General features: G+C 44.8%; 45 protein-coding genes (2 of these 45 running past the window's edge). 43 read left to right on the top strand and 2 right to left on the bottom strand.

Annotated elements, in window-relative coordinates; translation table 11 throughout:
• A protein-coding gene (locus tag KQI22_RS03880; RefSeq protein ID WP_216550765.1) for an MATE family efflux transporter crosses the window boundary here: on the bottom strand, positions 1-599 show its beginning. The gene continues 952 nt to the left of window position 1, outside the view; the window shows 599 of its 1551 coding nt (coding positions 1-599); it begins with the start codon at positions 597-599; its stop codon lies off the left edge, out of view.
• Between the two features lie 176 nt (positions 600-775).
• Here KQI22_RS03880 and KQI22_RS03875 point away from each other — a divergent pair, with 176 nt between their 5' ends.
• The 3 genes from KQI22_RS03875 to KQI22_RS03865 are packed head-to-tail and all read left to right on the top strand — an operon-like array spanning position 776 to position 3287.
• Positions 776-1873: a DegT/DnrJ/EryC1/StrS family aminotransferase gene (locus KQI22_RS03875; protein ID WP_216550764.1), complete on the top strand. Its 1098-nt coding sequence runs from the start codon at positions 776-778 to the stop codon at positions 1871-1873.
• Between the two features lie 28 nt (positions 1874-1901).
• Positions 1902-2345, top strand: coding sequence for a sugar 3,4-ketoisomerase (locus tag KQI22_RS03870; RefSeq protein WP_216550763.1), 444 nt, complete (start codon positions 1902-1904; stop codon positions 2343-2345).
• Complete coding sequence (locus tag KQI22_RS03865; RefSeq protein ID WP_216550762.1) at positions 2346-3287, top strand: glycosyltransferase family 2 protein; 942 nt, start codon at positions 2346-2348, stop codon at positions 3285-3287. It begins immediately after the preceding gene.
• Positions 3288-3354: 67 nt separating this feature from the next.
• On the opposite strand, the gene KQI22_RS03860 is transcribed toward KQI22_RS03865, so the two are convergent.
• On the bottom strand, positions 3355-3807 hold the full coding sequence (locus KQI22_RS03860) for a divergent PAP2 family protein (protein ID WP_216550761.1): 453 nt from the start codon (positions 3805-3807) through the stop codon (positions 3355-3357).
• Positions 3808-4041: 234 nt separating this feature from the next.
• On the opposite strand from KQI22_RS03860, the gene KQI22_RS03855 reads away from it, so the two are divergent.
• The 40 genes from KQI22_RS03855 to KQI22_RS03660 form a co-directional block, all read left to right on the top strand.
• Positions 4042-4434 (top strand): sporulation initiation factor Spo0A C-terminal domain-containing protein, encoded by a 393-nt coding sequence (locus KQI22_RS03855; protein WP_216550760.1) that lies wholly within the window; start codon positions 4042-4044, stop codon positions 4432-4434.
• 182 nt (positions 4435-4616) lie between these two features.
• On the top strand, positions 4617-5498 hold the full coding sequence (locus tag KQI22_RS03850; protein WP_216550759.1) for an N-acetylneuraminate synthase family protein: 882 nt from the start codon (positions 4617-4619) through the stop codon (positions 5496-5498).
• Between the two features lie 26 nt (positions 5499-5524).
• The gene (locus tag KQI22_RS03845) at positions 5525-6217 is read left to right on the top strand and encodes a glycosyltransferase family 2 protein (RefSeq protein WP_216550758.1); all 693 of its coding nucleotides are present in this window, start codon (positions 5525-5527) and stop codon (positions 6215-6217) included.
• A 10-nt stretch (positions 6218-6227) separates the two neighbouring features.
• On the top strand, positions 6228-6728 hold the full coding sequence (locus KQI22_RS03840) for a GtrA family protein (RefSeq protein WP_216550757.1): 501 nt from the start codon (positions 6228-6230) through the stop codon (positions 6726-6728).
• 39 nt (positions 6729-6767) lie between these two features.
• Positions 6768-8702 carry a DUF4886 domain-containing protein gene (locus tag KQI22_RS03835; RefSeq protein WP_216550756.1) on the top strand — a complete coding sequence of 645 codons (1935 nt, stop codon included), beginning with the start codon at positions 6768-6770 and terminating at the stop codon, positions 8700-8702.
• A 130-nt stretch (positions 8703-8832) separates the two neighbouring features.
• A complete protein-coding gene (locus KQI22_RS03830; RefSeq protein ID WP_216550755.1) occupies positions 8833-12336 on the top strand; it encodes a GBS Bsp-like repeat-containing protein in 3504 nt (1167 codons plus the stop codon).
• Positions 12337-12445: 109 nt separating this feature from the next.
• Positions 12446-13018 carry a dTDP-4-dehydrorhamnose 3,5-epimerase gene (rfbC, locus tag KQI22_RS03825; protein ID WP_216550754.1) on the top strand — a complete coding sequence of 191 codons (573 nt, stop codon included), beginning with the start codon at positions 12446-12448 and terminating at the stop codon, positions 13016-13018.
• A 111-nt stretch (positions 13019-13129) separates the two neighbouring features.
• A complete protein-coding gene (locus KQI22_RS03820; RefSeq protein WP_216550753.1) occupies positions 13130-13924 on the top strand; it encodes a glycosyltransferase in 795 nt (264 codons plus the stop codon).
• A gap of 102 nt (positions 13925-14026) precedes the next feature.
• The gene (locus KQI22_RS03815) at positions 14027-15289 is read left to right on the top strand and encodes a CDP-glycerol glycerophosphotransferase family protein (RefSeq protein ID WP_216550752.1); all 1263 of its coding nucleotides are present in this window, start codon (positions 14027-14029) and stop codon (positions 15287-15289) included.
• 24 nt (positions 15290-15313) lie between these two features.
• Positions 15314-17068, top strand: a complete 1755-nt coding sequence (locus KQI22_RS03810) for a CDP-glycerol glycerophosphotransferase family protein (protein ID WP_216550751.1) — start codon at positions 15314-15316, stop codon at positions 17066-17068.
• Positions 17069-17105: 37 nt separating this feature from the next.
• Entirely contained in the window at positions 17106-18938 is a 1833-nt protein-coding gene (locus tag KQI22_RS03805; RefSeq protein WP_216550750.1) for a right-handed parallel beta-helix repeat-containing protein, read from the top strand.
• A 4-nt stretch (positions 18939-18942) separates the two neighbouring features.
• Positions 18943-21033 (top strand): CDP-glycerol glycerophosphotransferase family protein, encoded by a 2091-nt coding sequence (locus tag KQI22_RS03800; RefSeq protein WP_216550749.1) that lies wholly within the window; start codon positions 18943-18945, stop codon positions 21031-21033.
• 17 nt (positions 21034-21050) lie between these two features.
• Positions 21051-21452 carry a glycerol-3-phosphate cytidylyltransferase gene (tagD, locus tag KQI22_RS03795; RefSeq protein WP_216550748.1) on the top strand — a complete coding sequence of 134 codons (402 nt, stop codon included), beginning with the start codon at positions 21051-21053 and terminating at the stop codon, positions 21450-21452.
• 33 nt (positions 21453-21485) lie between these two features.
• A complete protein-coding gene (locus KQI22_RS03790; RefSeq protein ID WP_216550747.1) occupies positions 21486-23525 on the top strand; it encodes a CDP-glycerol glycerophosphotransferase family protein in 2040 nt (679 codons plus the stop codon).
• A 33-nt stretch (positions 23526-23558) separates the two neighbouring features.
• The gene (locus KQI22_RS03785; protein WP_216550746.1) at positions 23559-24278 is read left to right on the top strand and encodes an IspD/TarI family cytidylyltransferase; all 720 of its coding nucleotides are present in this window, start codon (positions 23559-23561) and stop codon (positions 24276-24278) included.
• A gap of 13 nt (positions 24279-24291) precedes the next feature.
• On the top strand, positions 24292-25332 hold the full coding sequence (locus KQI22_RS03780) for an NAD-dependent epimerase/dehydratase family protein (protein ID WP_216550745.1): 1041 nt from the start codon (positions 24292-24294) through the stop codon (positions 25330-25332).
• A 24-nt stretch (positions 25333-25356) separates the two neighbouring features.
• Complete coding sequence (locus tag KQI22_RS03775) at positions 25357-26139, top strand: ABC transporter permease (RefSeq protein ID WP_216550744.1); 783 nt, start codon at positions 25357-25359, stop codon at positions 26137-26139.
• The gene (locus KQI22_RS03770; RefSeq protein ID WP_216550743.1) at positions 26139-26951 is read left to right on the top strand and encodes an ABC transporter ATP-binding protein; all 813 of its coding nucleotides are present in this window, start codon (positions 26139-26141) and stop codon (positions 26949-26951) included. Before KQI22_RS03775 ends, KQI22_RS03770 begins: the two co-directional genes overlap by 1 nt.
• 17 nt (positions 26952-26968) lie before the next feature.
• Positions 26969-27811 (top strand): LicD family protein, encoded by an 843-nt coding sequence (locus tag KQI22_RS03765; RefSeq protein WP_253293495.1) that lies wholly within the window; start codon positions 26969-26971, stop codon positions 27809-27811.
• Positions 27808-29007, top strand: a complete 1200-nt coding sequence (locus KQI22_RS03760; protein WP_216550742.1) for a hypothetical protein — start codon at positions 27808-27810, stop codon at positions 29005-29007. The genes KQI22_RS03765 and KQI22_RS03760 overlap by 4 nt, the downstream gene beginning before the upstream one ends.
• Positions 28988-30325 carry a hypothetical protein gene (locus KQI22_RS03755; protein ID WP_216550741.1) on the top strand — a complete coding sequence of 446 codons (1338 nt, stop codon included), beginning with the start codon at positions 28988-28990 and terminating at the stop codon, positions 30323-30325. The genes KQI22_RS03760 and KQI22_RS03755 overlap by 20 nt, the downstream gene beginning before the upstream one ends.
• Positions 30326-30563: 238 nt before the next feature.
• The gene (locus KQI22_RS03750) at positions 30564-33791 is read left to right on the top strand and encodes a leucine-rich repeat protein (protein WP_216550740.1); all 3228 of its coding nucleotides are present in this window, start codon (positions 30564-30566) and stop codon (positions 33789-33791) included.
• Positions 33781-34950, top strand: coding sequence for a C1 family peptidase (locus KQI22_RS03745; protein WP_216550739.1), 1170 nt, complete (start codon positions 33781-33783; stop codon positions 34948-34950). Before KQI22_RS03750 ends, KQI22_RS03745 begins: the two co-directional genes overlap by 11 nt.
• A 46-nt stretch (positions 34951-34996) precedes the next feature.
• Positions 34997-35164: a hypothetical protein gene (locus KQI22_RS03740; protein WP_216550792.1), complete on the top strand. Its 168-nt coding sequence runs from the start codon at positions 34997-34999 to the stop codon at positions 35162-35164.
• A gap of 147 nt (positions 35165-35311) precedes the next feature.
• Positions 35312-37489, top strand: coding sequence for an extracellular solute-binding protein (locus KQI22_RS03735; RefSeq protein WP_216550738.1), 2178 nt, complete (start codon positions 35312-35314; stop codon positions 37487-37489).
• Between the two features lie 92 nt (positions 37490-37581).
• Complete coding sequence (locus tag KQI22_RS03730) at positions 37582-39006, top strand: MBOAT family O-acyltransferase (RefSeq protein ID WP_216550737.1); 1425 nt, start codon at positions 37582-37584, stop codon at positions 39004-39006.
• 11 nt (positions 39007-39017) lie between these two features.
• The gene (locus KQI22_RS03725) at positions 39018-39977 is read left to right on the top strand and encodes an SGNH/GDSL hydrolase family protein (RefSeq protein WP_216550736.1); all 960 of its coding nucleotides are present in this window, start codon (positions 39018-39020) and stop codon (positions 39975-39977) included.
• Positions 39978-40033: 56 nt separating this feature from the next.
• On the top strand, positions 40034-42637 hold the full coding sequence (locus tag KQI22_RS03720; protein ID WP_216550735.1) for a lectin like domain-containing protein: 2604 nt from the start codon (positions 40034-40036) through the stop codon (positions 42635-42637).
• Between the two features lie 9 nt (positions 42638-42646).
• Complete coding sequence (locus KQI22_RS03715; RefSeq protein ID WP_216550734.1) at positions 42647-44260, top strand: O-antigen ligase family protein; 1614 nt, start codon at positions 42647-42649, stop codon at positions 44258-44260.
• Positions 44261-44608: 348 nt separating this feature from the next.
• Positions 44609-45691, top strand: a complete 1083-nt coding sequence (gene rfbB, locus KQI22_RS03710) for a dTDP-glucose 4,6-dehydratase (RefSeq protein WP_216550733.1) — start codon at positions 44609-44611, stop codon at positions 45689-45691.
• 3 nt (positions 45692-45694) lie between these two features.
• The gene (rfbA, locus tag KQI22_RS03705; protein ID WP_216550732.1) at positions 45695-46573 is read left to right on the top strand and encodes a glucose-1-phosphate thymidylyltransferase RfbA; all 879 of its coding nucleotides are present in this window, start codon (positions 45695-45697) and stop codon (positions 46571-46573) included.
• Positions 46563-47825, top strand: coding sequence for a glycoside hydrolase family 25 protein (locus tag KQI22_RS03700; protein ID WP_216550731.1), 1263 nt, complete (start codon positions 46563-46565; stop codon positions 47823-47825). The genes rfbA and KQI22_RS03700 overlap by 11 nt, the downstream gene beginning before the upstream one ends.
• A 26-nt stretch (positions 47826-47851) precedes the next feature.
• A complete protein-coding gene (locus KQI22_RS03695) occupies positions 47852-48880 on the top strand; it encodes a DUF6077 domain-containing protein (RefSeq protein ID WP_216550730.1) in 1029 nt (342 codons plus the stop codon).
• A 21-nt stretch (positions 48881-48901) separates the two neighbouring features.
• Positions 48902-49675, top strand: a complete 774-nt coding sequence (locus tag KQI22_RS03690) for a hypothetical protein (protein ID WP_216550729.1) — start codon at positions 48902-48904, stop codon at positions 49673-49675.
• On the top strand, positions 49647-50735 hold the full coding sequence (locus KQI22_RS03685; RefSeq protein ID WP_216550728.1) for a hypothetical protein: 1089 nt from the start codon (positions 49647-49649) through the stop codon (positions 50733-50735). Before KQI22_RS03690 ends, KQI22_RS03685 begins: the two co-directional genes overlap by 29 nt.
• A gap of 72 nt (positions 50736-50807) precedes the next feature.
• Positions 50808-51668 (top strand): ABC transporter permease, encoded by an 861-nt coding sequence (locus KQI22_RS03680; protein ID WP_253293494.1) that lies wholly within the window; start codon positions 50808-50810, stop codon positions 51666-51668.
• Positions 51669-51706: 38 nt separating this feature from the next.
• Positions 51707-52930, top strand: coding sequence for an ABC transporter ATP-binding protein (locus tag KQI22_RS03675; RefSeq protein ID WP_216550727.1), 1224 nt, complete (start codon positions 51707-51709; stop codon positions 52928-52930).
• A 23-nt stretch (positions 52931-52953) separates the two neighbouring features.
• A complete protein-coding gene (locus KQI22_RS03670; RefSeq protein WP_216550726.1) occupies positions 52954-55008 on the top strand; it encodes a class I SAM-dependent methyltransferase in 2055 nt (684 codons plus the stop codon).
• A complete protein-coding gene (locus tag KQI22_RS03665; RefSeq protein WP_216550725.1) occupies positions 55008-56996 on the top strand; it encodes a glycosyltransferase family 2 protein in 1989 nt (662 codons plus the stop codon). The genes KQI22_RS03670 and KQI22_RS03665 overlap by 1 nt, the downstream gene beginning before the upstream one ends.
• Before the next feature lie 23 nt (positions 56997-57019).
• Positions 57020-57671, top strand: partial view of a glycosyltransferase family 2 protein gene (locus KQI22_RS03660; protein WP_216550724.1) — the 5' end (the start) only. It continues 1346 nt past the right edge of the window; only the first 652 of its 1998 coding nucleotides appear in the window; its start codon is at positions 57020-57022; its stop codon lies beyond the right edge, outside the window.

The following is a 57671-nucleotide window of genomic DNA, read 5'->3' as shown; positions in this document are numbered from 1 at the left end:
AGGTATACATTGGCAAGCAGTGTTGCATAGCCGATGTAGCTGACATGGATCGGTAAAAACGTAAAGGTAACGATCAGCAGTGCAGCTTTTAAGATCTGGGATTCGATCGTGCGGAGCGCGGACAGATCCAGTCTGTTGGCGGCAAAGGTCGCTGTGGAAAAGGTGGTTGCGATGATCGTAACCATAAAGTTTAAGAACATGGTCGCAAATAACAGCTTGACATCCGTGACAAGCGCCGGGGAAATATTGACCAGCTTTTCCAGATAGAGTACGACCAGCGTGCAGGGCAGAAGCAGAACTGCCACGATCACCAGATTGGCGTACATGACGGAGTTGAAATAGCGGTTGGCACCTTCTGCATCATTTTGGTGGATCTTGACCGTGATAAAACGGCCGGCCATGGAATTGAGTGCCATGGCTGCGATCGCCGCATAACTGACGAAGTTGTTTGCCATGGTAACAAAGCCCTGCGCTTCGGAGCCAAGCTTGTAGATGACGGTCGGCGTGATCAGAAAGCTGATACCGAGGCTGACAAGGCAGGATAACAGAGAGGCTGCCATATTGATGATAAGCTGTTTATTTTTACTGGTTTCTTTCATGGATTGTTCCTTTTCGTAAAATAATGCATGACATAGTATAGCACGACCGGGATTCTCCTTTCAATACATGCGTCTATTTCCGATTGCAATATAAGCATCAAAATGATAAGATATATCTATATGTTTTGTGACTTGGATGATTTTATACGGGAAGCAGACAGAAGTGAGGTACGGATATGAAGATTATGCCAAACCGGCTTGACCGGGGGTTTTATCAATATCAGGAAGAATTTGAAAAAAAGGCGATCGAAGTGCTGCGCAGCGGCTGGTATGTGCTGGGAAAAGAAGTCAGCAGCTTTGAAGAAGAGTTTGCAGCCTATGTCGGTACAAAGTATTGTGTAGGGCTGGCGAGCGGACTGGATGCGCTCTGGCTGGCATTCCGCGTGCTCGGAGTCGGAGCCGGGGATGAAGTCATTGTGCAGTCCAACACATATATTGCCAGCGTGATGGGCATTACGATCAATGGTGCAACACCGGTTTTTGTAGAACCGGACGAATATTACGGAATTGATGCAGCAAAGATAGAAGAGAAGATCACACCGAAGACAAAGGCAGTGCTGGTGGTACATCTGTACGGACAGGCCTGCCAGATGGACAAGATCTGTGAGATTACGAAAAAACACGGTCTGTATCTGGTCGAGGACTGTGCACAGTCGCACGGAGCTGTGTATGACGGCAAAATGACAGGCAGCTTTGGCGATATCGGCTGTTTTTCCTTTTATCCGTCCAAAAATCTGGGTGCTTTCGGAGACGGCGGTGCGATTACCTGCAATGATCCGAAAATTGCGGCAGATATGAAGATGTACCGTAATTACGGCAGTGAAAAACGGTATTATAATAAAGTGGTGGGTGCCAACTCCAGACTGGATGAGATCCAGGCGGGGCTTCTTCGTGTCAGACTCTCCCACATGGAAGAACTGACAAAGGAAAAGATTGCGATTGCGGCGCGTTATGACAGGGAGCTTTCCAATGCAGCCTTTACGCTTCCGCAGAAAAGACCGCATGCCAACCATATTTACCATCAGTATGTGATCCGTACAATGCACAGAAAAGCACTGATCGACTATCTGAATGAAAAAGAGATCGGAACGATCATCCATTACCCGATCCCGCCGCATCTGTCAGAGGCATATCAGAGTCTGGGCTATCACAGGGGTGATCTGCCGATCGCAGAAGCCTTTGCGGATGAAGTGCTCTCCATTCCGATGTACAACGGCATGACGGAAGAGGAACAGACCTATGTGATCGAGGCACTGAATGCATTCAGACCTTAACAGACCGCAGAGAATGAAGGAGAAATGAATGAACATAAAAGAGCAGTATAAGATCCTGGAATTTGGAGAATATGGGGACGAGAGAGGAAATCTTGTGGTAGCGGAAGGAAACGGAAAGGATATTCCTTTTGCGATCAAGCGTGTTTTTTATATGTATGGATCCGATGCTACGGTGATCCGCGGGCAGCATGCGAACCGCAAGACGGAATTTGTGCTGATCAATGTCAGCGGGACAAGCAAGGTAAAGGTCGATAACGGCTATGAAACAGATGTGATCGAGCTGAACAAGCCGCGTATGGGACTGTATCTGCCGACGATGCTCTGGAAGGATATGTATGATTTTTCCGCAGACAGTGTACTGCTCTGCCTGGCAAGTGAACATTATGACGGCAGTGAATATATTCGAGACTATAATGAATATCTGAAGGAAGTGCGAGGTGCTGCTTCGGATGAGAAGGAACAGGATGAATAAATGAGCAAAATATCAATCGTAGTACCGGTTTATTATAACGCAGATACACTGATGCTTTTATATGAGGACATGAAAGAGAAAATCCTCGGAAAGCTCGGAGAGTACGAGCTTGTATTTGTGGACGACGGTTCCGGTGACAATTCCTGGGAAGTAATGAATGAGATCCGCAAAATGGATCAGAATGTGCAGTGTGTCAAGCTATCCCGTAATTTTGGAGAACATGCGGCACTTCTGGCAGGACTTTCTGTCTGCACAGGTGATTGCGCCGTGACAAAGCAGGCTGACCTGCAGGAAGACTCGGAGATCATTCTGGAAATGTATGAGAGCTGGAAAAAAGGCAATAAAGTTGTTCTGGCAGTGCGGAAAGAACGTGATGAAAATCCGGTCAAAAAGTTCTTTGCACATATGTATTATGTGATCATACACAAATTTGTACAGGAAAGAATGCCGGTGGGCGGCTGTGACTGTTATCTGATCGACAGACAGGTCATTGAAGTACTGGAAAGACTCGATGAGAAAAATTCTTCCCTGACACTGCAGGTGTTATGGGCAGGCTTCCAGACAGACCAGATCTACTTCCACCGCAGAGACCGTGAGATCGGCAAATCCCGTTGGACACTCGGCAAAAAGGTAAAACTTGCCATGGATTCCATGATGAGCTTTTCTTATGCACCGATCCGGTTCATGTCGGGTGTGGGTGTTGTTTTCTTTGTTATTGCACTCCTTATGATGATCGAAGTGATCGTGGAGAAGTTTACAGTCGGAACACCGATCCTCGGATGGGCTTCCATCATGTGTGTGGTACTGTTTTCTTTTGGCATCATGATGCTGATGATGGGTGTGCTTGGCGAGTACGTATGGCGCGCTCTGGATGCGTCCAGAAACAGACCGCCTTATCTGATTGACCATGTGGAAAAGTCGGATCAAGCAGAGGAAAAATAAAATCAGATCTTCGAATCATATAGAGAAAGCAGCCTGAGAAAGGCTGCTTTTAAATGTTATACAAGGATCAACCGAGAATGACTGCGATAACAATACCGAGCAGGGCGCCCATGGCAACCTGCAGCTTGGTATGACCGACAAATTCTTTTAATTTCTCTTCGGCAGTTAGCGTACTGTTTCCCATGTTTCTGAATATTTCCATCATTTCATTCAGGATCTTTGCCTGTTTACCTGTTTCAAAACGGACGCCCGTGGCATCATGCATGACAATGATCGCAAAAATGGCGGCAATGGCAAATTCCGGGCTGGAAGGCCCGCAGTGCAGGAAAGTCGTACCTGCAAGGGCACAGACTGTTGCGGAGTGGGCACTTGGCATACCGCCGTCGCCGATCAGCCTTTCCCAGACAAATTTTTTGTTGATGATCAGATGCGTGATGGTTTTGAGGATCTGTGCACAAAACCAGCCGATCACAGCATTGATCAAAATCGTGTTATGGAGCAGTTCTTCTAAATAGTTCATGTTTTACCTCATTTGTTCAAAATTCCGATACCTTTTCCAGTATACCCTATTCTTTGAGAAACTACAATTACCGAAACAGGAGGAAGGATAAAAAATCTATAGTAAAGAAATGTGTTAAATAAAAGATAAATTGTCGATGAAAACAATTAGACAAGTTATGACAAAAAATGTATGCTTACTATATAGTCGCAATTTTGTTTTTTTATCTATTATTTATAATAGAGGGGGAAAAGTATGAAAAGAATGTGTGAAAGTGTGGAAAAACAAATGTATGTTACAAAGCTGCTGCTGAGACTGGGGGTTCCGGCGCATCTGAAAGGCTATCATTATCTGAGATCAGCTATCCTGCGCTCCGAACAGGACATGGAGGTAGTGAGCAGTGTGACGAAGCTGTTATATCCGGATGTTGCAAGAGAATATAATACGACCGTACAAAAGGTGGAACGTGCGATCAGGAATGCCATCGAGGTTTCCTGGATGCGCGGAAACATTGATTCTTTGGAAGAAATGTTTGGGTTTTCCTCCCATAACGGTAAAGGCAGACCAACAAACAGTGAATATATTGCCAGAGTCGCGGATGCGGTTCATCTGGCATTTATGGATGAATATCAGCTACAGGCAAAATAAAAATACGGGAGATATCTGCGGAGGCGACTTAGCGTGGATATCTCCTTTTTTATGTGATAGGAAATAAAAGCAGGCAGTCATTTACAAAAGGCAGTCTTTTGGTGTATGATACATGCAGAAGGCTCTGCACATAAATTGCGGAGAAAAGAAGCAGAATAGAATATACAGTTAGGAGAATTGAAATGGCAAATAAAGAAATTCATATCGGCGATTATGTGATCAGCGAAACAAGCCGCCCTTATATGATCGCAGAGATCGGCATCAATCATAACGGCGATATCAATATCGCAAAGAAGCTGATGGATGCGGCAAATGCGACCGGCTGGAACAATGTGAAGTTTCAGAAACGTACACCGGAGCTGGCAGTGCCTGAAGCGCAGAAAAATGTTCCGAAATCAACTCCTTGGGGAGATATGACATATCTGGAATACAAGTACAGAGTAGAGTTTGAAAAACCGGAATATGATATTATAGATGCTTACTGTAAGGATAAAGGAATGACATGGAGTGCTTCTCCATGGGATATGCCGTCACTGGAATTTTTACTGCAGTATGACGTTCCGTATATCAAGATCGCCAGTGCATCCAACGGAAGGGATGAGATGATTGCCGAGGCGGCAAAATCAGGAAAACCGATCATATTATCCACTGGTATGACAACGATGGATGAGATCGATCATGCGGTAGAAGTTCTGGAGAAAAACGGACATGGGGACTATATCCTGATGCATACAAACAGTGCTTATCCGGCTCCTGTCAAGGATCTGAATATGCGTATGATCCAGACGTTGAAGGATCGTTTTGACTGTCTGGTAGGCTACAGCGGACATGAGGAAAATCTGGAGCCGACCATCGCAGCGGTTGTCCTCGGTGCCTGCTGTATCGAAAGACATGTTACCCTTTCTCATGATATGTGGGGAAGCGACCAGAAGGCAAGTCTGGAAGTACATGCAATGGACATGCTCAACAAGCGTATCCAGAATGTATATGACTCTCTCGGTACAGGCGTAAAATATATGTCAGAGAGTGAAGCGGTACAGCGTAAAAAACTGAGAACAGTTTAAAAGAAACAGGATAAAGTGAGGACGACATGAGCATAACAGAGGACAAAGTATTATCCGTTGTGATTCCCTGCTATAATGAAAAGGATAACATTTTAAATATCGTGAAGCTTGTACAGGCTTCTCCGATCCCGAATAAAGAGATTATCGTTGTGGACGACTGCTCCACGGACGGAACAAGAGAGATTCTGGAAACAGAGATCCGTCCGCTTGTCAGCAAGATCGTTTATCATGAACAGAACGGTGGAAAGGGTGCAGCACTCCGTACAGGCTTTTTGGAGGCAACAGGTGATGTTGTCATTATCCAGGATGCGGATCTGGAATATGATCCTGCGGATTATCCGCGTGTTGTAGAACCAATCTTTGCGGGAAAGGCAAAGGTTATTTACGGTTCCCGTTTTTTAAACCAGCAGGCAAAGGGCTATCTGGCAAACCGTCTCGCAAATAAATTTCTGACCTGTCTTTCCAACCTGTTTACAAGACAGCATCTGACAGACATGGAAACCTGTTATAAGGCATTTCGCAGAGATGTGATCCAGAGTATTGATATTGAAGAAAAACGTTTTGGTTTTGAGCCGGAGATCACAGCAAAGATCTCCAAAAAGAGAATCCGGATCCATGAGGTTCCGATTTCCTACCATCCACGTACCACAAAAGAGGGCAAGAAGATCGGCTTTAAGGACGGCGTAAGAGCAATTTACTGCATCTGGCGGTATCGATAAAGGAGTGTATATGCAGGAATTTGCAAAAAAAGTCTGGGACCGGTTGGAGCATCTGCTGTATGTGATCATTGTAAAGCTGTTACATCTGTCTGTGCTGGAGAAAAACTGGACAGGATTCATGCAGTTTGTGAAGTTTGGCGTTATCGGTCTTTCCAACACGCTGCTTAGTTATATCCTGAATGTTATGGTATTGCTCATACTGGCACCCTTTTCTGTTTCCTGGGATTTTTTTGCGGGAAATATAGTGGGCTTTGTACTCAGTGTGCTGTGGTCTTTTTACTGGAATAACCGATTTGTATTTACAGTCAGAGAGGGAGAACGCAGATCTGTGTGGAAGGCACTTTTGAAAACGTATCTTTCGTATGGTTTTACGGGGATCATTCTCAGCAATGTATTGTCATGGGTGTGGATTACACAGCTTGGCATTTCAAAGTTTATAGCACCGGTGATCAATCTGCTGTTCAGTGTTCCGATCAATTTTATGATGAATAAGTTGTGGGCATTTAAGTAATACACACATGATATAAACTGTAAAATGAATGGAGTTTGCATGAAAAAAATAAAAAGATATCTGGCAGTCTGGCTTGTGACATGCCTGTTTATTTCGATGCTTTTGCCAACTGAGGCGGGAGCGGAGGAAACAGAAGCGGAGACAATCGTAAGTGTTTCCGCTTCTTCTTTAAAATATAATGACAATGACGCGGGAACCGGATACGCGGCGGTCAGTGATAACCGGACGGCAGTCAGTGAAAATACAGAACTTGATACGGAAAGCAGCAGTATTTCGGAGAATGATCCGGGTTCGGATACGGTAAAGATACTGTTTGTGGGAAACAGTTTTACCAGATATCATAAAACAGATATCAAGTATTCCGTACCGAACCAGTTACAGGAGCTGGCAAGACTGACAGGAAAAAAGGTCATGGCGGACTGCGTGACGAACGGCTCGGCCAGACTGCGTTATTATGCAGGTATGTCGGCGAAATATAAATCTTATTACCAGCAGCTTGTGACAAAGCTGATGGAGGAAGAATGGGACTATGTTGTGCTGCAGGAGCAGAGCGTTGTGCCTGCCTTTTCGGCCGATGCGGAAATGGGACCGGCGGTTGCTTCTCTGCAGAAGCTGATCGGTAAGCTGCGTCCACGGGCAAAGCTTCTGCTTTATATGACACATGCATATGAATTTACCGGAAGCGAGAATCGTGCGGCGATCCGTGCGGAAGAATTGCAGAAAAGAGTGGGGGCTGCTTATCTGCATATCGGAAGTGAGTGCGGGATTGATGTGGTTCCGGTCGGTATGCAGTTTCAAAGGGCAAGTGTATTTTATTCAGATCAGCAGTTTTTGAGTAAGGATGGAAAGCATCCGTCAAAGCTCGGTTATTTTGTGGCAGCATGTTGTTTCTACCAGAAAATATTCGGAGATCTGCCGGATCTGGATGCAAAAAAGCTGACGGCAAATGTACCGCAGAATGTGCAAAAAGGAATTGCAGTGCTGGTCAGAGATCCGGTTCTGACAACAAACTGCGGCCCGCAGGAGTATCTGCTGGCTGGCGAAAAAGTAAATATGCAGGTGCTGGATAGCACGGTTTCCGTGAAATACAGCTCTTTGGATAAAGATATTGCAACGGTAAACAGCAAAGGACAGATTACGGCTGTGACAGAGGGGACGGCTGTGATCGTTGCGCAGGCGGCGGATGGCAGGCAAGGCTTCTGTACAGTATATGTCACAAAGCCGTTGTCTTTCGGAAGAAAACAATATGATGTGGGTCTCGGAGACAGTGTGTGTATTTTGCCGGAACATTGCAGCGACGAAATGGAATGGAGAAGCAGTCATACAGATGTCGCGGATGTGGATGCAGGCGGCGTGATCCGCACAAAGAAGCTGGGTAAGACAACAATCCGGGTGACAGATCTGAATAATCCGGACAGCACCGCGAGTTTTGTACTTTGTGTGACACTGCATACACCAAAGAATCTGCAGTGCACGACAGGGAAAAAGCTTCCGCAGACCAAAAAGGGCAATATGATCGGCTATCAGCTGTCATGGTCAAGAGTGAACGGAACCATCCGTTACCAGATTTACAGAAGCACAAAGAAAAATCGCGGCTATGAACTGATAGGGAAAACAAACAGCACATCTTATCGGGATCAGACGGCAAAGATCGGACAGACCTACTATTATAAGGTTGTGGCAGCCGGCAGGAACGGTGCATATGCAAGTGATATGTCCGATTATGTCAAGTGCGGCAGTAAGCAGGCGAAGGGATCTAAGATCCGGATGCTGCGGAATAAAAAAACAGCAGTGCTGAGCTGGAAACGCGTCAAGAGTGCCAAAACCTATCTGGTATACAGAAAGCAGAATAAAGGTGCTTTCAAATGTATCGGAACGGTTTCCGCATCCGGCAAATGCCGCTTTATAGACCGGACCAGAAAAAAAGGAAAGAAATATAAATATAAATATACATATAAAGTCGTAGCAATGTAATGCTGCGGCTTTATTTTCTTAAGATATTCATAATTTCGCGCTTTTCCATATGTTGTGCGTTGCAATCTGAAAACAAGGCGTGTAAGATAAAAACAGATGTCAAAAAGACAAAAAACAAGGAGTGGAAAACATGAAAGAGAAAATGAAGCATATACTGGCAATGCTGCTGGCACTGTGTCTGTTCGCAGAAACATCGCTGACAGCGGTTCCGGTACTGGCAGAAGGAACAGATGGAGTGACTGTGACAGATGTGTCGGAAACAGTATCCGGCGCCGATACTTCTGCACAGACGGAGCAGCAGACGCTTTCCGGAAATCAGCCGGCCAAAGTGAGAGAAGCAGATTTGCTGCTTAACTATTTATATGTGGAAAATATGTACATAGAAAGTCCTGCGGCAGAAAAAATCTATGTGTCTGCAGGCAGCGGGCAGGAGCAGTTTACAAAGGCTGTGCTGACCTTACAGAATAAAGAAACGGGGGAAACAAAAGAGGTTTCTCTGGCAGAGCCGGGAAAGGATCTTGTGTTTACATTAGACAGCAGCACATGCAGCGCAGGTGTTTATCAGATCACGGCACTCTCTTATACATATGAAGAAGAAACTGCGGAAGGTACGGTTTCCTATGCGGGAAATATGGATATCACGCAGATTCCGGGAATGGAAGATATCTGTTTCGGTATCGACCGGGAAGTAGCAGTAGAAAATATGGTGGCACTTGAGGATTTTGCAGATGTGCAGGCAGATACACAGAGTATTTCAGCAGAAGAAGCAGCAGAACTTCCAATCGTGCGGATCTCTGAAGGCGTGGATGCACAGACGACCGGACAGCAGCTCGCCCAGGCGATCGCCCAGGCAAAAGGACTGGCAGTGCAGACACAGGTAGCAGGCGATCTGGACAGTGATCAGATCTCTGCGGGAAGCGTCGTTGTGGTGCTGGATGCAGGACATGACGATAAACATGCGGGGGCAAGGGCAAACGGTCTGGCAGAAGAATCCATGACGATCAAAGTCGCAAACTATTGTAAAGAATATCTGGAAGCAAACTATACGAATGTTGTTGTTTATATGACAAGAACAAGCGGTGCATGTCCACATCCGGGCACATCGTCAATCAATGATAATGCAGCAAGAGTCGATTATGCACACAGCGTGGGCGCGGATATGTACGTCAGTATCCATTTTAATTCAACAGCCGGTGGAGCAACAACTGTTAATGGTGCTGCAGTATATTATCCAAACAGCAATTACAACAATGATGCAGGCTCCAAGGGCTCTGTGGTAGCGTCTAAGATCATCGAGCAGCTTGCAAAGCTGGGACTGAAAAATAACGGTATTTTAATAAGAAATTCAGAAGATAATACAACCTATCCGGACGGTTCTCTGGCAGATTATTACGGTGTGATCAGAAGAAGCAAATTATATGGCATTCCGGCAGTGATCGTAGAGCATGCCTATGTGAATAACCCATCTGATGCGGCTTTTCTGAGCAGTGAAGACAATCTGAAAAAGCTTGGTGTGGCAGATGCGCTTGGTATTGCAAATGCATGGAATCTGTCTACGGAAGAAGTGGAATATGATGCGGATGATCTGTTTGTATCCGATGTAGATGATGTCAACGGCAGCTTCAAGATCACATTAAAGGGAGCAACGCCGATAAGCAGGATCGCAAATGTGAAGTTTAAGGTGTATCCGACATCCGACAGTTCGGAATCTTATCTGTATACGGCAAAGGATGAGGGAAACGGTACTTATACGGCAACAGCCAATGTGGCAAATCATAACAAAGAAACGGGTACTTATAAGATCATTGCCTATGCTTATGATGCAATGGGCAAGAAGCATCAGCTCCGTTCCACGACAACAAAGATCGAGGAGCAGAAGGCAGATCCTTCTGCTATGAAGCTGACAACCAAGCTGAATAAAAAGCAGACAATTGCGACATTGTCATTAACGGGTGCGAAGGGTGCTGCAAAAGTATCTTATAAGGTCAGCGTAAAAGCAGACGGTAAAACAACAAAGAAAACATATAATGCAGAATTACAGGATGACGGAAGCTGGCTTTCTTCCGTGAAGATTACGGACTTCAAAAAAGCCGGAACCTATGAGGTGGCAGCATATTCCAAGAGTTATTTTGGTACAACGACCAAGGTGGCAACAGGCAGCTTTACGGTAGACGGACCGTCAGCGGGAGCAGTAACGGTCAGAAAGGTCAATTTAAACAAAGGTACATTCCAGCTTCGCCTGAAAAATATAGCATCTGCATCAAAAGTAAAGACAGTTAAGGTTAAGGTCAGAAATTTAGAGGGTAAGAGAAAAACAAAGACATATACAGCGAAGAAAAACGGCAATTATTATGATCTGTCTGTTGCAATGAAAGACTATGGCTATGCACTTGGCAAGTACCGTTTTACGGTCCAGGTGACAGACGGTAACTGTATTACGAAAGACTTTAAGGCAGTCAATTATACATTTGAGAAGAAAACACCGGTCATTACGGCAAAGCTGAAATCCAAGGAAACCAAACTTATGCTGACAGCAGAGGATCTTGGTATCGCTGCCTCAATTAAAGGGGTGCGATTCCGCGTATATAATACGGAGGAAGGCTCAAAAAAGAAAAACTATGAGGCAAAGAAGGATGCCAGGGGTGTATTTAAAGCAACGGTTAAAATTGCAGATTTCGGTATGAGCGGAACCTATAAAGTCCAGGCGTACATAAAAGGCGAAAATGGGAAATATACAAAAGTCGGCAAGGTACAGAAAGTAAAAGTTTCCGATATTACCGGAGGACAGGCCGTCAGCAGGGAGAAAAATGAAACAAGCGGTTATCTGACAATATCCAGCATCAGTGCCAATACTGTTGTGGAGAAGGTGGAAGTAAAGGCATGGCCGGTAGAAAAGACCAAAGCAAAATATACTTATAAAGCAGCAAGCAGAGGAAACGGAAAATACCGTGCCCTGATCCAGACAAAAAATCATGGCAATGTGAAGGGAGACTACCGCTATCAGGTGATTGTGACCGGGAAGAACGGTATTTCCAAGGTGCTTTTGAAGGGAAAAATGACAATCGGAGATGAAAGTGATAATACGGATGATGATCCGTATGAAAACGGTAAATATACGATTACGGGGAGTAGCACGGTGACCGTTGCACAGATGGTCGGTTATTATCAGTCAAGGACGTCTTATCCCTCGTTTTACGGAGGATCGGATGCAACAACGATCAAAAAGTTCTGCCAGATTTACCTTGACGAATGCGAAGCGGAAAATATCAGAGCAGAGGTAGCATTTGCGCAGGCAATGAAAGAGACAAATTTTCTGCGTTTTGGCGGGGATGTCAGCATTACACAGTATAGTTTTGCCGGGATCGGAGCAGTGGGCGGAGGCGCAAAGGGTCAGAGTTTTTCAACTGTCCGTCAGGGAATCCGTGCACAGGTTCAGCATCTGAAGGCATATGCGAATTATGATGCGCTGAACAGAAGCTGTGTGGATCCGCGTTTCTCCTATGTGAGTCGTGGAACGGCGCCTTATGTGGAATGGCTTGGAATTCCGGATAACCCATACGGAAAGGGCTGGGCAACAGCCCAGAATTACGGAAGTTCTATTCTGCGGATGATCAATGATATCAAAAGCAGATAAGAAACTTGACGAACAGGTCTGATTTTCATATACTTAATCTATATGTGGATATAGAACCGGTGTGTGTGGTTCCGTATATCCGAGTATGAGAGAAAAAGAGGATGGAAAAATGGGAAAAATAACAGTGGAAACCTGTCATATTGAAGGCCTGAAGGTCATTACACCGACTGTATTCGGCGATGCCAGAGGGTATTTTATGGAGACGTATAACTACAATGATTTCAAGGAAGCCGGCATTGATCAGGTCTTTGTACAGGATAATCAGTCAGCTTCTAAAAAAGGAGTGCTCCGTGGACTGCATTTCCAGATTAATTTTCCGCAGGATAAGCTTGTCCGCGTAGTAAACGGAGAAGTGTTTGATGTTGCGGTCGATCTGAGAAAGGATTCCCCGACCTTCGGACAGTGGTATGGTGTAACACTTTCTGCAGAAAATAAAAAGCAGTTTTTTATTCCGAAAAATTTTGCACATGGTTTCATTGTGCTTTCCGACTATGCAGAATTTGCTTATAAATGTACAGATTTCTATCATCCGAATGATGAAGGAGGACTGCTCTGGTCAGATCCGGAGATCGGTGTGGAATGGCCGATGCCGGAGGGAATGACAAAGGAAGACCTGATCCTTTCGGATAAGGATACCAAATGGAACGGTATCAGCGACTACCGCAGGCAGCGTGGGTTATAAAACAAAAGAATAGCAATACAGAAAAGTGTCAAAATGTTTTTTTGGCACTTTTTCATATCATGGGAAATTCCGCAAAAGGAAAGGAACGAAGATTTGGAATATTCGGTTTTGATGTCGGTGTATCAGAAGGAACAGCCGGCGTATCTGAAAGAAAGTATAGACAGCCTGCTGGCGCAGACTATTCTGCCGGAGCAGATCGTGATTGTGTGTGACGGAGAACTGACGCAGGCATTATATGAGGTGCTGGATATGTTTGAGGTGCTGCATCCGGCTCTTTTTACGCGTGTGCAGCTTACAAAGCAGGGCGGACTCGGTAATGCATTAAATGAAGGAATGAAGTATTGCCGGTGTGAAACCATTGCCAGAATGGACAGTGATGATATCAGCTGCCCCGATCGGATGGAAAAAGAACTTGCGCTGTTATCGGAACAGAAGGCGGATCTGGTCAGCGGATCAGTAGCGGAGTTTGAGACAGATCCTGCCGTTATTGGAAAAATCAGAATACTGCCACGGACACAGGCGGAGATACTGCGTTTTGCCAGACGCAGAAATCCATTTAACCACCCCTGCGTGATGTATAAGAAAAGTATGGTGCTGCGGGCTGGCGGCTATCAGCCGTTTGAAGGCTTTGAGGATTATTATCTGTGGCTCAGAATGCTGAAATGCGGTGCTGTGGGCTATAATACAGAACAGGTGTTACTTTATATGCGCACAAAAGGTATGTACAGACGACGTGGCGGACTGGTTTATGCGGGGCGTATTTTGCGTTTCCGTAATTATATGCTGAAGAACGGATACTGTGGGCTTGGCGACTATTTATTTACGGTCTGTGGGCATGTTGGAGTCAGCTTGCTGCCGGACGGACTGCGGCATCTTTTTTACGATAAGGTGCTGCGTAAGGACTGAATATGGCCTGTACAGCGGCAAGTTGCAAGTTTGCGGGTATCATTGTATAATATAATGATATTAGAGTAAAATAGCGCTAGCTGTGTGACATTGGTGGATTATATGACAATTCGTTCTTTGGCAAAAAAAATAATTGCATATACGATCGAGGATGAATATAAGGTATATCGTCTTCGGAAAACGAAACTGCAGATCCGCATTCGTTTCACCGGAAAATATCATAAAAAGTTCGATCATGAGCCGGTCTGTCCGAATAAGGTCGTTTTTGATAACTATATGGGAAACGGATATGGCTGTAATCCAAAGTATGTATTAAAAAGTCTTTTGGAAATGCCACGGGAACGGACAGAGGGACTGGATCTTGTCTGGATCACCAAAACGCCGGAGCTGCTCCGCCCCATATTGCCAGAGCGTGTGCGGATTGTCATGTATGATTCGGAACAGGCTTTTTATGAATATGCAACTGCGAAGCTCTGGGTGAAAAACTTTCAGATGGTGCATCTGTTGAATCAGGGACTTTTGAAAAAGCCGGAGCAGATTTATATTCAGATGTGGCATGGTTCCTTTGGCATTAAGAAGATAGAGGGAGACTGTGGCTATCTGAATGCTGATAAAGCATGGCTGGCACTTGCAAAGAAAAATGCAGCCTATACGGATTTCTGGATCTCCAACAGCCGTTTTGAGACAGATGTTTACAAACGCGCCTTTTGGGGAGCGGGAAAGATTCTGGAATACGGACATCCGCGTAATGATCTTTTTTTTGAGCCGGATCAGCTGCGGTATAAGAGAAAGGTGCAGGAGACATACGGCATTGCACCGGAGAAAAAACTGTTTTTCTATATGCCGACTTTCCGTGATCAGGATCATGGAGTATTACAGCCGCTTCCCTATGGAAGAATCGCAGATGCACTTGGCAGGCGGTTCGGCGGTGAATGGGTCTGCCTGGTACGGCTGCATCCAAGGAGGGTGTCACCGAAGCAGATTGAGGCACTGAAAGAGCAGTCGGTCATAGATGCCACCATGTATCCGGATGTGCAGGAACTTCTGGCAGCAGCGGACGCAATGGTAACGGATTACTCGAGTGCGATCTTTGATTTTATGTTGACGAAAAGACCTGGATTTATTCTGGCAGAGGATTACGATGCTTATGAACAGATAAGAGGATTTTATTATCCGCTGACGGATACCCCGTTTCCGCTGGCAAAGTCCGATGAGAAACTTTTGGAACAGATCGGGGCATTTGATGAAGAAAGCTATAGACAGAAGATAGATGCCTTTTTGAAAGAAAAAGGCTCTGTGGAGGATGGAAATGCTGCGAAGCGTGTGGCAGAGCTGATCCTGACACAGACAGGAAAAAGTAAGTAAGAAACCGGAGGAAGAGAACGTAATATGAAGTACCTTGCAACAGATCATAAATGGAAAGCGGAGATTCAGAAGATCGATTGGGAGAGAATCCATCTGCATCTGTATCTGACGCTTGAAAAAGAGGGAAAGGCGGTTCCTGTTACAGAAAAAGTCCATTTTTATCTGGTAGACAAGATGCTGGGCACGGCTGCAGCAGAACTGCGTGTTCTTGCATATGAAGACGGACAGTATCATCTGACAACGAATATCACAAATCCGGGGAATTGTGCCTGTATCCCATCCGGTATTTACGGATTGTTTGTGAGTGATGGGGAAAATACAGTTGCAGCTGCAGAATACTCTTACCGCATTTTTGAAAAACTGGCAGATCACTCCAGAAATTTTCCGTACAGCGGAGGGCAGAAGGTATATGCGGTTTCTTTTGCCACCAAAGAGGGCGAAGATAATCTGCCATTTGAAATGACGATCCTTGCGGCTGCAAAGACAAATACGGATTTCCCGGCACTTGCACATCTGCATGACCGGATTCATCCGGTAAATAATATCAGGGCAACATGGCTTTCCAGTAAAAATTTTCTGCGTAGAAGCTATCAATTTTATTATAAAAAATATAAAAAAAACCGGGCACATACCGTTTTGTTCCTGACGGAACAGAATGATAAGATTGCATCCAATTTAAAGGCAGTCATGGAACGGATGCAGCAACGGGACATGGAGAAAGCGTATACGATCCTGACTTCGGCCAGATTTGGTGCCAGAGGAAATCACGGATTTAAAAGCTGGCTTGTTCTGATGAAAAAACTGGCATCGAGCGGGACTGTCTTTGTGGATGATCATGCGCCGGTGCTTGACTGGTTGAAGCTTTCCGATGATACAAAGGTGGTACAGCTCTGGCATGCGGGGGCAGGCTTTAAATCATCCGGTTACAGCCGTTGGGGACATCCGGGCTGCCCGGCACCGCAGAGTGCCCACAGACAGTATTCTTACGGTATTTCAGGTTCCAAGAGCATTGCCCATTTTTTCTCAGAAGTCTGGGGAATCAATGAGGAACAGGTGTTGCCGACAGGTATGCCGCGCATGGATGAGTATCTGGATCCGGAAAGACGTGCAGGAGTAGAACAGAAGCTGTATGAGAAATATCCGCTTTGTAAAGGGAAAAAGGTTATTTTATTTGCACCGACCTATCGAGGCAGAAATAAGCTGCTGGCGTATTATCCGTATGAATTGATCGATTTTGATAAGTTGTATGAGCTTTGTGGAGAAGAATATGTGGTACTGTTTAAGATGCATCCGTGGGTAGCTTCTGCGGTTCCGATCAGGGAGCAGCATAAGGACCGGTTTGCAGATGTGAATAAGTTCCCGAATATCAATGATCTGTTTTATATCACGGACCTTCTGATTACGGATTATTCTTCCAATATTTTTGAGTATTCCCTGATGAAAAAGCCGATGCTGTTTTTTGCATTTGATAAGCTGCAGTATGCTTATTCCAGAGGATTTCACAGACCGTATGAGGAGTCTGCGCCGGGCAAGGTGGTTTATACATTTGAGGAACTGTTGAACGCCATCCGGGAGCGGGATTTTGAATTTGAGAAGGTTGAAGAATATGTGGACTTTTCGTTTGACCATATTGACAGTCAGGCATCTGACCGTGTGATCGACTGGTTCGTTCTGGGACAGATTCCGGCAGAAATGCAGGCAGATATAGATAAGATAAAAAATGATTACAGGGAAATGCAGAAGATCGTATTTGAAAACCCGGAACTGGGGATGGAATAGAGGCAAAGATCTGGCGTGATGTAAAAGGAGGCGTTTTATGAAAAAGAAAATTCAGATATTAATGGTGTGTTTACTTGTTGGGCTGCAGTGCCTTCTCGGTCCGGCGCAGCTTACACAGATGGAGGTAGAGGCTGCCCAGACGGCATCTAAGGCAACGACGATCAAAATCAAGGCCGGTAAAAAGTCGGATATTACCAAAAAGGTAAATGAGGCCATGGAAAAGGCGCGTAAAAAGGCGACAGCATCAAAACCATATAAGATTGTTATTCCGAAGGGCACCTATTATATCAGCGGTTCCATCTATTTATGCAGTAATGTGACACTGGAAGCGACCGGTGCAACGATCAAATTCAGAGGAAACTCCAGAAATACCAATATGCTTCTGTCCGATACGATAGGTTCAAAATCGCCGGCAAAGACCAAAGGGTATAAAGGATGCAGAAACATTACGATTTCAGGTGGTACTTATGTAGGTGCCAAAAGTAATAAAAGTAATCTGGTAAAGCTGGCACACGGTAAGAATATCACAATAAAAAATGCAACCTTTTCAGGCGGAGGCGGTATCCATCAGGTAGAGGTCTGTGCGATAGACGGGTTTACAGTAACCGGTTGTACGTTTAAAGATTTTAAGGCAGGCAAGAGTAAGAGTTCCCGTCAGGAAGCATTGCAGCTTGATGTACCTGTTGCGGAAGATATTTTTGCAGATGTGTATCAGGACGGTACCATGATGAAAAATGTGAATATCAGCAACAATACATTTTCTAATGTGCCGAGAGGGCTGGGGAGCCATAGTATGCTTCTTGGCGCCTTCCATGAAAATATCAAGATCATGTATAATACATTTACGGATGTGAAAGAGGAAGCAATTGTCACTGCGAATTATTATAATTGTGAGATCGCTTATAATGATGTGAAAAACAGCGGGGCAGGTATTATCCTGCAGGGATTTAAGACGAAGACGGACTCTGTTTACTCGACTGCAGAAGATGCAAAGCCAAAGAAGCAGAATTATAAAACGCTGAAAACGTCCATTCATGACAACCAGATGCAGATCGTGTATTCCGCAAGCTGTGACAGAGCACAGGGCATTTATGTGTATGGCTGTAAGCTGGCAAAAAGCTGTAAGGGCGGCGACAAAAAGAGCATCAAGAAGGGCAATTACTATGCGGCCGGTGTACAGGTGAAAAATAATACGATCACAACTGCCGGGCATGGAATCGTGCTTTCCGGTGCAAAAGATTGTCAGGTGACAGGGAATATTGTAAGAGGAAAAGGCTTTACCGGTGCGAATGCGGTGGAAAATGACGGAATATCCGTAAGAGGCTATTCGCAGACAGTTACAATCCGGCAGAATCAGATTTCCGGTATGCCAAGATATGGAATTCTGGTACGGGAAAATTCCGGTGCAACTGCCATTACAGACAATAAAGTGGAAAACGTCAAGGATACAGGAATTGAAGTGTACAGCAATGGACAGGTCACACGTGAAATCGCGGGAAATACAGTATCAAAAGCAGGAGGAAATGGTATCCTGATAGGTAACTATGCAAAGGCAGGTTCTGTAAAAAATAACAAGATTTCCCAGGTAGGTGCACATGGAATCATGGTATATGATCATTCCGCTGTAACAGGTGAGATCAGAGGCAACAGTGTAATGCACACAGGAAAGAACGGTATTATTTTAAATGCCGCTTCAAAATCCGGAACGATCCGGGAAAATACATTAAGCCAGATCAAACAGATTGGTGTCCGGTTATATGATAAGAGTCAGGTGACCGGCGATATCACGGATAATAAGTTCTCAGCTGTAACAGGGCGTGAAGTTCAGATCGGAAATGACTGCAGCGTTTCGGGCAGTGTACAGGAGTAAAAAAATGACAACAGGGAATGAAAAGGAAACACCGATGTTTGCCTGTTCCTATATTGCGAATGGATTCGGAGCATACAGAGGACATCGGTACAGTAATACAAGACAGGCTTATATACATGCAATAGAGGCAGGCTATCATTTTTTAAAGGCAGATATGAAACTGACAACAGATGGCAGGCTTGTGTGTTCTACAGGCTGGGATGAGGCAGCCTGTAAGCGGTTGGGGATCGAATATGATCCGGCATTTTTGCAGATGTCGTATGATACCTTTATGAAGTGGAATCTTTTCGGGCAGGGATCGGTGGATGCAAAAGGACTGGCAGAACTGATGCGCACTTATCCGCAGTCCTATGTACTGTTGGATTTCAAGACAGTTCCCGGAACATGTGCAAGGCAGATGGCAGAGGCACTTTTGCAGGCGTTTGACAGAGATGAGCCGCTTCTTGCCAGATTGCTTGTACAGGTAAATAACAGAGAAATCTGTGAAGCGGTCAGAACTGTGTATGCGTTCCCATATATGCAGTTTCATATGGGCAGCTTTCAGGATCGGGCAGAGTTTGAGGAAAAACTGGCATATGCGATAGAGCAGGATATGACATCTGTGTCCATTCAGAAAGACTGTATAACGGAAGATATTGTAAAGAAAGTAAAGGAACGGGGTCTTTCGCTGATGTTGTATTCCTTGGACAGTAAGATAATGGCACAGTCATATCTTACAATGGGTGTGGATACGATCTGCACCAACTATATTGATCTGTATCTCGGACAGAAGGCGACGCCAAAGGAAGATCTGAATGCACTCTATCGGAAGTTCCATAAATTACCGATGGAGCAGAAAAAGATTGTTTTTTCCAACTTCCATGGAAAAGGATTTGGCTGTAATCCGAAATATATTGCATTGGAGCTTTTAAAGCGAAACAAAGAGGAAAATCTCGGACTGGATCTGGTCTGGTTTAATGATGGAAAGGATACATTCCCGGAGGGCATTCGTACCGTTCCGTACAACAGTGAGCAGGCAGTCAGAGAGATGGCGACGGCAAGAATACTGGTTGATAATCAAATGAAGTTTACCGGTTTCTTAAAACGGCCGGATCAGTTTTTTATAGAAACATGGCATGGTGCGATCCCACTGAAAAAACTGGGAATGGATAATCCACCAAATATTATCAGTAAATCCTATTGTGAAAGAATGCACAATAATTTTGATGCGGTGGATCTGCTGCTTTCCAACAGCAGTTTTTGCACACATATGTTCCGGCGGGGGTTTGCTTATGAAGGGTATATTCTGGAAAAGGGCTGCCCACGGAACGACATTCTGACAAAGGATCCGGTGCTTTTTAAAGAGGATGTCTGCAAAATGCTCGGTGTGGATCCGGCAAAGAAACTGATGCTTTATGCACCGACCTTTCGTGCTGACAAATCGCTGAAGGCGTATCAGATGGATTATGAGAAAGTGGCACAGGCAATGGGAGAGGACTGGGTTCTGTTGATCCGCCTGCATCCGCATATTCAGAAGCTTGCCAAAAATCTTTCCTATAATGAAAGAATTGTAAATGCATCTACGGTACCGGATATGCAGGTACTGATGGCTGCTACGGATATTTTGATAACGGATTATTCCAATATCATGTTTGAATTTATGGCATCCGGCAGACCATGCTTTTTGTATGCAACAGATATTGAGGAATATCGGAAGGAAAGAGATTATTACTTTGATCTGGAGAAGCTCCCATTCTCTATTGCACAGACAACGGATGAACTGATCGGACATATACATGATTTCGATGAGAAACTGTATCGGGAAAAGGTGCAGGAATTCTCAAAAGAAGTCGGACTGAATGAATCCGGTCATGCGGCTGAAGCGGTTGCTTCGATTATGGTTGACATGATTAAGCAGCCGGATTATGATCTTGCAAAGGCAGATGTGCATAAAAAATGGGAAAAGGAAGCACATTTTTATCGCAGACAAAGGGAAAAGATCCGCAGAAAATACCAGAGGACAGGAAATAAAAACGTTGTTTACACGAAACAGGCGCCGTATCATGAGGGGCTGGAAAATATGAGAGATTTTGTCAAGAAAATACTTGGGAAATAGCAGAAAGGAAACAGAAAATGAAAAAAGTAATTACGTATGGAACCTTTGATTTATTGCATTACGGACATGTGAATCTGCTCCGCAGAGCAAAGGAACTTGGCGATTATCTCATCGTGGCACTTTCCACCGATGAATTTAACTGGAATGAGAAGCAGAAAAAATGTTATTTCAGTTATGAAAAAAGAAAACAGCTTTTGGAAGCCATTCGTTATGTGGATCTTGTGATTCCGGAAGAAAGCTGGGAGCAGAAGGTTTCCGATGTACAGGAATTTAAGGTGGATACATTTGTGATCGGTGATGACTGGAAGGGAAAATTTGATTTCCTGAAAGACTATTGTGAGGTGGTTTATTTACCGAGAACACCGGAAATTTCAACAACGCAGATCAAGGAAAGTCTGAAAGACCGGAAGGAGCAGTAGTTCGCGGTGATGATCGCAGAATGAAGAATGTATATGGAGCAGGATAAGAGACCGCCCATGTTCCGCCACCGGTATATGGCGCATGCATTTGGCGGCTATCAGGGATATAAATATACAAATACGAAAGAAGCTTTTGCACATGCTATCGCCTGTGGATTCCGTTGTCTGGAAACAGATCTGTTTCTGACGACGGATGATCAGCTTGTCTGTTCCCATGGATTTAAAGAAGAGGAGTGCCTGAACTGTGGGCTGCCCTATGAGCCATGGTATAAAACGGAAATGACAAGGGAAAAGTTTCTGGCTTTGCAGATTCATGGCATGCATACGGCGGATGCATTCTTTTTGTATGAAAAGATGAAAGAATATCCGGATCTGTATCTGGAAATAGATATGAAAAGACTGAATGCTGAAAAAGCAACCCGTTATGCAACACGTCTTGTGGAGACATTTGCACATGATGAGGAAGCACTGGGCAGACTGCTGATTCAGATCAATTCAGAAAAAATGTATGAAGCGATTGATGCAGTGTATCATTTCCCATACTATCAGTTTAATGTGGTACGTAAGCGTTATGAGGCAGGACAGCTGGGGGATATTCTGTCTTATTGCAAAGAGAAGGGAATTTGTGCGGTGGCGCTTAAGGGAGAATACGCGTCAGCTGAAAATATTGCATGTGTGAAGGCAGCAGGTCTGTCGCTTCTGGTTTATGCGATTGACAGCCGTAAAAGGGCAGAAATGTATCTGGCAAGGGGGGCTGATACAATCTGCACCAATTATATTGATCTTTTCTGGGGGCAGAAGGGAATTGATCCCGAGGAGATAGAGGCGCTGTATCAGGAGTATCACAAAGAACCCGTACAGCAAAACAAAATTGTGTTTTCTAATTTCCACGGGGCGGGATTTGGCTGCAATCCGAAATATATTGCACTTGCCCTGTTAGAGCAGAAAACCGAAAATCTGGATCTGGTCTGGCTGAGCAGAAATCCGGATACAGAAGTTCTGCCGGAGGGAATGCGGACTGTTTTCTTTCATTCCAGGGAAGCAATCCGTGAGATTGCAACAGCACGCGTTCTGGTGGAAAATCAGATGAAATTTCCCGGCTTTGTAAAGCGCAAGGATCAATTTCTGGTACAGGCATGGCATGGAGCGATTCCGCTTAAGAAGCTTGCTATGGACAACCCTAAAAATAGGTTTGACCGGGAGTATGCCACACGCCTTGACACAAATATGAAACAGACAGACCTGATATTGTCCAACAGTAATTTCTGCACAGACATGTTCCGCAGAGGGTTTGAATATACCGGCTATATTTTAAAGGAAGGTGCACCGAGAAATGACCTTTTTCTGAAGGATATGGCATCTTTTAAAGAGCAGATCTGTGATATGCTGCACATTCCTTATGAAAAGAAGCTCTTTTTGTATGCACCGACTTTCCGGGAAGGAAATGGTCTTGACACCTATCAGATAGACTATAATAAAATTCTGGAGCAGCTGGGAGAGGACTGGGTCATTTTGATTCGTCTGCATCCGCACATCCAGAAAAAAGCAGGATTTATTACGTATCATGAACGGATCATAAATGCCTCTGTTGTACCGGATATGCAGCAGCTCTTAGCAGCAGTGGATCTGTTAGTGACAGACTATTCTAATATTATGTTTGAATATATGCTGACCAAGAGACCCTGTATTTTATATGCAACAGATGTGGAAGAATACCGGAAGGAAAGGGATTACTATTTTGAAATTGATGCTCTTCCTTTTCCGCTTACAACGACAACGGATGAACTTGTTCATGCAATTACAGTATTTGATCAGGAAAGCTACGAGCAGAAAATCGAGGCATTTAAGAAAAAGGTAGGTCTGCATGAGACAGGTCAGGCAGCTGAAAAAACGGCACAGATCATTCTGCAGATGATAAAGGAACAGGATTTTACCTTTCAGGGCAGCAATGCAAGTCTGGAAAAGAAGCATGTGGCAAAAGTGTGTGCGGCAAGAAGAAAGTGCATTGTATTGATTTGGAGGATACTGAAACGTATCGTGAGATATAGCAGAAAACCGCAAAATGATAGATAAATGTTTCATGAGAATGATAATGGAGGACGTAAAATGAATGTAGCATTGGTATTTGCCGGTGGATCCGGGCAGCGTATGAAAAACAGCGCAAAGCCAAAACAGTTCCTGGAACTGTACGGGAAGCCGATCATTATTTATACACTGGAGGTATTTGAGCGGCATCCGGAAATCGATGCGGTCGTGATCCCGTGTATTGCAGGCTGGGAAAATTACCTGCAGGGACTGTTGGACAAGTTTGGGATCAAAAAGGTAAAGAAGATCCTGACCGGCGGAAAGGATACGCAGGAATCTAAAATGATCGCTCTCCGGTATTTACAGACAATCTGTAAGGAAGATGATATTGTGCTCCTGCATGATGCAGTACGCCCGCTTGTGACGGAAAAACTGATCACGGACAATATTGCGGCGGTCAGAGAATACGGAAACGGCATTACCTGTGTTCCGTTTACGGAAACTGCGATTGTAAGCGATGATGGAAAACAGATTGAAAAAACAATCATAAGAAATACAATGTTTGTGGCAAAAGCACCACAGAGCTTTTATTTTAAAGATGTTTTACATGCGCACGAAAAGGGGGAAACAATGCCTTATACGATTACCATTGATACGTGTTCCCTGATGACTGAGCTGGGAGTTAAGCTTCATATGGTGCCATGTGAAACAACGAATATCAAGATCACAACACCGGAGGATTTCTTCCTGTTTAAGGCACTTGTGGATCTGCGGGAAAATCAGGAAATCTTTGGTATTTAAACAGGAGGCAGTTATGCAGTTACATCATGTAGTACGGGAAGATATTGACAGGATTTTGCAAGAGCCGGTCGCGTGGGAGATGTTGAAAGGGAAAAAGGTGTTGATATCCGGTGTCAACGGTCTGATCGCAACTTATCTGGTACGCACAATGCTGGTGCTTAATGATACAAGAGACTATAGCATACAGATTTACGGCATTGCAAGAAATGAGCAAAAAACAAGAGACAAATGGAAGGAAGTGCTGGAGCGGGATGATTTTCATCTGGTGATCCAGGATGTGACAAAGCCTGTGGATCTGTCAGAAGATATAGATATGATCATTCATGCGGCGAGTCAGACAGGCCCCAATCAGTTTGTGGCAGATCCGGTCGGAACGGCAATGGGAAATGTGCTCGGTGCTTATCAGCTTCTGGAATATGGCAGAACACATGGAACAAAGAAATTTCTGCTGCTCAGCACAAGAGAAATATATGGCAGGGGAAGCCTTGATTTTGTGACGGAAGAAGATTATGGCAGTGTCGATCCGACAAGCATCCGTTCCTGTTATCCGGAAGGAAAGCGGATGGCCGAAAATCTCTGTGCCTGTTATAAGAGTCAGTATGGGATCGATTGCAAGATTGCCCGTATTGCACATACTTACGGACCGGGGATGCTTCTTTCCGATGGACGTGTGGTAGGAGATTTCCTCGGGAATGTAAAAAACAGAGAGGATATCGTCATGAACAGTGACGGAAGCGGTACGCTGGCGCTGACTTACATCGGTGATGTGGTGGCGGGACTGTTTTACACACTTCTGCAATTTCAGGATATGGTATATAATGTATCCAATTCGGAAGAGACGGTTACGGTAAAGCAGCTTGCGGAGACCCTTTGTGATATTTTTGCAGACCGTGGAATAAAGCTTGTGATGCATATTCCGGAGGGGGAGAAATCTGCCGGCTATCTGAGCTATAAGCTGGGATTTTTAAAGTCGGATAAGGCAATGGCAGAGGGCTGGAAGCCTAAGGTATGTCTGCGGGACGGCATGAAACGAACGATGGAATCTTACGAATAGAAGGAAACGGGAAAGACATAAATTATGAAAAAATTTATAAATAACATTAAAAAGTACAAAGGTTATATGCTGTATGCAACAAAAGCTACTTTAAAGAGCGAAGTGGCCGGCTCCAGACTGAACTGGCTCTGGTGGATTCTGGATCCATTTCTGTTTATGCTGGTTTATACCTTTGTGGCAGAGATTGTATTTGGAAAATCAGAGAAATATTTTCCGCTTTTTGTATTTATCGGTTTAAATCTCTGGAATTTCTTTAACAAAACTGTATTGACAAGTGTGAAGGCTGTCAAAAAACATAAGGGAATGATATCGAAAGTTTATCTGCCGAAATATATTCTGGTACTGATCACCATGATGGTAAATTTCTTTAAGATGTGCGTGGCATTTACGCTTGTGATCATTATGGTACCGCTTTACAAAGTACCGATCACATGGCGTATTCTGGAGATCATTCCGCTGTTTTTGGCACTTGGCGTATTTACTTTCGGCTGCAGCTGCATTGTGCTGCATTTTGGCGTTTATTTAATGGATCTTGCCAATCTTGTCAATGTAGCACTGAGACTGGTGTTTTATATGTCCGGTATTTTTTACAATGTGCAAAAGCGGGTGCCAAAGCCTTACAACCTTTTGCTGCTTGATATCAATCCGGTTGCGAATATCATTCAGGGAGCCAGAAACTGTATTTTATATCAGTCCCATCCAATGTATGGGGTGGTAGGTATCTGGTTTGTTATCAGTATCCTGTTATCGATACTGGGAGTACAACTGATCGTGAAACATGAAAATTCATATGTAAAGGTGAGCTAATGGAAAACGAATATACAATACAAGTCAAAGATGTGCATATTAGATATAAAACGGTACAGGCAGAAAGCATTAAGAAAAGTCTGTTTTCGCTTCGAAAGTCCCGGATGGAGGAATTTGAGGCGGTAAAAGGTGTCAGTTTTAATCTGAAGAAGGGAGAGATTGTTGGTCTGATCGGCAGAAACGGCAGTGGAAAATCTACAATGCTGCGATCTATAGCCGGCATTTTTTCTCCGGATGAGGGAACGATTGATATTGGAGATCATACGATTTCACTGTTGTCGATTGGTGTTGGATTTCAGAAGGAATTGACCGGTAAAGAGAATATCTATCTGTCCGGTCTGCTTCTTGGCTTTTCGGAAGCACAGATCAAGGAAAAATATAAGGATATTGTAAAATTTTCCGGACTGGGGAAATTTATCAATTCTCCTGTCAGCACCTATTCCAGCGGTATGTATTCCAAACTTGCTTTTTCCATCACGGCAATTCTGGAAACAGAGATCATGCTGATCGATGAGGTTTTGAGTGTGGGAGATATTGCTTTTAAAAAGAAGAGCTTTGCAAAGATGCGGGAGCTGATCTCGGACAATGATCGTACAGTCATGATCGTATCACACAGTATAGAAACAGTACGAAAGCTCTGCAGCAGAGTGATCTGGCTGCATGATGGTCTGATCCGTATGGATGGTCCGACTGAGGAAGTACTCGAGCAATATCAGATCTTTATGGATGAGCTGGAACCAAACAAAAAGAAGACAAAGAAAGAAAAACAGGAAGAAAAAATGCTGGCAACAATGCTGGATGACGATATGTAACAGACAGAGGACAGAGTATGCAGGATGAGCAAAGGGAAACAATCCCACAGGAACTGAAGGAATATCAGGAGTATCTATTAAAGATGCTCCTTGTTTTTGATACTTTTTGTAAGGGAAATGGGCTTTCCTATTTTCTGGCGGGCGGTTCTGCGCTTGGTGCATACAGACATCAGGGGTTTATCCCGTGGGATGATGATATCGATCTTGCCATGCTGCGGCCGGATTTTGAACGGCTCGAACAGCTTCTTGCAAAACAGGGTAACAGGCTGGAAGTGTACCGGTATTCGCCTGTTGAAAAGCAGATCATACCGGATGCACCGATCGGACATCTGTTATATCTGCCAGAGGGAACGTATCCGCAAAACACTGCACCGAAGCTGGATATCCATCCGATCGATGGCGTTCCGGATGGAAAAGCAGGCAGACTGCTGCAGCGTATTTTTGTAATCGTACATTATCTGTCTGTATATAGGCTGCCTACCAAAAACAAAGGGAAAGCAGCACATGAAATATCCAAAATAATCGTGAAAATAACGCCGGACAGGCTGTTTAACTGGTATGCCCGTGTCAGCAAGAAGATTATAACTGCCAAAAAGACGGAGGATGCGGATAAGGTCTGCAGTCTGTTTGGACTTGCCGGCTACCAACGGGAAGTAATGGATAAAGATATTTTACTGCCTTATCAGAGGGTTTCGTTTTGCGGGCATATGCTTCCTGTACCGAATCAGATACAGCCTTATCTGCAGCAGCTGTACGGCGATTACGACAGACTGCCGCCTGTAGAAGACCGACAACCGAAACACAGCGGCTATCTGCAGTTTGTACAGGCAATGAGACAAAAAAACGGAGAAACAATATGAAGGAAAAGCAGTGGGGCGAAACTTTATATATAACAGCTCTGATTGCATGGCTTCTGGTAGCACTGGTCAAGTACACGTATTTTAAAGATATGCTGCCGATGAAGCTGTTTTCAGATCCTGTCATGTATGGTGTACTGGTCTGCTGTCTTGTGAAAACGGTGCTGGATGCAGACAGAACGCCACGGGAGCTTTTGTTTTTAGGCTTTGCGCTGCTATTTGTATGGATCGCATACCGGACGGATAAGCTGCAGTTTGCGGCAATGTTTGCACTCATTTACAGTGGCAGGAACATATCCTTTCAAAAACTCTGCAAAATTGTGTTTTATATACAGCTGACCGTTTTTCTGGCTACAGTATTCGGTATGAAGGCCGGTATATTAGAGGATGTAATCTGGGAGGAAGGCATGCGTCACAGACATGGTCTTGGATTTACGCATTGCATGCTTGCCAGTCATTTTGGACTTTTTACAGCAATTGCATGGATTGCCATGAAAAAAAGGCTGCGGGAGACTGAGGCTGTTATCATACTGGTAGGTAACGGCATTTTATACTACCTGACGGATGGAAGATCAGACCTTATATTAAGCAGTCTGCTGGTTGTCTGTTGCCTGCTTTGTGAAAGAGTTTGTGCCGGCAGAAAATTTCCGCAGTGGTTTGCCTGCGCATTGACACCGGTACCATGGGTTTGCCTGTGTGTAAGCATTGGTGTGACGATGGCATACAGAGAAGGGGTTCCGTTTTGGGGGAAGCTTAACTATGCACTGAACAGCCGACTCCAGCTTGGACATGATGCGATTAAACAATATGGCTTTACATGGTTTGGACAGAAGATCAGATTTATAGGTGCATCTACCCTGTATTATAAACCGGATGCAGTATATAATTATGTGGACAATGCGTATCTGATGCAGATGCTGTTGTATGGTACCCTTTTTATTCTGCTTTATTGCATTCTGGTAAGCCGGCTTTTGTATCGGCTGGCCATGCAAAATGAAAGACTTTTGCTTGTGTGTGTACTTACCAGTCTGGTGTTTGGCATGGTAAATCCGCAGTCGATGTATCTGACTTATAATCCGCTTTTGCTTTTGCTTGTGCAGGATATCATTCCGGTGGAGGGAACAGCGGTAAAAAGAGTACGAAGTGATCTGTTAAATGGGAAGAAAGAGGAGAAGGCATATGAGAATGTATCGTTATGACAGAAAATATATGGATGGCAGAGGCTTTTGGGGATATTTGAAAAAACGGTTGTGGATTGTCATTCTCTTTGCAGCGGTTTTCTGCATAGTCTTTGCCGGAAAAAACTGGAAGGAGCAAAAGGACAGCCTGAAAAAACAGCAGGCGGAAACGGAACTGACATTATCGGAAGAACAGAAAACGCAGGTACAAAAGTATCTGACAGATCTGGATCTGTACGAACAGCAGAGTGCGTATAACCAGAAAGCACTTTACATGAAAATTGACCCGGAACAAAAGTATATTGGTGTGCTGCGATATGGTTTTGACCAGGGAGCGGAAGGCTTCTGGTATGGAGAAGCAGTGACACAGACTGTGAATCTTTTCAGAAGTGAAGACGCGGTCGCTTATCTGGAAGAACAGCTTGCCGGACAGTTGTCTATGGATACGGAAGGATGCAGGGTTTCAGATCTGCTTACCTTTGATACAAGCACGGGCCAGGTGCTGGTGATCTATGTGACAGCACCGGATCAGGAGGTTCTGGATGTTTTGCTGCAAGCTACAGACCAGTATCTGATGCAGCAGATTTATCCGGCTGTGGTGCAGGCAAGGGGACAGTTCCGCTGTTATATGCTGCAGACCTATCAATACGTTGCAAGAGATACGGCACTTAGGGATACGCAGGCATCCAATGTGAATCTGGAAAGTACGTATGCCACGCAAAAAGAAACTGATTATGAGGTACTCGGAAAGACGGAAAAGAAATATGTGAAGCAATATTGTAAGCTGGATGCAGACCAAAGACCGCAGATCGGAGAGCCGCTTACAGTAGAACCGGTATCGGATGGAATCCAATATAAAACCGTGGGTAAGCAGGCATTGAAGGGGCTTCTGACAGGGGGACTGGCAGGACTGATCTGCCTGGCATTCTGTTTTGCCTGGACCGGTTATATCTGGACAGCAAGGAATGTGAAAGAGTCTTTTCATATTCCATTTGCGTGGAATGTGCCAAAGGAAGAAAATCAGATGCATCTGCAGTTTCATTTCCGTAACCTGACGGGAAAAGAGGACGGAGCGGTCTGCCTGCTTGGAACGGGAGTTGTTCCGCCGGAAGCATTGGAAATGATGTGTCATAAAGTGATGGGGGGAACAAAGCTGACTGTATATCAGGTGCTGGAACCGGCAGTGTATGAAGAAAAGCAGGCCATGCAGCAGCTTACAGAAGCAGATGCCATTCTGCTTTGCCTGCCGGCAGGTAAGATCACATACGGAGAATTGGAACATATTCTGGAGAATCTGGCGGTATATGAGGGGAAAATACTGGGAGCGATCCTTTTATAATGCAGAAAAAGAAGACGGATATCCTGAAAATTGTCATTGACTAACAGGATATCCGTTTGCTATACTTACAACCACAAAGTGAATCTTGTATAAGGGCAATGTCCTTTATATCTTATGACGATCAGTCAATCATGGCATTTCAGCCAAAGATTTCACGACACTACAAATCAATAAGAAAAGAGCGGGTAAAAAGGATCGGTGTCTTTTGCTGTCCTTTTTTGCCACAAAAGGAGGTAACATGAAAAGAAAAGTAAGTAAATGGTTCACCTGTTGTATGCTCACAGTTTCCCTGTTTGCGGGAAGTCTGCAGCAATTGCGGGCGGCTTCGGTGACAGGACAGACGGAGACGGTATCCGCAAATGCAACACTGTCCGGCAATGCGGCGGAGGCAGTGGACGAATCAGGTCAACAGGAAAATATGACAGATGATGATCTGTTTCTGAAAAATCCAATTGCCCTGACGGAAGAAGAACTGGAATATTGCCTGAATGCGTACGGGGATGAAGAGATTGCTGTATGGCTCGACTGCCTTTCTGAAAATGAACAGATGCAGCTGCTGGAAAAGTCTGACCGCCTGAAAGAACCACTTGATTATTATGGGGAGGAAATCTGCCGGGAGTGCGGTATGGTGGATGGTGCTCATTTTGATGACAATCTTTCCTATTATCAGACAATTGCTGCCTGTGACAAAGTGGGAGATACGTACTTTTCCAGTAAAAGCGGGTTTTATTATATAGAATTTGACGGACCGCAGGCAGGAAAAGCAACGATTAAGATCAGCGGAATTGATAAGACAAAGCCGTTTGCCAAGCGTCAAAATGCAATGAGTACCACTGTTTCCGGAGCAAAGTATGGGCTGAAGATAACGGGAAAGGGTGTATATACTTATCAGATTGAAACGACAAAAGAGCAGGCACAGGCGGATGTTGCAAAATTAAAAAAAGGTGGAAGTATTACCTATCCGCATGCAATGATCCAATTTTCCATGGTTAAGCCGTTGGGATATGCATTTTCTGTGGAAGCTTCGACAGAAAAGGACAGTAGCAGCAGAGGTGCAACCTATCCGCTGAATTCGACTGCAGTGGCAGATGATTCCTATACAGGTGTCCGATATTTAAAAAACGGTACTTACAGGGGAGAACAGACATATGAAGCAGAAAAGACAGTCGCATTTGAACAGTATATTTATCTGCCGACGAATGCAGGTGTAGGAAGTACGGCAATCACAAATCCGGCAAAGATCCATAATATGGTTTTTCATTTTGCAATGAAACCTGCAGCATATCGGGTAATTTATGACGGAAACGGAGGAGGCGGTGCCCCGGGTGCTATAGACTGCGTGTATGGAAAAGATGCGTTATATCCGGCCGCACCGGGGATATCCCCTTTTTATACGCTGACTGTAAACCCCAATGGAGCGGAAGGCATGGCGGCGCCGGTTACAGCAGTCAGAAGTTTTGTAAACTGGGGAGATACAGGGGCGGTTCCCGGTGCTGTATTTCGGAATCTGACAACAAAAAACGGCGGTGTGGTTACAAAAAGAGCAAACTGGAGCAGCAACGCTTCCTGCATCCTGCCCGCACAGCTGCACAGAGAATATACCATTACCTATAATACGGACGGTGGTGACTGTGAACAGGCGATGAGTGTAACGAAGGCGGCATTTCTTGGCTGGTATGCTGATGCAGGTAAAAAGAGCAAGATCGGAAATGCATTGCAAAAGGTTTCTGTGACAGGAAACATGGTTATTTATGCAGGCTGGGGAGCGGGAGAAAATATTCTTTTACCGGATGCCAAAAAGGAAGGATATCATCTGCTTGGATGGGCGGAAGAAAATAATATGACAAAATTGTATCTGCCCGGCACAAATTACAGCCCGGGACAGAGCCATACTCTGTATGCAAAATGGGAGGCTGACCGTTATATGCTGCGGCTGGATCCGTCAGGAGGCAGCCTTTCAGAGGATGCGAGTAAGGACTTTGTGAAAAAAGAAACCGGATATGAAAGAGAATCCGCATATGAGGAAATAATTGCACTTCCGCAGCCGGTCAGACAGGGGTATGTCTTTAAGGGCTGGCGGACAAAAGAAGGATTCCTTCTGACAGAATCTGCCAGCCGGTTGACGGGAGAAGAGAACGGTGTGATCACCCTGCAGGCAGAATATGTACCCTCCTATGTGAAGTATGAAGTGCAGTATTATCTGCAGCCGGATGAAAAAGAAACAGAGCAAGGGAAGTATCTAGCCTATCATCCCCAAACGACCGGACAGGAGGGAAAGGCACTTGCAGATACACAGGTACGCATATTCCCAATCACGATAAACGGGTATGAAAAGCCGGACAGCCAGCTTGTTACGGTAAAAGCGGATGGCAGTACCGTTGTAAAATTTTATTACAGGAAACTTCCGGTAAAAACAGAACAGACTTCCGGAGAACGGGAAAAGCCGGATAACGGACTTTCGGCAGAATTGCAGAAGAAAATTTTAGAGGCATTGGAGCAGGGCTCTTCTACCAGTTATACGATCAATGAAGTGACCTATACATTACGTAAAAATGAAGACGGTACACTGACAATATTGTTAAACGGATCACTGGGAAAGGAAAAACTGGTCATACCGGATGTGATCAAGGTGGCAGGTAAAACGATGATGATCACAGAGATTGCGGAGAAGGCTTTTTATGGACGCAGTGAGCTGAAAGAGGTTGTCATGGGCAGTGGTATCACAAAGATCGGAGACAGTGCCTTTGAAAATTGCAAAAATCTGACAAAGATCAGCATCGGAGATCATGTTACGGTGATCGGCGAAAAAGCATTTAAAAACTGTACGGCTCTTACAAAGATCAGTGTGCCAAAATCGGTTCTCCGGATCGGGAACAACGCATTTGAAGGCTGTAATAAATTAAAGGAACTGACACTGAGAAACGGTCTTTTGCAGATCGGAAATAAAGCTTTTTATCAGTGCGCGGTGTTAAAAAGTGTAAAGATCCCGAAAAGTGTACTGCAGATCGGAAAGTATGCTTTTGCGGACTGCAGCAGACTTGGCAAATTTACCTTTGCACAGGATGCGTCTTTACTGCGTGTCGGTACAGGAATGCTGCAAAATGCAGTCTCCTTGAAAAAGGTCAAACTGCCGGATAAGCTGCAGACAATTCCGGATTATATGTTCCGGAATGCAGGTAAGCTGGAAAGCTGCCAGCTTGGAACGGGCACCGTCAAAATCGGAAAAAGTGTGTTTCAGGGCTGCAAAAAACTGCAGAAGATCACGCTGACGGAACAGGTGCAGACGATCGGGAAGCGGGCATTTTATCAGTGCAGGAAACTGAAAAAGGTAACAATCCGCACGGTGCAGCTGCGAAAGGTAGGAAAAGAGGCATTTCAGGGCTGCATGGCAAAGATACGGTTTGCAGTGCCGAAGGAAAAGCAGACGGCGTATGCAAAACTTTTAAGAGGTAAATATGGAAAATAGAATCAGATTCTATTGCAGTAGATATGGGCTGACAGGTTTTTTGTCAGTCTGTATCCTGCTGCTGTTTTTGAAAAGCCCGGTTTTGGCGGCGACAGGCAGTTTTTCTGTCATGCTGTGGAACAGGGAGCTGCAGGCACTGGAAAGTCTCGGAAGAAAGGCAGGCAATGAGGTTGGTGCAGAGCGGAATGTACAGGCTGGGACAGAACATGTGCCTGTACGCTATGATCCAAGGCAGGAGCAGATGGTAACGCCTGTCAGGGATCAGCAGAATCTGGCATTGTGCTGGGATTATGCGGGAATTGCGCTGATGGAATCCGCCCTTCTGAAAAAAGGATATAGGGGAGCGGACGTGGATCTGTCTGAGCTGCATGGCGCATATGCCGCATATTGCCAGCAGGCGGATGGCAGCTCTTTTTCGCAGTTCTGCAGGCGGCCAAATACCAGAACTGCGCTGTTTGAAGCAGTTCTTGCCGGAATGGGACCTGTGCTGGAAGCAGAAATACCGATGCGGCAGATCACGGATGATTTTACACTGCCAGAGCAGCAATTGTGCAGACAGCAATATAAAGTGGTATCTGCCAAAATACAGCCGCTGTCGGATGCAGATGCCTGCAAGCAGCAGATCCTGCAGACCGGCGGCCTGATGATCAGCTATTACAGCTACGGACTCTATTACCGGGATCAGACGGAAGGCGGTGATACCTCCTATTATTTTCCGTATGGAACGAAGAGCCTGAATCATACCGTTGAGGTCGTGGGCTGGGATGATATTTACAGTGCGGAGCATTTTGTAAAGAAGCCCCAAAAGGACGGGGCATGGCTGGTCAAAAACAGTTGGGGACAAAAAGGATACAGCAGGGCCGGCAGTGGCTTTTACTGGATTTCTTATGAGGATGGCAGTCTGAAAGAGCAGCTTGCACTCTCTGTGCAGATGTCAGGGAAGATGGTGCAGATAAAGCCGCCGACAGCGGAAAGTACCGGGCGGGAAGAGAAGCAGGAGGAAGAGGAAAAAGTCATTTCTGATCCGACGCCCACATGGGAAGAAAGAAAAGAATGCGCACTCTGGCAGATGCCCGTTATAGAAGAAATAAAACCGGGTAGAAAACATGCAGTCAGGGACAGATTGTCTATGCAAAGGAAACTTGTAAACCGATTTTAAATCCGCTATATTGTAACTATGGAAAGGCGGTGTAAGGATGGAGGAAATGACAGAAAAAGAGTTAATTACGGTATTGATCGATAAATACACAGATTTACAACGGATCAAGAAGGCAAATAATAACGTGGAGAATGAAGAACTGGAATATCAGATCAGGGCAACTACGGCAAAGCTGTCTTCCATGGAAGTGAATGTGGAGGATCTAACATTATAGCATACTCGGAAGCAGATACAGGGCAGAATATTAAGAATTGCAGAAGAAGCCGTTAAGAATTGGCACATTTCTCCTTTTTCGGATTTTAAAGTGCTAAGATGGGCACGACAAGATAGGAAATCCTATAAGAGAAAAGGAGAGAGTGTTATGAAGAGAAAATGTGGAAAGTTTGCGGTATTTTTTCTGCTCGCTCTGTCGTTGCTGGCAGGCTGCGGCAAAAAGGAAGAGAATGCGGCAAACGAAAAAGGAAGGTATGAGGAGACGGAGATCGCACTCCCGGATGCAGAGGGAGAGTTTGTACAGATCTGCCGGGAGGATGAAAAGGTAGTTCTGTATCAGAGGCAGGAGAATGCAGGCAGTGTTTCACTGAAGCGTTTTGTGATGGATCCGCAGACAAAGACTTTTGCGGAGGATACGCCTGCAGGGATGACGCAGCTTACGCTCCCGGCAGATGCCTATACGCTGAAGATCAGAAAGGCAGATACAGTTTATTATGTGTACTATGATGCACAGATAGATGATGAAAACCTGCAGGGCTTTTTATATACCTGTGATGACACTGGGGCAACAGAGGTCACACCGGAAGGCTGGGCAGAGAAAGATCCGCAATATGGGTTTGTGGATTCTCCGCAGGATATCGCCGTTACAGATCATGCGGTCATTGCTCTCTTTTATACGAAGATCGAGCGGTATGACAGACAGACACTGGCACTGACCGAATCAAGACCATTGGAAGGTGAGCGATACGAAGCTCTGATCGGAATGGGTGACAGGTATGCACTGATCATAGATGGCGACAGTGGCACCATGCAAGGGATTGGGATCTGTCAGGAAGACAGTACCAAGGTAACCTCGCAGGTGGATATTTCGAGCAAAAAGAGCGGAAGCTGTGCAGCGGATGCGGATGATGCGGGCAATCTGATCGTGGCAAATGCAGACGGTCTGCACCGGAAAGCAAAGGATGCGCAGCAGTTTGAAGATCTGCTGGATGGCAGTTATATGTCGTTCGGTCTGTCAGACAGTTGGTGCCGTGGCATGACAAGCGATATGTCTGACGGTACGGACGAAGTCTATTACGCACTGTTCCAAAACGACCAGGGACAGAAGCTGTATCAGTATGCGTATAACCCGGAGCTTGCCCTGAAGCCGGAAAAGGAACTGACGGTTTATACCTTATATGATCAGGCAACGATCAATCAGGCTGCGACCCTTTTCCAGAAAAAGCGTCCGGATACCATGGTTTCCGTGCATGTTGCATGTGCAGACATTGATGATAAGGAAGCAGAAACGGAGCGCAACCGCCTGATGACTTCCCTGGCTGCGGGAGACGGGGAAGATGTACTCGTGCTGAGCGGTCTGGATGATAATGCACTTGCCAAAAAGGGTGTTTTGATGGATCTGTCGGATATTGTAACACCAATGGAAGAAAACGGAGAGCTTTTGCAGGCGATCGTGGATGGAGAAAAAAGTACGGATGGAAAGCAGCAGATCCTGCCGGTCAGATTTGCGCTGCCACTTCTTTTGTCCAAAGAGAAGAGAGCGTCTGAAATGGCAGATATTGCAGCACTGGCAAAGGCGGCCGGGCAGACAGACGGAAGTTTTCTGGGCACGTTTACCGGGGAAGATCTTGTGGATACTTTTGCCCCCTATTTTATGCCGGATATCATAAAGGATAAGCAGCTTGATACAGAAAAACTGCGCACAATACTGCAGGAGCTGCAGACGATCGCCACACACTCTGATATGGTCGAAAAGTACAAAAAGGGAGAAAGAGCAAGCAATGAATGGGATCTGCCTTCCACTATGCAGGCTGTGCTCTGTCAGATTTCCGGTTTTAACGATGCCATGTTTGATCTGGCGATCATCAATCTGGTAAAGGGCGATTATACGAGTTTTGAAAATGCTTATATACCGACTGTGGAAATCGGTGTAAATGCAGGTACGAAGCAGGCTGACCTGGCAAAAGAATTTGCTGCCTTTGTGCTGAGCAGAGAAGTACAGGACGGTGATTTTTACGACGGATTTCCGGTCAATAAAGAATCCCTTCATATGCAGGTAGGTCTGGATCGTTCTGATTATGCTGCCTATACGACGATTGAAGGCGCAGACGGGCAGGAGATCGGTCTGGATATTGAGCCGATCAAAGCAGCAGATGGGGATCGGCTGGAAGCGATATGCGAGTCGCTTTCCAAAAAGACCATGCAGGATGCCAAGGTTTTGGAAGAACTGAAAAAGGCAGTGCCTGATTACCTGCTTGGCAGGCAGTCGCTGGATGACACGATCAGCAAGATAGAAGATGGTGTCAAGATATATCTGGCAGAGTAAAGAATCACTTCTGCCAGTTACGCCCTCTTGTTTCCTTTCGCCGGCGTATGCTATACTGAAGCTATGCAATGGAAGGAAACAGGGGGCATACTATGCTATTTAACTCAATTTCTTTTTTATGCTTTTTTCCGATAGTCGTATTGATCTATTTTCTGATCCCGAAAAAAGCAAGATATCTCTGGCTGCTTTTTGCCAGTTACTATTTTTATATGAGTCAGAATCCCGGATTTGCCCTGTTGCTGCTTTTCACGACTGTGATCACCTATGCCAGCGGACTCATGCTTTCTGCGCTTTCCCGAAAAAGAAAGCCGGAGGCAGACTGCCTGAAAAAGTGGGTGGTATTTGGAAGCGTTTTTGCAAATCTTGGGATTTTATTTTTATGTAAATATATTCCTTTTCACCTGCTTGTGCCTGTGGGGATTTCTTTCTATACCTTTCAGGCGCTTTCCTACACGATAGATGTTTACCGGGAAAAGACGGCATCTGAAAAGAACTTTTTCAGATATGCGCTTTATGTATCGTTTTTTCCGACGATATTGTCAGGACCGATCCAACGGGCTGCGGATTTTCTGCCACAGCTTCAGACATTGGCGCAGAAAAAGCTCTGGGATGAGAAACGGATTGCAAACGGATTGTTTTTTATGCTGTGGGGATATTTTTTAAAACTGGTTCTGGCAGACCGGATCGCCGTTTTTGTGAATGCAGCATATGCGGACTATGAAAATCTTGGCTCCGGCATTTTAGTGCTTGCAGCGGTTTTGTATGCATTTCAGATTTATTGTGATTTTGCAGGGTATTCCTGCATTGCGATCGGCGCCGGTACAGTCATGGGATTTGAATTGATGCGGAATTTTGATGCGCCTTATCTGGCGGTGTCGATCAAGGACTTCTGGCGCAGATGGCATATTTCCCTGAGCAGCTATCTGCGGGATTATCTGTATATTCCGCTGGGAGGTAACAGAAAAGGACAGATCAGAAAATATCTGAATCTGCTGCTTACATTTCTGGCAAGTGGCATGTGGCACGGCGCCGGACTGCATTTTGTGTTCTGGGGCGGCCTGCATGGTGTTTATCAGATTCTGGGAGATCTGCTTCGAAAAAGTCTGCCACAAAAAATGACACAGTCGTCACACTTTGCGTTGAAACTGCTTCGTGTCGTGCGCACCTTCCTGTTGACAAGTTTTGCATGGATTTTCTTCCGGGCAGATTCTCTGCAGATGGCATTTGCTTATATCAGAAGGATGATAGCAGCGGGTGGTATCTCACAGCTATTTGATGGTACTCTTTTGGGAATGGGGCTGGATCTGTATGAATGGGGCATATTACTGGCTGGCCTTTTTGTTCTGATTCTGGCGGATATTTTGAAGAACAGAGGACAGGAACTGACAGAGCGGGTAATGGGAAAACCGCTGATCCTGCGGTATATAGTGGCTTTATGCCTGTTGGCAGCTGTCTATGTATATGGCATGTACGGACCGGCTTATGATGCAGCGCAGTTTATTTATTTTCAGTTTTAAGGAACGTGCTTATGAAAAGAAAAGGAATCCGCATACTTGTATTTTTCCTGCTTGCAGGTGTGCTTTTGTCACAACTGAATCGTGTGCTTGCTTTTCGTTATGAAGACGGTATCCGGCAGATGGAAGGGTTTTATAAACAGCCGGAAGGCAGCATAGATGTTCTGGTCATGGGATCGTCCCATGCGTATGTGGATATTGATCCGACCGTGCTGGAAGCGGAGGAAGGCATATATGCTTATGATCTCTGTGCCAGTATGCAGCCGGTCTGGAATACATATTATACACTCAAAGAGGCTTTGAAATACCAGCATCCAAAGCTTATCGTATTAGACATCTACAGGCTTGTGGAACCCTTTGATTATGTGAAGGAGAGTAAACTGATCAAAAGCACGTTTGGCATGCGCCCGTCCAAAGAAAAGATGGCGGCGATCCGGGAGAGTCTTTCGGCAGAACAGCAGAAGGATGCATGGCTGTATTTTCTGGAATTTTCCATTTATCATAACAGATATCGGGAGGTAACATTTTCTGATTTCCTGACAGATCACAGTCTGCCGGAGAATTACAGAGGACATGTGCCTGCAGATCATGTGGAAGTAATGGAACGACCGGATGTTTCAAATGTGACGGGGCAGATGCCCATGACGGAAAAAACGGCATTGTATTTCCGGAAGCTTCTGGATCTGGCAAAGCAGGAGGAAATACCTGTGCTTTTGATCCTGACGCCGTATATCGTGCAGGAAGATGACCAGAAGGTGTATAATACCGTGGCAGAGCTGCTTGCGGCTTACCCGGAGAATACAGTAAGATTTCTCGATTTTAATGAGGCTTATGATGAGATCGGAATTGATTTTGCAACGGATTTTGCCGACTACGACCATCTGAACGTGGCGGGCTGCCAGAAATTCAGCTCCTATTTTGGAAAGGTGCTCCGCACCTTTTATGAACTACCGGATCACAGAAATGAAGAATAAAGAAAATTAGTGTCATGCGTTTTGGGGGCAGGAAACATAGCGTGGAAAGGAAAGCAATGAAACATAAGCAAGATAAAATCAGGAAAAAACTGCATAAAAGCCGGAAAAGGATTCTGGCATTTGTATTGGCAGGCGTTATGCTTTCAGACATTTCCGTGCCTGTTTATGCAGACCAGAGCAAAAATGCTACAGACCTGTCACAGGAGCAGACTGTATCCGGAAATGCGACAGGCTATACAGATCTGGATTTTGAACTGCCGGAGGATCAGGCGGAGTGGAAACATGGAATTTCAACATATGCAATGGAACCGGAGAAGGCGGCCGCTATTTCTGAAAACGAGTTACCTGCTGCTTACCGTTCTGATGCAGTGGAAGCGAATGGGCAGATGGTAAGTTACCTGCCGACGGCATTTCGGAACCAGAACCCCTATGGGATCTGTTGGACATTTTCCGTGCTGGCAGCCTGTGAGGCTTCTATGATACGGAACGGACTGGCAACAGGCAGTATCGATCTGTCAGAGCGCCATCTTGCTTATTATTTCTATAACAAAGGAAATACAACAGATGCAAAGGGGGGGACGACAGGAGATTATAATGAAGCTGTGATGGCGGGCAGAAATTATCTGACCCAGGGCGGAAATACCCTGCTTACCATGTGGCATCTTGTCAGCTGGTGCGGACCGGTCGCAGAGGAAAAGGCACCGTACAACGGGCTTGTCGCAGACAGCAGTGCGGATATGGGCGGATTGCTCGGAGCAGCCAATTCGACCGGCGCAGCTTACGGGGAAGATGCCTGCCATGTACAGAATGCCTTTCTGATCAATATGGGAACATCGGCGGATGTACAGAGGAAACAGGAAGTGAAAAAACTGATCATGCAGTATGGTGCGCTGGGGATGAGCTATTATTCCTCGACCAGCAGTCAGTATGATGACCCTGCACATGACAGCTATTATAACCCGGATGTAACAAGCACCAATCATGCGGTGGCGGTCATTGGCTGGGACGACAGTTTCCCGAAGGAGAACTTTGCACAGCAGGCGCCCGGAGACGGAGCATGGCTGATCCGAAACAGCTGGGGCGACGAAAATGCAGGCTGTGCACAAAATGGCAATTTCTGGCTGTCCTATTATGATGCCTCCATTAACAATATAGAATCCGCAAAAAAATCCACGACAAGATATGCTTATGTATTTGATGCACAGGCGGCGGATAATTACGATAACATCTGTCAGTATGACGGAGATGCGGGTATGTCGGTGATCACCATAACAGGCGGGGCAAAAGCTTCCAACCTGTTTTCTGTGACGGCAAAAGGCGGAGAGATCCTGCGGGCTGTCGGGATCGGAATCGGACAGACGGACACAGACTGTACACTGACTGTTTACAAAAATCCAAAGGCAGGGGATCCGCAAAGCGGTACACTTCTGCTATCACAAGACGTACATCTCACATATCCGGGGTATCATACGATCCCACTGACAGAGGCATTGCTGTTTGAAGAAGGGGACAGCTATGCGGTTGTCTACGAATTTTCAGATGTGGTTTCTCTGTATGTCAGCGTGGACAAGATGTATACAAGCAGTGAAAAGCCGTTTATTTCCGTTTCTACCTATGAAAATCCGGGTGTCAGCTTTTTATACCGGACAAAATGGGAGGATCTGTCAGAACAAACGGTCCAGACGACAAGTGGCGGCGCAGAAGGCGCAATCCTGCGGATTAAGGCATATACAGATGACAGAGTACCATCTCAGGAGCCGACCGTTTCACCAAGTCCGTCTCCTACGCCGTCTGTTCCGCCAGGTCCGTCTCCTGTGCCAACGGCTTCCCCGAGTCCTGCACCATCCCGGGAGCCGACAGTCGCAACACTGACAGCACTGAAACTTGACAGGGAGAAGCTTACCCTGCAGATTGGCGAAAAGGCATCACTGACAGCAACACCAACTTATTCTGCGGCAGATGCCACACCATGGATGGTATACTGGAAATCGGATCACCCGGAAGTGGCATCCGTAAACGACTGCGGAGAAATTACCGCAAAAAAGACTGGAAAAGCTGTCATTACTGTGTATAATGGTACGGTAAGAGCAACGTGTACCGTCATTGTCCCGCCGGATAAGCCAAAAGTAACAGCGACTGTTTCCGGGAAGAAGCTGAAGCTTAGCTGGAAAAAGGTCAGCGGAGCTTCCGGTTATGCGATCTACCGCCTGAGCGGCGGCAGCTATAAAAGGATCAAAACAGTCAAGGCATCGACAAGACAGGTTACGCTTGCGCTGGCAGACGGTAAGCAGGCATATTCATACCGTGTCTGTGCATATCGGACGATAGACGGCAAGAAATATTATGGCGGAAAGTCCGGTGTAAAAACTGCCGTTTCGGCGGTTTCTTCTCTGCAGGCAAAAGCGGTGCGCGGCAAAGGAATAAAGCTTACATGGAAAAGCCTGAAAACGGTGGACGGTTATGTGATCTATCGGAAAACAGGGAAAAACGGAAGCTATAAAAAGATCAAAACGGCAGCTGGCAAAAAGAACAGCAGCTATACGGATAAAAAAGCCCAAAAAGGAAAAACGTATTATTACAGGATCAGGGCGTATCGCCTGCTGGATGGGAAAAAGGTGTTTGGCAGCTATACGCAGAATATAAAAGTAAAAGCAAAGTAAGGGAAGCACATGTCAACGAAATTAGTGAAGAACAATCAAACAAGGCAAAAAGAAAGCACGGCGGCAGAGGTTTTACAAAATCTGCTGGAATATTTAACGGTTTTATTTGGCATCATTATGGGGGGCGTACTTGTCTTTTATATGCAGGAAGGCTATGTGAAGATTGGTACTGCAAAGTTCAATGCCTATGCGCATGTCTGTGTATTTGGAATGCCAATTCTCCTGATTCTTGCGATATTCTGGATCTTAACGGAAAAACAGGAAAAGCAGAAAAAGTTCCGACAGCGCTTTTCGATAACGGATCTGTTTCTGCTGGCATTTCTTGTATTGACGCTAGTGAGCTTTTTCGCAAGCGGCGATCTGAAAGCCTGCTTTTGGGGATATGACGGCTGGTATATGGGACTGTTCGCACAGCTTACATTTATTTTGCTGTATTTTGTTTTTTCAAGGTTCTGTAAGGATGGAAAGATCGTGATGACAGCAATTTGCCTGTTTGCGGTATATGCATTTATAATCGGTATCCTGCACAGACTGATGATCGATCCGATCAGTGTATATGACAATATTTCCGATTTCTATAAGAATCAGTTCCTGTCTACGCTGGGGCAGGCATCCTGGTATTCCAGTTTTGTCTGCAGCATTTTGCCACTTGGCGTGATCTGCTTTTATCTGGCACAGAAAATGTGGCTCCGTGTCTGCAGCGGAATTTTTACCTTTATCGGATTTATGACTTTGGTTTCACAGAATACAGATAGTGCTTATATAGCAAGTACAGCGGTCTTTTTATTGCTTCTGTTTGTTTCGGTAAAAAGTGCGGGACGCATGATCCGGCTCTGCCAGATCGGACTGTTATATTTTCTTGCACCGAAGGCAATGTGGCTTTTATTAAAAATACACCCCAATGAAATATTGGAGCTGGATACGATCAGCCGTACTCTGTTATTTGACAACAGAGTCTGGATCCTTCCGGTAATCTGTCTGCTTCTCATGGGACTTTTTTATCTGTTGGATCGGAAAGGAAAATATGCCACAAATGTGATGGTAGTGATTCGTAATATTTTTTATGGATTGGTTGTGGCAGGTATTTTATTCTGCACAAGCGTTTTGGTATTAAGTGCGAAGGGCAGATTATCCGGCGGGCTTCTGGCTCTTTCGGAAAAAGTTCCATATCTGTCGTGGTCGGTCAGCTGGGGAAACGGACGAGGATTTACATGGGCTTTTACCGGAAAGATGATTGCAGAAATGAGTCCCTGGCACAAATTGTTTGGTGTGGGACCGGATCATTATGCAGGATATGCTTACAGTTTGTATGAAGATGCATTAAATGTAAAATGGGGCAGTAGTATTCTGACAAATGCACATAATGAATGGGTCAATATGATCGTTGATTATGGATTCCTGGGTGCAGCAGCTTATATTGGCTTTTTTCTGTCGGCATTGGTGCGATTTGTGAAAAACAGCGAAAATCGACCGGTTCTTTTATGCGCGGCGGGATGTATTGTATCCTATATGGGACATAATCTGTTTTGTTACCAGCAGGTCCTCTGCACACCGTTTGTCTTTCTGTTTATTGCGATTGCAGAGTATCAGCTCCGCCGGAAAGACGGTCGTGAATCCGCATAAGCAGTTTTTGTCTGTCGGAATCGTCAAGCGTACTGTACTGCAAAAAGGTAAGCTTTAGTTCATGTAGTTTTTTTCCACAGGCAGGACATCGTTTTTTGTGCCCGTTCAGAATATGAATTTTATCACAGGTCATACAATAATGCACATATAACATGGTTACGCTCCTTTGTCTGCATATACTCCTTATTTTGATGGCAGGGCAGAAAAACGTCAAGGAGAAGCAGTCGACAGATTGTGACAGAAACAGATAACAGACTGAAATAAAAAAATAATGCATTTTTTGCAAAGATGTATTAAAATATAACTAACTATGGTACAGAAACGTACGAAATCACAGGAGGGAATAAAATGAGAACATACCTTGTAACGGGAGGAGCCGGATTTATCGGATCCAATTATATTCATTATATGTTCAAAAAATATGACAATGAGATCCGCATCATCAATGTGGATGCTTTGACATATGCAGGAAATCTGGAGAATTTAAAGGATATCGAAAACAGAGAGAATTACACTTTTGTAAAAGCCGATATCTGCGATAAGGAAGCGATCTCCAGAATCTTTGCAGAAAATGACATCGACCGCGTGGTACATTTCGCGGCAGAAAGCCATGTAGACAGAAGTATCCGTAATCCGGAGATCTTTGTACAGACAAACGTACTCGGTACAGCCGTTATGCTGAACTGTGCAAAGGCAGCATGGGAACTGCCGGACGGCTCTTTCAAGGAAGGTAAGAAATTCCTGCATGTATCAACGGATGAGGTATACGGTTCTTTAAGTGAAGACGGCGGTTATTTCTATGAGACAACCCCTTACGCACCGCACAGCCCATACTCCGCAAGTAAAGCAAGCTCCGATATGCTCGTAAAGGCATATATGGACACATATAAATTCCCGGCAAATATTACAAACTGCTCCAATAACTACGGTCCTTACCAGTTCCCGGAGAAGCTGATCCCGCTGATCATCAACAATGCACTGCAGGGCAAGAAGCTTCCGGTATACGGCGATGGTAAGAATGTCCGTGACTGGTTATATGTAGAAGACCATGCAAAGGCTATTGATATGGTACAGGAGCAGGGACGTTTGTTTGAAACTTACAATGTCGGCGGTCATAATGAAAAGCAGAACATCGAGATCATTCATATCATCATCGATACACTGCAGGAAATGCTGCCTGATTCCGATCCGAGAAAGAAACTGGTATCCAATGACCTGATCACATATGTTGAGGATCGTAAGGGACATGACAGACGCTATGCGATCGCACCTGACAAGATCAAGGCAGAGATCGGCTGGGAGCCTGAGACAATGTTCAAGGAAGGCATTAAGAAGACGATCAAATGGTTCTTCGAGCATGAAGACTGGATGAAGAACGTAACAAGCGGTGATTATCAGAAGTACTATCAGGAGATGTACAAAGGAGAATAAAATATGAAGGGTATTATTCTGGCAGGTGGATCCGGTACACGCCTTTATCCACTGACAAAAGCAATTTCCAAGCAGATCATGCCGGTATATGACAAACCGATGATCTATTATCCGTTATCAACACTGATGCTGGCAGGTATCCGTGAGGTATTGATCATTTCCACACCACGCGATCTGCCTGTATTCAAAGATCTGTTTGGCAGCGGCGAGCAGCTTGGCATGCAGTTTTCGTATGCTGTGCAGGAGCAGCCGAGAGGACTGGCAGATGCTTTCATCATCGGTGCTGATTTTATCGGAGATGATAGTGTTGCACTTGTACTGGGCGATAATATTTTCTACGGACAGAGCTTTTCCCGTGTGCTCAGAAACGTTTCCGAGCGCGTTCAGAAGGAAAAGGGGGCTACGATCTTTGGTTATTATGTCAGAGATCCGAGAGAATACGGTGTTGTAGAATTTGATGAAAACGGCAAGGCACTTTCCATCGAGGAAAAGCCGGAGCATCCAAAGAGCAATTACGCGGTTCCGGGTCTGTATTTCTACGATAACGATGTCGTAGAGATCGCAGCAAACGTAAAGCCGTCTGCCCGTGGTGAGATTGAGATCACAAGCATCAATAATGAATATCTTTCCCGTGGCACACTGCAGGTAGAAACACTGGGACGCGGCTTTGCATGGCTGGATACGGGAAACCATGATTCTCTTTTAGATGCGGCTGATTTTGTGGCTGCTTTCCAGAAGAGACAGGGGCTTTATATTTCCTGCATCGAAGAAATTGCTTATAAACGTGGATTTATTGATAAAGAGCAGTTGCTTGCACTGGCACAGCCGCTGATGAAGACAAATTACGGAAAATATCTGGTAGAGGTTGCAAATGGACTCTAAACTGAAAGCGCAGGTGATAGCCTGCGTTTCCGTTATCGTACTGATTATTTTAGGTACGGTATATATGATCAACCGGGACAAACCTGTAGCTGCAGGCGCGCAGGGGGCAGAGACGCAGCAGGAAAGCACAGAGGTACAGACTGGTATTTATGCGCAGTATCAGCTAAGGCCTGACAAGGATCCGACAGCTTTTCTGCAGGATCCGGATTTCTTTGATGTGGAGCCGGAGGAAGCGGATCAGTCAAAGGTGTTGTCTCTGCAGGCTTCCAGCACACAAAAGGATCTCCGCATCTACGTTGTGGATGGAAACGGAAATCCGGTCAGCGGACAGCAATTTGCACTGCGGATCTCAAGGGACGGTTCAGAGGCGCAGACATATGAGGATGAAGATCAGGATGGTATGCTCTATCTGACAGATCTTGCCGCAGGTGACTATGCGATTTCCATAAATCCGGTAGATGGTTACGCAGTGCCCGATTCAGCGCTCTCGGCTTCTGTCAGTGAGTCTGTTTCGTATACGGTGCTGCAGGATATTTCTTTTCTCATAAAGACAGAGGATGAAGTGGATCCGACTGTAGAAGATACAGGTGTCCGGGAAGCGGAAGAAGATGCAGACGGAACAGAAACAAATGTCAGGCTGGCAGACGGTGCGTCTGTGTTTGGCATTGATGTATCAAAGTGGAATAAGGAAATCGACTGGCAGAAGGTAAAGGCAGCAGGTGTGGAATATGCCATCATCCGCTGTGGATACCGTGGCGCGAGCACCGGTGCGCTGGTGGAAGATCCCTATTTTGAAAAGAATATCAAAAATGCAACGGAAGCTGGTGTCCGTGTCGGTGTGTATTTCTTTACACAGGCAACATCACCGGTGGAAGCTGTGGAAGAGGCCAGTATGGTCCTGATGCTGTGCAATCAGTATAAAATATCGTTCCCGCTTTATATCGATACAGAAGGCGCGGGTGGAAACGGCAGGGCAGACGGACTGGATGTGGAAGCAAGAACCGCTGTCTGCACCGCGTTTTGTGAAACAATTGAAAATGCCGGCTATACAGCGGGTGTTTATGCAAGTAAAAACTGGCTGACCAAAAAGCTGGATGCACAGAAGCTGTCGCCGTATTCTGTCTGGCTGGCACAGTATTCCGGCAAACCGTCCTATCAGGGGACGTATGATATGTGGCAGTATACTTCCGCCGGAACGGTAGACGGTATTTCCACATTGGTTGATTTTAACGTAAGTTATATGGATTATTAGATGGAACATGATAAAAGGAGAGCAGAATGCCGTATTTGATTTTGTTCATGATTCTGGTCGCAATTCCTGTCCTGTTGGGACTGATTTATTATGATGATAACAATCGGACTGTTTTAGGTCTGTGTAAGGCATGGTGTAAGGGCACAATAGCTGTGTGGGCGGTATTTGAACTGGTTTATATACCGTGTTATTTTCTGAAGGTTCCTTATCGTACATTTTGTGTGATCTTTACTGCAATCATGATATTGTTGGTTGGTGTTTTGATATGGCTCTCACGAGTAACCTTTTTCAGACTGCCAAAACAGAAATATCAAAAAAAACAGATTCTTCTGTTTTTTCTGGTATTTGTCTGTATCTGTCTGATCGCAGCAGTTCCGTCTTTGTATGAACATCAGGATGATGATGATGCTTACTATATAGCAGCGGCTACAACCGCACAGGAAACCAACACGATGTACCGTTACAGTCCTTATACGGGAGAACCATTGAAACAAGTGGACAAGCGATATGCATTATCGCCGTTTCCGGTCTATCTGGCATACGTTTCATCTGTTTCCGGCCTGCCACCGGTAATTTTGGCGCATAGAATACTGCCGGGGGTTTATATCTTACTGGCATTTGCTGTAGCGGCTTGTATGGGGCATGTGCTTCTGAAAGGAAACACCGGTCTGTATATGCTGCTATTTTTGCTGTTATCGGTCTGGTCCGGCTTTTCGGATAAAAATACAACGGCATTTTTGATGCTGCGGGCATGGCAGGGAAAAGCATTACTTGCAGCGGTCATTCTGCCGATGGTATGGATGACATTTTTGGAAATGGCGGACAGGCTGGAAAAGGGACTGGGCGTAAATAACAAAAGGATAGTGTCGGAAATTCTTCCGCTATCTTTGGCGGGCGCTATGGTATCCAGTATGGGAATTATGCTGGTGCCGCTTTTGACGGGAGTTTTGAGCGTTGTTTTTATGATTCAGATCCGATCACTGAAAAAAGGAATATGGGTACTGTGTCAGATGACTCCATCGATCCTGCTGGGCGTGATATACCTGCTCATGTAATATCGGGAAACGGAGGATAAAGTGACAATAAGTTATTTTGAAGAAATAAAAGACCAGCTAAATCAATATTTTGGAATGAGTATATTCCTGATTGTTTTTTTGGTTCTGCTGATTGTGCTGCTATTGCGGTATACAGGGGACAAAAAGATCCGGCTGTTGGGATGGGGCTGCCTGTTATTGTTATTTGCGGGCTTTTTTTATCCGACTGCAATGTTGATTCAAAAATGTATCGGGATAGATGTATATTGGCGCTTTTTCTGGCTTTTGCCGGTAAATTATGTATTGGCATACGGACTTGTCAGAATCTTCACGCAGGGTGGAAAAAAACATGTAAGGGATGTACTTTTTGCGTGCGCGGTTCTTCTATGCCTTTTAGGAAGCGGAAAATGCATTTTGAATTCCGAAAACTACAGCGTACCTCAGAATTCTTATGAGATTTCTCAAATTACGGTAGAGTTTGCGGATGCGATATTGGAACATGCAGATGAGGGAGAGGAGATCAAGGCGATTTTTCCGCCGGAGTATGTGACGTCAGTACGTGTTTATGATGCAAGAATCAAGCTTTTATATGGAAGAAAAAACAGGTCGAAGGCAGCAAAAAGGGCAATTGCCTGCTATGAATCAGCCAGAAGTTCAAAATCCCATAAACGGATTTGCAGGATAGCAAAAAAGCAAAATTGCAATTTTATTGTATATCCCTGCTATGAGAATACAGATGCGTATTTTGCGGGTAAGGGGTACATAAAGGTTGCTACGGTAGGATGGTATGGAATATATAAAGAAAACAGCCGATAAATGGAATAAAATTTCATATGGGATTATGTTTGGCGGTTTCCTGCTTCTGCTGGCTGCTATGGTAGGGGAGTATTTGTATGGAAAACCATATGATGCAGGGGATTTGTACCGGTTTCTTAGGGGAATCTTCCCCGATAAGGTAACAGAGGCAGCCCTTTTTCTGATTCCTATGCTTGTACTTTCTTTCTTTCTGTTGTGTTTGATGCTGCTTGCGGATGTCTGGCTGTCAAAGGTAGAGGGGGAAAAACTGCAAAAGAGGCTGATATGCCTGTTTTATGGATTGTTATGCCTGTTTGCCTGCGATGACAGCAGATGGGGGCTTGGATATGAACTGCTGCATGGTTTTTTAAGCATAAAAGGGATCGGTATTATTTTATGCTCGACGATAGCGATGCTTTTGGCAGGCATCTTTTGGCAGAAGAAGTGCCTGTGGGGAAGCCTGTTATCGTGCTTTTTTTATTTCGTAAGTGTTGTATGGTGGAATGGAGAGATTATAACAGGTGCCTTGAAAGCTGTCTGTGGACTGTTCTATCTGGGAGCGGTGCTTGGAGTGACATGTATCCATTTTAAATTGGCCGGATTACAAAGGATAGAATTGTGTGCAGGTGTTTTGGCTGTAACGCTGCTGTGTGGAGAAACATTTATGATACAAAATAATGTGAGTCCATTATCTGACCGCAGAGAACAATTGGAATGTCTGGATCGAATTTTTGCGGAAATGGAGCAGAGAGCTTCTGCTGAAAATAATAAAATTATCGGACTGAATCGGGGATTGGAATTGTTGTTGACTTTTGATCGTGATGCAGAGGTGCTTTATGATCCTGCCCGGCTGCAGACCGGCAAAAGAAGTCGATTTGCGTACGCGGAAGAGATAAAGGATTTATATGAAATTGCCGGTACAGGGGAATTCGGGCTGGGCAGATTAAATGATTATGCTGCTGCAAATGGGATTCGTTTTATGATTGTGACAGATAATGATGATATGATGCCTGCAATGACAGAATATGCCGGTTATGAACTGCTGTATACAACGGACGGAATACAGCTATATTATAAATAGCTGTCTGTTTGCAATCATAAGTAGCGTTTACGGTAAGAAAATGCTATAATAAAAATGTTTGTTTCAATAAAAATGGATAAAAAGGATTACTATATGGGAAAAGAAGGTAAGACAAAGAGTCGGATCAATCCGGTCCGGGAACTTTATAAAGATAGAAAACTGATCAAGAAACTGGCATTAAATGATTTTAAAACGCGATATGCAGGCTCTTATCTGGGCATTGTATGGGCTTTTATTCAGCCGGTTGTAACAGTTCTGGTATACTGGATTGTTTTTGAAAAAGGTCTGAAGCAGGGAACCGATATTGTGACACAGGGGATTCAGGTGCCATATCTTCTGCATCTGATGTCTGGTCTGGTACCGTGGTTTTTCTTTTCAGAGGCGCTAATGAACGGAACGACATCATTGCTGGAGTATAATTATCTTGTAAAAAAAGTGGTTTTTAAAATCAGTATTCTTCCATTGATCAAGATCATAGCGGCAAGCTTTATACACATCTTTTTTGTCTGCTTTATGCTGCTTGTTACGATGTGCTATGGGATTCATCCGACGGTATACTGGCTGCAGCTTATTTATTATAGCTTTTGTCTGTTTATGCTTGTACTGGCTATGAGTTATTCTACCTGCTCGATTGTTATTTTCTTCCGGGATCTGACACAGCTGATATCAATCGGACTTCAGGTTGGAATGTGGGCGACACCTATTTTATGGAATATTTCAATTCTTGCAAACCATCCGGTGCTTGCATTTATATTTAAACTGAATCCGGTCTATTATATTGTAAACGGATACAGAGGCAGCCTGTACGGGGAAGAATTCATCTGGCAGAGCCCATGGCTGACACTTTATTACTGGGCATTGGTCCTGGTACTGTTTGTTGCCGGAGGAATCATCTTTAAACGGTTGAAACCACATTTTGCGGATGTACTGTAACAGAATATCTGGCTTAGAAATGAGAGAAAGAGGAACGCATGGACAATATTGCAATTTCCGTCAGTCACCTGACAAAAATATACAGGCTTTATGAAAAAAATTCTGATCGTTTACGGGAAGCACTTCATTTGACAAAAAAGAGACTTTCTTCTGAACGTTATGCGCTCAGGGATGTTTCGCTTTCTGTTAAAAAAGGGGAGACAGTTGGCATCATTGGGACGAATGGTTCCGGCAAGTCCACGATATTAAAAATCATAACAGGTGTCTTGAATAAAACAGAGGGTGATGTACAGGTAAATGGCAGAATTTCCGCACTGCTGGAGCTGGGTGCGGGATTTAACATGGAATACAACGGTATCGAGAATATCTATTTAAACGGCACGATGATCGGATTCTCGGAAGAGGAAATCGATCAGAAACTGGATGCAATTTTAGAGTTCGCAGATATCGGAGAATATATTTATCAGCCGGTTAAGACATATTCAAGCGGTATGTTTGTTCGGCTTGCATTTGCGGTAGCGATCAATATTGAACCGGAGATACTGATCGTAGATGAAGCACTGTCGGTAGGAGATGTATTCTTTCAGGCAAAATGTTACCGTAAATTTGAAGAATTTAAAAAACTTGGGAAAACCATTCTTTTTGTCAGTCACGATCTGAGCAGTATCAGTAAGTATTGTGACAGAGTGATCCTGTTGAATCAGGGTGTTAAGCTTGCCGAGGGCAATCCAAAGGAAATGATCGATAGCTACAAACAGCTTTTGGTTGGACAATATGATGCAGACCGGGAACAGATACAGGACGAAGAAGCACCTCAAATGTTAGAATATGGCACAAAGCAGGGAGAGATTACGGAAGTATACCTGATGGATGACCGGGGGGTGCGTACAAATTCGATTATCAAAGGGACAGAGTTTGAAATTCATATGCACGTGAAATTTTATCAGAAACTGCCAAGCCCCATTTTTGCTTTTTCCTTTAAGGACGTAAAAGGAAATGAACTGACAGGAACAAATACAATGGTGGAAAAGGCATTTCTGGATGAAGTTGATGCCAATAGTACAAAGCATGTGGTATTTAGACAGAATATGAGCCTGCAGGGTGGAGAATATCTTTTGTCATTTGGACTGACAGGATATGAACAGGATGAGTTTTGTGTATATCACAGGTTATATGATGCGATAAATGTGTCTGTCATATCGGATAAAAATACAGTGGGATACTATGATATGGGATCAAAGATCACAGTGACATCAGAATAACGGGCAGAACTGGGAGACGGACTATGAAAGAACAGATCGGGAAGATTACACTGGATTATACTTATTATATGGGGGAAGATCTTTATTGTGACGGTGCGGTTGAAGATGAACTGCTTCGGATCGTACAGGAAAATGACAAAAAGGAATTCGGAAGGATTATTGAAGAGAGCGGAAGCTGGCCGATTTTGTATCATTTGTCACCGCTTCGTGGGAACATTGCGGAATGGTTTCCTGTAAAAACGGAAGCAAAGCTGCTTGAGATCGGATCCGGATGTGGGGCAATCACGGGGACGCTTGCAAAAAAAGCAAAAAAACTGGACTGCATTGATCTGTCAAAGAAAAGAAGTCTGATCAATGCATACCGGAACAAGGATTGCGATGGGGTTTCTGTTATAGTAGGTAATTTTAAAGATATAGAACCACATCTGGACAGTAACTATGATTATATATTTCTGATCGGCGTACTGGAATACGGACAACTCTATATGGATAGCGATACGCCATATGAAGATTTTGTCAGAACAATGAAAAAACATTTGGCACCGGATGGGAAAATTGTGATCGCAATTGAAAATAAATATGGTCTGAAATATTGGGCGGGCTGCAGAGAAGATCATTTAGGAACTTTTTTCAGCGGTATTGAGAATTATCCCGGACAGGAAGGAATAAAAACCTTTACCCGGACCGGATTGGAAAAGATTATAAAAGCCGCCGGCTGTACGAATTATCATTTTTATTATCCATATCCGGATTATAAATTTATGACAACATTGTATTCGGATGCATATCTGCCTAAAAAAGGAGAGCTTTCTTTAAACAACCGTAATTTTGATCGCTCGAGACTTGCGCTGTTTGATGAAAAAGAAGCCTTTGATGGCATTATTGAAGAAGGATTGTTTCCGTTATACAGCAATTCTTATCTGGTTGTGATCGGAGACAGACCGCAGACAAATTATGTGAAATATTCGAATGATCGGAAAGAGGAGTTTTGTATACGGACGGAGATCAGGCAGGAGGCAGAGAATCTGTCCGTGCACAAGTATGCATTGTCCTTGCAGGCAAAGCCACATATAGAGCAGATCCGTAGAGCATATGTGGCATTACAGGAACGCTATCGGGACAGTGGAATGGAAATCAATGTATGCAGCATGGAGGAAAATGGAATACAGTTTCCTTATTTGCAGGGGCAGACATTGGAGATCCTTTTGGATGACTGTCTGGATCGGGGAGAGGAAGCACAGTTTGAAGCTTATGTTGACAGGTATCTGCAGTTTTTGGCATATCATGCAGAGCAGCCGGTTGCGGACGTGGACTTTATATTTTCCAATATTTTGATAGAGAATGGGAAGTGGCAGCTGATCGATTACGAATGGACGGTCTTTGAATCCCGTGACCCGAAAACAATAGCATTCCGTGCTTTTTACTGTTATCTGATCGGTGCCCGGAGAAGACGGGATATCTCCTTCAGGATGCTTGAAAAAAAATTACAGATTATGCAGGACGAGCTTGGCAGGTGGCTGGATCGGGAATATGCGTTCCAAAACGAAATTACGGGAAACAGGAAATCCATGACGGAGATCAGAGATGCAATCGGTAATGCAGTTTATCCGGTAGAGGAACTGATCGCGCAGCTGGAACAGAAAAAAGACGACTCCGATATACAGGTTTACGAGGATTGCGGAGAAGGATTTTCGGAAGAGAATTCCTTTATGGTGCCGGAGCAGGAAATTGTTTATACATCGGATGACAAAGAAGAAATGACAGTACATGTACCTGTGAAGAAGGGAGTAAGGGCTGTGCGGATCGATCCGGCTTTTTCTGCCTGCCTTATTCTGTTTGAGGAAACCGTATTAGATGAAAAACGGTATCCGGGATTACCGGAAGACGCAAAGACCAATGGATTTGTCATGGGAGATCAGTTATACGGGTTTTCCACCACGGATCCCGGGTTTGTGATAGCTACTGAACATGTATCGGATATTACGGTAAAAATGAAAAGAATTCTTCTTCCGGCAGATATAGCCGGGAAATTGCCGCAAGGGGAGAAAAAAAGATCAATTTGGAGGATGTTTTCCTAATGCTGGATGGAGCGAAGCAGTATCTCGGAGAAAAATTATATAAAAGATGCTATCGAAGCTATCTGCGGGAAATGGAAAAGCAAAAGGACAGATATCAGTGCTTTTTGAAAGCAAGGGGAGAGCAGACGGTATTCTCCGGATGGGATAAAAAAGCAACAGAGGTGAAAGGCACATTTGCAGTGCTGGAAACGGGAACCTGCTATGTGTTTTATGATCGCAGCGGCTTTTTAAACAAAGATGCGGGCAGATGCTTTGAGCAGGTGTTCCGGGATAACAGGAATTGTTTTGCGGCGTATGCGGATCAGGATTATGTGGATACGGATGGCAGGAGATATGATCCGTGGTTCAAGCCCGTCTGGTCGCCGGATACGATCATTTCCTCATTTTATATCGGCGATATCTTTGCTATTCGGAAGAACTGTGTGGAAGAACGGATGATAAGAGATGCGGAACCTCTGACAGAAGAGCAGGTACAGCGTATTTTTTATACCTGTTACGAAGCGCACAGAAAAGAGCACGGAATCAGCAGACCTTTTTCTGAAAAACCGGATGTAGAAAGAATCTCGAAAATTTTATATCATCAATACCATGAGGATATACAAAGAGAACTGTCCGAGTACGAAAAACAAACAAGACATATACAGGACGCGGTACTGCAGCAGGCAATTCCTGTTCTGCTTTCCCCCGGAGAATATGAAGCGGCGGGAGATGCAGAAAATGATCTGGTATCTGTCATCATACCATCTAAAGATAATCCGTCTGTGCTAAAACAGTGTATCAGGTCTGTCAGAGAGTATACGAAAAATATTTCTTATGAGATTCATGTGATAGACAATGGCAGCAGCCGGAGCAATAAAGAGGAAATACAGCTCTTTTGCAGGGAAAATCAGGTGCAGTATCATTATCACCCGATGCCGTTTAATTTTTCGGTGATGTGTAATCTGGGCGCTTCTTATGCAGCAGGAAATTACCTCCTGTTTTTGAATGATGATATTGAAGCCTTCTCGGCTGACTGGATGGAGAAAATGTGGAAACTGGCGCGCCTTACGCATGTCGGAGCGGTCGGAGCAAAGCTTCTTTATCCGGATACGACATTGATCCAGCATGCCGGTGTGACAAACCTGCAGATCGGACCGGCTCATAAGCTGATGAAAGAAGATGACTGTTATTCTTACTATCATGGACGAAACAGGGGAATCCATGATATGATTGCTGTGACAGCAGCGTGTCTTATGATCGGACGGGATAAATTTAAGGAAGCGGGAGGTTTTTGCGAATCAATTGCCGTTTCTTATAATGATGTTGATTTTTGCTTCTCTGTTGTGGAGAAGGGATATTATAATGTCCAGAATAATGAGATCTGTCTGTACCATCATGAATCTCTGAGCAGGGGAAATGATGAGATCAGTGCAGAAAAATGGAGCAGGCTTCTTAAGGAAAAGGAGCTATTATATACCAGGCACGAACATTTACGGGGGAAAGACCCCTTCTATTCGCCGCAGCTGGGTGGTAATTTTTCACAGTATCTCTGCTTTTATGAGTATGAATATGAGAGAAGAACAAAGCTGTATGCGCAAACGCCCAAAATCTGTCAGGATCCGCAAAAATATGAAAATGGCTGTCTGATGCTGCGTATAGAGCATGCACAGAAAGACCGGCGGCTTGAATGGTCAGAACCGGAAGACAATTGTATCAGAATTGAGGGATGGTCGTATGTGCTGCATAATGACAGCTGCCGTTATAAAAGGGAACTGATTCTGAAAAGAGATACAGTCTGTTATAAGGTAAAACTGAGAGACAGATACCGGAAAGATGTTGAACAGATATTGGAAGGAGAGTCGGAGCACACTGCAATGGCGGGTTTTTATGCCGGAATTTCATTGTCCGGACTGGAAAAGGGACGCTATCAGATCGGAATGCTTGCAAAGGACAAATGCTCCAGACAACGCTTATATGCAATGTCAGATCAGTGGATTGAGATACCGTAAATAAAAACAAGTGAGGCTAAGAGATGAGTGAAAATAAGGACGATCTGAAAGACCTTTTGGAATATTATCAGAGTGCCTTTGAGAGAGAAAAGGAAAAAAATGAACAGCTTGCCTATCGCCTTTCCGCCAGCCAGAGAGAGGTGGAGGATCTGACCAGAAAACTGGATAAGATCAAGGGCTCCATTTTCTGGAAGCTTGCGAAACCGGCCAGGGTCGTCATCAATTATTGTATTGCAACGAAGAACCGAATCCTGTGTCATGGCAATCCAAAGGGCATTGCCCATAAACTTCTGTCAAAATACAGGGAAAAGAAGGCAATCCGGATCCATGGAACGGGAAGTTTCCCGAGTGCGGCAGAACGGGAACAGGAGGAAAATACAACCTTCCCCAAAGATGTGACGTTCAGTATCCTCGTTCCGCTTTATAATACACCGGAACGTTTCCTGCGGGAAATGATCGAGTCCGTCATAGCACAGACTTATGGTAAATGGGAACTTTGCCTTGCGGATGGATCCGATGATGCACATGAATTTGTCGGCAGGATTTGTCATGAATACCAACAGAAGGACAGCAGGATCAAGTATCAGAAACTGGTCAAAAACGAAGGTATTTCCGGGAATACAAATGAGTGCTATAAGATGGCAACAGGAAATTATATTGCGCTTTTTGATCATG

It is taken from the genome of Kineothrix sp. MSJ-39 (assembly GCF_018917935.1).
Classification (GTDB): domain Bacteria; phylum Bacillota; class Clostridia; order Lachnospirales; family Lachnospiraceae; genus CAG-194.
Note: the sequence above shows the minus strand (reverse complement) of the source record. Positions and strands in the feature narration are given on the sequence as shown.

Excerpts from the sequence above, each read along its gene's own strand:
- KQI22_RS03875 (WP_216550764.1), top strand. The coding sequence starts at position 776 with ATGAAGATTATGCCAAACCGGCTTGACCGGGGGTTTTATCAATATCAG.
- KQI22_RS03870 (WP_216550763.1), top strand. The coding sequence starts at position 1,902 with ATGAACATAAAAGAGCAGTATAAGATCCTGGAATTTGGAGAATATGGG.
- KQI22_RS03865 (WP_216550762.1), top strand. The coding sequence starts at position 2,346 with ATGAGCAAAATATCAATCGTAGTACCGGTTTATTATAACGCAGATACA.
- KQI22_RS03860 (WP_216550761.1), bottom strand. The coding sequence starts at position 3,807 with ATGAACTATTTAGAAGAACTGCTCCATAACACGATTTTGATCAATGCT.
- KQI22_RS03855 (WP_216550760.1), top strand. The coding sequence starts at position 4,042 with ATGAAAAGAATGTGTGAAAGTGTGGAAAAACAAATGTATGTTACAAAG.
- KQI22_RS03850 (WP_216550759.1), top strand. The coding sequence starts at position 4,617 with ATGGCAAATAAAGAAATTCATATCGGCGATTATGTGATCAGCGAAACA.
- KQI22_RS03845 (WP_216550758.1), top strand. The coding sequence starts at position 5,525 with ATGAGCATAACAGAGGACAAAGTATTATCCGTTGTGATTCCCTGCTAT.
- KQI22_RS03840 (WP_216550757.1), top strand. The coding sequence starts at position 6,228 with ATGCAGGAATTTGCAAAAAAAGTCTGGGACCGGTTGGAGCATCTGCTG.
- KQI22_RS03835 (WP_216550756.1), top strand. The coding sequence starts at position 6,768 with ATGAAAAAAATAAAAAGATATCTGGCAGTCTGGCTTGTGACATGCCTG.
- KQI22_RS03830 (WP_216550755.1), top strand. The coding sequence starts at position 8,833 with ATGAAAGAGAAAATGAAGCATATACTGGCAATGCTGCTGGCACTGTGT.
- rfbC (WP_216550754.1), top strand. The coding sequence starts at position 12,446 with ATGGGAAAAATAACAGTGGAAACCTGTCATATTGAAGGCCTGAAGGTC.
- KQI22_RS03820 (WP_216550753.1), top strand. The coding sequence starts at position 13,130 with ATGTCGGTGTATCAGAAGGAACAGCCGGCGTATCTGAAAGAAAGTATA.
- KQI22_RS03815 (WP_216550752.1), top strand. The coding sequence starts at position 14,027 with ATGACAATTCGTTCTTTGGCAAAAAAAATAATTGCATATACGATCGAG.
- KQI22_RS03810 (WP_216550751.1), top strand. The coding sequence starts at position 15,314 with ATGAAGTACCTTGCAACAGATCATAAATGGAAAGCGGAGATTCAGAAG.
- KQI22_RS03805 (WP_216550750.1), top strand. The coding sequence starts at position 17,106 with ATGAAAAAGAAAATTCAGATATTAATGGTGTGTTTACTTGTTGGGCTG.
- KQI22_RS03800 (WP_216550749.1), top strand. The coding sequence starts at position 18,943 with ATGACAACAGGGAATGAAAAGGAAACACCGATGTTTGCCTGTTCCTAT.
- tagD (WP_216550748.1), top strand. The coding sequence starts at position 21,051 with ATGAAAAAAGTAATTACGTATGGAACCTTTGATTTATTGCATTACGGA.
- KQI22_RS03790 (WP_216550747.1), top strand. The coding sequence starts at position 21,486 with ATGGAGCAGGATAAGAGACCGCCCATGTTCCGCCACCGGTATATGGCG.
- KQI22_RS03785 (WP_216550746.1), top strand. The coding sequence starts at position 23,559 with ATGAATGTAGCATTGGTATTTGCCGGTGGATCCGGGCAGCGTATGAAA.
- KQI22_RS03780 (WP_216550745.1), top strand. The coding sequence starts at position 24,292 with ATGCAGTTACATCATGTAGTACGGGAAGATATTGACAGGATTTTGCAA.
- KQI22_RS03775 (WP_216550744.1), top strand. The coding sequence starts at position 25,357 with ATGAAAAAATTTATAAATAACATTAAAAAGTACAAAGGTTATATGCTG.
- KQI22_RS03770 (WP_216550743.1), top strand. The coding sequence starts at position 26,139 with ATGGAAAACGAATATACAATACAAGTCAAAGATGTGCATATTAGATAT.
- KQI22_RS03765 (WP_253293495.1), top strand. The coding sequence starts at position 26,969 with ATGCAGGATGAGCAAAGGGAAACAATCCCACAGGAACTGAAGGAATAT.
- KQI22_RS03760 (WP_216550742.1), top strand. The coding sequence starts at position 27,808 with ATGAAGGAAAAGCAGTGGGGCGAAACTTTATATATAACAGCTCTGATT.
- KQI22_RS03755 (WP_216550741.1), top strand. The coding sequence starts at position 28,988 with ATGAGAATGTATCGTTATGACAGAAAATATATGGATGGCAGAGGCTTT.
- KQI22_RS03750 (WP_216550740.1), top strand. The coding sequence starts at position 30,564 with ATGAAAAGAAAAGTAAGTAAATGGTTCACCTGTTGTATGCTCACAGTT.
- KQI22_RS03745 (WP_216550739.1), top strand. The coding sequence starts at position 33,781 with ATGGAAAATAGAATCAGATTCTATTGCAGTAGATATGGGCTGACAGGT.
- KQI22_RS03740 (WP_216550792.1), top strand. The coding sequence starts at position 34,997 with ATGACAGAAAAAGAGTTAATTACGGTATTGATCGATAAATACACAGAT.
- KQI22_RS03735 (WP_216550738.1), top strand. The coding sequence starts at position 35,312 with ATGAAGAGAAAATGTGGAAAGTTTGCGGTATTTTTTCTGCTCGCTCTG.
- KQI22_RS03730 (WP_216550737.1), top strand. The coding sequence starts at position 37,582 with ATGCTATTTAACTCAATTTCTTTTTTATGCTTTTTTCCGATAGTCGTA.
- KQI22_RS03725 (WP_216550736.1), top strand. The coding sequence starts at position 39,018 with ATGAAAAGAAAAGGAATCCGCATACTTGTATTTTTCCTGCTTGCAGGT.
- KQI22_RS03720 (WP_216550735.1), top strand. The coding sequence starts at position 40,034 with ATGAAACATAAGCAAGATAAAATCAGGAAAAAACTGCATAAAAGCCGG.
- KQI22_RS03715 (WP_216550734.1), top strand. The coding sequence starts at position 42,647 with ATGTCAACGAAATTAGTGAAGAACAATCAAACAAGGCAAAAAGAAAGC.
- rfbB (WP_216550733.1), top strand. The coding sequence starts at position 44,609 with ATGAGAACATACCTTGTAACGGGAGGAGCCGGATTTATCGGATCCAAT.
- rfbA (WP_216550732.1), top strand. The coding sequence starts at position 45,695 with ATGAAGGGTATTATTCTGGCAGGTGGATCCGGTACACGCCTTTATCCA.
- KQI22_RS03700 (WP_216550731.1), top strand. The coding sequence starts at position 46,563 with ATGGACTCTAAACTGAAAGCGCAGGTGATAGCCTGCGTTTCCGTTATC.
- KQI22_RS03695 (WP_216550730.1), top strand. The coding sequence starts at position 47,852 with ATGCCGTATTTGATTTTGTTCATGATTCTGGTCGCAATTCCTGTCCTG.
- KQI22_RS03685 (WP_216550728.1), top strand. The coding sequence starts at position 49,647 with ATGGAATATATAAAGAAAACAGCCGATAAATGGAATAAAATTTCATAT.
- KQI22_RS03680 (WP_253293494.1), top strand. The coding sequence starts at position 50,808 with ATGGATAAAAAGGATTACTATATGGGAAAAGAAGGTAAGACAAAGAGT.
- KQI22_RS03675 (WP_216550727.1), top strand. The coding sequence starts at position 51,707 with ATGGACAATATTGCAATTTCCGTCAGTCACCTGACAAAAATATACAGG.
- KQI22_RS03670 (WP_216550726.1), top strand. The coding sequence starts at position 52,954 with ATGAAAGAACAGATCGGGAAGATTACACTGGATTATACTTATTATATG.
- KQI22_RS03665 (WP_216550725.1), top strand. The coding sequence starts at position 55,008 with ATGCTGGATGGAGCGAAGCAGTATCTCGGAGAAAAATTATATAAAAGA.